This is a genomic window from Bacillus sp. SN32, assembly GCF_002837495.1.
GTDB classification, from domain to species: domain Bacteria; phylum Bacillota; class Bacilli; order Bacillales; family Bacillaceae; genus Bacillus; species Bacillus subtilis.
Genome location: NZ_PJCT01000002.1, coordinates 115,344 through 173,014 on the forward strand (window position 1 = coordinate 115,344; position 57,671 = coordinate 173,014).

Annotated in this window: 60 protein-coding genes (2 of these 60 cut by a window edge); 19 read left to right on the forward strand and 41 right to left on the reverse strand. The window is 44.8% G+C overall.

All coding sequences use genetic code 11. The annotated features are described in order from the left end of the window. A protein-coding gene (locus CW370_RS08970) for a sulfite oxidase-like oxidoreductase (RefSeq protein WP_003228739.1) crosses the window boundary here: on the reverse strand, window positions 1-372 show its 5' portion. It extends 225 nt beyond the left edge of the window; 372 of the gene's 597 nt are visible here — the first part of the coding sequence; the start codon lies at window positions 370-372; the stop codon falls past the left edge of the window. A gap of 100 nt (window positions 373-472) precedes the next feature. On the opposite strand from CW370_RS08970, the gene CW370_RS08975 reads away from it, so the two are divergent. Further along, window positions 473-1,075 (forward strand): biotin transporter BioY, encoded by a 603-nt coding sequence (locus tag CW370_RS08975; RefSeq protein ID WP_029318475.1) that lies wholly within the window; start codon window positions 473-475, stop codon window positions 1,073-1,075. Between the two features lie 68 nt (window positions 1,076-1,143). Here CW370_RS08975 and CW370_RS08980 read toward each other — a convergent pair whose 3' ends face one another. Both CW370_RS08980 and CW370_RS08985 read right to left on the reverse strand, forming a co-directional pair. Then, window positions 1,144-2,472 (reverse strand): Na+/H+ antiporter family protein, encoded by a 1,329-nt coding sequence (locus CW370_RS08980; protein ID WP_003228736.1) that lies wholly within the window; start codon window positions 2,470-2,472, stop codon window positions 1,144-1,146. Window positions 2,473-2,620: 148 nt separating this feature from the next. Next, complete coding sequence (locus CW370_RS08985; protein ID WP_015251314.1) at window positions 2,621-4,123, reverse strand: leucyl aminopeptidase; 1,503 nt, start codon at window positions 4,121-4,123, stop codon at window positions 2,621-2,623. Window positions 4,124-4,280: 157 nt separating this feature from the next. On the opposite strand from CW370_RS08985, the gene CW370_RS08990 reads away from it, so the two are divergent. Next, window positions 4,281-4,757 carry a divergent PAP2 family protein gene (locus CW370_RS08990; RefSeq protein WP_003228732.1) on the forward strand — a complete coding sequence of 159 codons (477 nt, stop codon included), beginning with the start codon at window positions 4,281-4,283 and terminating at the stop codon, window positions 4,755-4,757. A 29-nt stretch (window positions 4,758-4,786) separates the two neighbouring features. On the opposite strand, the gene spsC is transcribed toward CW370_RS08990, so the two are convergent. From spsC to CW370_RS09010, 4 genes are all read right to left on the reverse strand, one after another. Then, complete coding sequence (gene spsC / locus CW370_RS08995) at window positions 4,787-5,443, reverse strand: stationary phase survival protein SpsC (protein ID WP_080262567.1); 657 nt, start codon at window positions 5,441-5,443, stop codon at window positions 4,787-4,789. A 103-nt stretch (window positions 5,444-5,546) separates the two neighbouring features. Next, a complete protein-coding gene (locus CW370_RS09000; RefSeq protein WP_003243877.1) occupies window positions 5,547-5,867 on the reverse strand; it encodes a YuiB family protein in 321 nt (106 codons plus the stop codon). A gap of 53 nt (window positions 5,868-5,920) precedes the next feature. After that, window positions 5,921-6,064: a YuiA family protein gene (locus CW370_RS09005; RefSeq protein WP_003243733.1), complete on the reverse strand. Its 144-nt coding sequence runs from the start codon at window positions 6,062-6,064 to the stop codon at window positions 5,921-5,923. 172 nt (window positions 6,065-6,236) lie between these two features. Beyond that, entirely contained in the window at window positions 6,237-7,457 is a 1,221-nt protein-coding gene (locus CW370_RS09010) for an NAD(P)/FAD-dependent oxidoreductase (RefSeq protein WP_010886605.1), read from the reverse strand. Between the two features lie 331 nt (window positions 7,458-7,788). Between CW370_RS09010 and yumC the strand changes: the two genes are divergently transcribed. Next, window positions 7,789-8,787, forward strand: a complete 999-nt coding sequence (yumC, locus tag CW370_RS09015) for a ferredoxin--NADP reductase 2 (protein WP_003220618.1) — start codon at window positions 7,789-7,791, stop codon at window positions 8,785-8,787. 61 nt (window positions 8,788-8,848) lie between these two features. On the opposite strand, the gene CW370_RS09020 is transcribed toward yumC, so the two are convergent. Continuing rightward, entirely contained in the window at window positions 8,849-9,271 is a 423-nt protein-coding gene (locus tag CW370_RS09020; RefSeq protein WP_024572076.1) for a very short patch repair endonuclease, read from the reverse strand. 155 nt (window positions 9,272-9,426) lie between these two features. On the opposite strand from CW370_RS09020, the gene CW370_RS09025 reads away from it, so the two are divergent. Next, window positions 9,427-12,486: a sensor histidine kinase gene (locus tag CW370_RS09025; protein ID WP_024572075.1), complete on the forward strand. Its 3,060-nt coding sequence runs from the start codon at window positions 9,427-9,429 to the stop codon at window positions 12,484-12,486. Beyond that, window positions 12,483-14,174, forward strand: a complete 1,692-nt coding sequence (locus CW370_RS09030; protein WP_101169588.1) for a response regulator receiver domain — start codon at window positions 12,483-12,485, stop codon at window positions 14,172-14,174. The genes CW370_RS09025 and CW370_RS09030 overlap by 4 nt, the downstream gene beginning before the upstream one ends. Here the strand turns inward: CW370_RS09030 and CW370_RS09035 are convergent. Both CW370_RS09035 and CW370_RS09040 read right to left on the reverse strand, forming a co-directional pair. Beyond that, window positions 14,171-15,292, reverse strand: a complete 1,122-nt coding sequence (locus tag CW370_RS09035) for a DNA cytosine methyltransferase (protein WP_024572073.1) — start codon at window positions 15,290-15,292, stop codon at window positions 14,171-14,173. The genes CW370_RS09030 and CW370_RS09035 overlap by 4 nt on opposite strands. A gap of 185 nt (window positions 15,293-15,477) precedes the next feature. Further along, window positions 15,478-15,618, reverse strand: coding sequence for a hypothetical protein (locus CW370_RS09040; protein WP_032680920.1), 141 nt, complete (start codon window positions 15,616-15,618; stop codon window positions 15,478-15,480). Window positions 15,619-15,896: 278 nt separating this feature from the next. Here CW370_RS09040 and guaC point away from each other — a divergent pair, with 278 nt between their 5' ends. Continuing rightward, window positions 15,897-16,877: a GMP reductase gene (gene guaC / locus CW370_RS09045; RefSeq protein ID WP_029946547.1), complete on the forward strand. Its 981-nt coding sequence runs from the start codon at window positions 15,897-15,899 to the stop codon at window positions 16,875-16,877. A gap of 73 nt (window positions 16,878-16,950) precedes the next feature. On the opposite strand, the gene paiB is transcribed toward guaC, so the two are convergent. From paiB to CW370_RS09075, 6 genes are all read right to left on the reverse strand, one after another. Continuing rightward, the gene (paiB, locus tag CW370_RS09050; protein WP_024571862.1) at window positions 16,951-17,574 is read right to left on the reverse strand and encodes a protease synthase/sporulation negative transcriptional regulator PaiB; all 624 of its coding nucleotides are present in this window, start codon (window positions 17,572-17,574) and stop codon (window positions 16,951-16,953) included. Window positions 17,575-17,597: 23 nt separating this feature from the next. Beyond that, window positions 17,598-18,116 carry a spermidine/spermine N(1)-acetyltransferase gene (gene paiA, locus CW370_RS09055; RefSeq protein WP_014477872.1) on the reverse strand — a complete coding sequence of 173 codons (519 nt, stop codon included), beginning with the start codon at window positions 18,114-18,116 and terminating at the stop codon, window positions 17,598-17,600. 338 nt (window positions 18,117-18,454) lie between these two features. Further along, entirely contained in the window at window positions 18,455-18,817 is a 363-nt protein-coding gene (locus tag CW370_RS09060; protein ID WP_003244166.1) for a HesB/IscA family protein, read from the reverse strand. Between the two features lie 78 nt (window positions 18,818-18,895). After that, window positions 18,896-19,750, reverse strand: a complete 855-nt coding sequence (gene dapF, locus CW370_RS09065; RefSeq protein ID WP_003243745.1) for a diaminopimelate epimerase — start codon at window positions 19,748-19,750, stop codon at window positions 18,896-18,898. Window positions 19,751-19,872: 122 nt separating this feature from the next. Next, window positions 19,873-21,087 carry a NupC/NupG family nucleoside CNT transporter gene (locus tag CW370_RS09070; protein WP_003228710.1) on the reverse strand — a complete coding sequence of 405 codons (1,215 nt, stop codon included), beginning with the start codon at window positions 21,085-21,087 and terminating at the stop codon, window positions 19,873-19,875. 135 nt (window positions 21,088-21,222) lie between these two features. Further along, on the reverse strand, window positions 21,223-21,459 hold the full coding sequence (locus CW370_RS09075; protein ID WP_003222913.1) for a YuzB family protein: 237 nt from the start codon (window positions 21,457-21,459) through the stop codon (window positions 21,223-21,225). Between the two features lie 262 nt (window positions 21,460-21,721). Between CW370_RS09075 and CW370_RS09080 the strand changes: the two genes are divergently transcribed. Next, window positions 21,722-22,789: an NAD(P)/FAD-dependent oxidoreductase gene (locus tag CW370_RS09080; protein WP_024571863.1), complete on the forward strand. Its 1,068-nt coding sequence runs from the start codon at window positions 21,722-21,724 to the stop codon at window positions 22,787-22,789. A 25-nt stretch (window positions 22,790-22,814) separates the two neighbouring features. Here the strand turns inward: CW370_RS09080 and CW370_RS09085 are convergent, their stop codons facing one another. Further along, the gene (locus CW370_RS09085; RefSeq protein ID WP_024571864.1) at window positions 22,815-23,141 is read right to left on the reverse strand and encodes a YuzD family protein; all 327 of its coding nucleotides are present in this window, start codon (window positions 23,139-23,141) and stop codon (window positions 22,815-22,817) included. 99 nt (window positions 23,142-23,240) lie between these two features. On the opposite strand from CW370_RS09085, the gene CW370_RS09090 reads away from it, so the two are divergent. Continuing rightward, entirely contained in the window at window positions 23,241-23,576 is a 336-nt protein-coding gene (locus CW370_RS09090; RefSeq protein ID WP_010886606.1) for a NifU family protein, read from the forward strand. A gap of 42 nt (window positions 23,577-23,618) precedes the next feature. On the opposite strand, the gene CW370_RS09095 is transcribed toward CW370_RS09090, so the two are convergent. The 5 genes from CW370_RS09095 to cotNH all read right to left on the reverse strand — a co-directional run bounded on the left by CW370_RS09095 (window position 23,619) and on the right by cotNH (window position 30,204). Continuing rightward, complete coding sequence (locus CW370_RS09095) at window positions 23,619-25,592, reverse strand: S9 family peptidase (RefSeq protein ID WP_029946155.1); 1,974 nt, start codon at window positions 25,590-25,592, stop codon at window positions 23,619-23,621. 106 nt (window positions 25,593-25,698) lie between these two features. Beyond that, window positions 25,699-26,628 (reverse strand): homoserine kinase, encoded by a 930-nt coding sequence (thrB, locus tag CW370_RS09100; RefSeq protein ID WP_024573352.1) that lies wholly within the window; start codon window positions 26,626-26,628, stop codon window positions 25,699-25,701. Then, the gene (gene thrC, locus CW370_RS09105; RefSeq protein WP_024573353.1) at window positions 26,625-27,683 is read right to left on the reverse strand and encodes a threonine synthase; all 1,059 of its coding nucleotides are present in this window, start codon (window positions 27,681-27,683) and stop codon (window positions 26,625-26,627) included. The genes thrB and thrC overlap by 4 nt, the downstream gene beginning before the upstream one ends. Next, complete coding sequence (locus tag CW370_RS09110; RefSeq protein WP_003228694.1) at window positions 27,683-28,984, reverse strand: homoserine dehydrogenase; 1,302 nt, start codon at window positions 28,982-28,984, stop codon at window positions 27,683-27,685. Before CW370_RS09110 ends, thrC begins: the two co-directional genes overlap by 1 nt. A 200-nt stretch (window positions 28,985-29,184) precedes the next feature. After that, window positions 29,185-30,204: a spore coat-associated protein CotNH gene (gene cotNH / locus CW370_RS09115; RefSeq protein WP_024573450.1), complete on the reverse strand. Its 1,020-nt coding sequence runs from the start codon at window positions 30,202-30,204 to the stop codon at window positions 29,185-29,187. Window positions 30,205-30,356: 152 nt separating this feature from the next. On the opposite strand from cotNH, the gene CW370_RS09120 reads away from it, so the two are divergent. After that, window positions 30,357-30,857: a phosphatidylglycerophosphatase A family protein gene (locus CW370_RS09120; RefSeq protein ID WP_003243814.1), complete on the forward strand. Its 501-nt coding sequence runs from the start codon at window positions 30,357-30,359 to the stop codon at window positions 30,855-30,857. A 26-nt stretch (window positions 30,858-30,883) separates the two neighbouring features. Here the strand turns inward: CW370_RS09120 and nucF are convergent, their stop codons facing one another. From nucF to CW370_RS09135, 3 genes are read right to left on the reverse strand one after another with little or no spacing between them, the layout of a single operon-like run. Continuing rightward, window positions 30,884-31,654 carry a 5' nucleotidase NucF gene (gene nucF / locus CW370_RS09125; protein ID WP_024573449.1) on the reverse strand — a complete coding sequence of 257 codons (771 nt, stop codon included), beginning with the start codon at window positions 31,652-31,654 and terminating at the stop codon, window positions 30,884-30,886. 28 nt (window positions 31,655-31,682) lie between these two features. Further along, window positions 31,683-32,117, reverse strand: coding sequence for a DUF86 domain-containing protein (locus tag CW370_RS09130; RefSeq protein ID WP_021480536.1), 435 nt, complete (start codon window positions 32,115-32,117; stop codon window positions 31,683-31,685). A gap of 23 nt (window positions 32,118-32,140) precedes the next feature. Then, on the reverse strand, window positions 32,141-32,416 hold the full coding sequence (locus CW370_RS09135; protein ID WP_003228682.1) for a YutD family protein: 276 nt from the start codon (window positions 32,414-32,416) through the stop codon (window positions 32,141-32,143). 113 nt (window positions 32,417-32,529) lie between these two features. On the opposite strand from CW370_RS09135, the gene CW370_RS09140 reads away from it, so the two are divergent. Next, window positions 32,530-33,162, forward strand: a complete 633-nt coding sequence (locus tag CW370_RS09140; protein ID WP_021480537.1) for a YhcN/YlaJ family sporulation lipoprotein — start codon at window positions 32,530-32,532, stop codon at window positions 33,160-33,162. 15 nt (window positions 33,163-33,177) lie between these two features. On the opposite strand, the gene lipA is transcribed toward CW370_RS09140, so the two are convergent. Then, a complete protein-coding gene (gene lipA / locus CW370_RS09145) occupies window positions 33,178-34,074 on the reverse strand; it encodes a lipoyl synthase (protein WP_003222888.1) in 897 nt (298 codons plus the stop codon). Between the two features lie 234 nt (window positions 34,075-34,308). Here lipA and lytH point away from each other — a divergent pair, with 234 nt between their 5' ends. Continuing rightward, the gene (lytH, locus tag CW370_RS09150; protein ID WP_015714649.1) at window positions 34,309-35,289 is read left to right on the forward strand and encodes an L-Ala--D-Glu endopeptidase; all 981 of its coding nucleotides are present in this window, start codon (window positions 34,309-34,311) and stop codon (window positions 35,287-35,289) included. A 27-nt stretch (window positions 35,290-35,316) separates the two neighbouring features. On the opposite strand, the gene yunB is transcribed toward lytH, so the two are convergent. The 7 genes from yunB to CW370_RS09185 all read right to left on the reverse strand — a co-directional run bounded on the left by yunB (window position 35,317) and on the right by CW370_RS09185 (window position 41,441). Beyond that, entirely contained in the window at window positions 35,317-36,081 is a 765-nt protein-coding gene (yunB, locus tag CW370_RS09155; RefSeq protein WP_024573524.1) for a sporulation protein YunB, read from the reverse strand. Window positions 36,082-36,153: 72 nt separating this feature from the next. Next, entirely contained in the window at window positions 36,154-36,459 is a 306-nt protein-coding gene (locus tag CW370_RS09160; protein ID WP_014665249.1) for a YunC family protein, read from the reverse strand. A 64-nt stretch (window positions 36,460-36,523) separates the two neighbouring features. Beyond that, entirely contained in the window at window positions 36,524-37,912 is a 1,389-nt protein-coding gene (locus CW370_RS09165; RefSeq protein WP_024572474.1) for a bifunctional metallophosphatase/5'-nucleotidase, read from the reverse strand. A gap of 19 nt (window positions 37,913-37,931) precedes the next feature. Continuing rightward, window positions 37,932-38,753: a sulfite exporter TauE/SafE family protein gene (locus tag CW370_RS09170; RefSeq protein WP_024572475.1), complete on the reverse strand. Its 822-nt coding sequence runs from the start codon at window positions 38,751-38,753 to the stop codon at window positions 37,932-37,934. Window positions 38,754-38,770: 17 nt separating this feature from the next. Next, window positions 38,771-39,619, reverse strand: a complete 849-nt coding sequence (locus CW370_RS09175) for a DUF72 domain-containing protein (protein WP_003243895.1) — start codon at window positions 39,617-39,619, stop codon at window positions 38,771-38,773. A 37-nt stretch (window positions 39,620-39,656) separates the two neighbouring features. Next, a complete protein-coding gene (locus tag CW370_RS09180) occupies window positions 39,657-40,004 on the reverse strand; it encodes a YunG family protein (protein ID WP_024572477.1) in 348 nt (115 codons plus the stop codon). A gap of 96 nt (window positions 40,005-40,100) precedes the next feature. Next, window positions 40,101-41,441: an allantoinase gene (locus CW370_RS09185; RefSeq protein WP_029946154.1), complete on the reverse strand. Its 1,341-nt coding sequence runs from the start codon at window positions 41,439-41,441 to the stop codon at window positions 40,101-40,103. Between the two features lie 174 nt (window positions 41,442-41,615). Between CW370_RS09185 and pucR the strand changes: the two genes are divergently transcribed. The 5 genes from pucR to uraH all read left to right on the forward strand — a co-directional run bounded on the left by pucR (window position 41,616) and on the right by uraH (window position 47,844). Next, window positions 41,616-43,211: a purine catabolism transcriptional regulator PucR gene (gene pucR, locus CW370_RS09190; RefSeq protein ID WP_014477890.1), complete on the forward strand. Its 1,596-nt coding sequence runs from the start codon at window positions 41,616-41,618 to the stop codon at window positions 43,209-43,211. A 144-nt stretch (window positions 43,212-43,355) separates the two neighbouring features. Then, window positions 43,356-44,705: a uric acid permease PucJ gene (gene pucJ / locus CW370_RS09195; RefSeq protein WP_024571967.1), complete on the forward strand. Its 1,350-nt coding sequence runs from the start codon at window positions 43,356-43,358 to the stop codon at window positions 44,703-44,705. Window positions 44,706-44,710: 5 nt separating this feature from the next. Next, window positions 44,711-46,003: a uric acid permease PucK gene (pucK, locus tag CW370_RS09200; RefSeq protein WP_029946153.1), complete on the forward strand. Its 1,293-nt coding sequence runs from the start codon at window positions 44,711-44,713 to the stop codon at window positions 46,001-46,003. A gap of 12 nt (window positions 46,004-46,015) precedes the next feature. Further along, complete coding sequence (gene pucL / locus CW370_RS09205) at window positions 46,016-47,500, forward strand: factor-independent urate hydroxylase (protein ID WP_101169589.1); 1,485 nt, start codon at window positions 46,016-46,018, stop codon at window positions 47,498-47,500. Beyond that, window positions 47,500-47,844: a hydroxyisourate hydrolase gene (gene uraH / locus CW370_RS09210; protein ID WP_015384566.1), complete on the forward strand. Its 345-nt coding sequence runs from the start codon at window positions 47,500-47,502 to the stop codon at window positions 47,842-47,844. The genes pucL and uraH overlap by 1 nt, the downstream gene beginning before the upstream one ends. 184 nt (window positions 47,845-48,028) lie before the next feature. Here uraH and CW370_RS09215 read toward each other — a convergent pair whose 3' ends face one another. After that, complete coding sequence (locus CW370_RS09215; protein WP_024573587.1) at window positions 48,029-48,232, reverse strand: hypothetical protein; 204 nt, start codon at window positions 48,230-48,232, stop codon at window positions 48,029-48,031. Window positions 48,233-48,266: 34 nt separating this feature from the next. Between CW370_RS09215 and yuzJ the strand changes: the two genes are divergently transcribed. Beyond that, the gene (yuzJ, locus tag CW370_RS09220) at window positions 48,267-48,398 is read left to right on the forward strand and encodes a YhzE/YjcZ family sporulation protein YuzJ (protein WP_009968115.1); all 132 of its coding nucleotides are present in this window, start codon (window positions 48,267-48,269) and stop codon (window positions 48,396-48,398) included. 205 nt (window positions 48,399-48,603) lie between these two features. Here yuzJ and pucE read toward each other — a convergent pair whose 3' ends face one another. The 7 genes from pucE to allC all read right to left on the reverse strand — a co-directional run bounded on the left by pucE (window position 48,604) and on the right by allC (window position 56,522). Continuing rightward, the gene (pucE, locus tag CW370_RS09225) at window positions 48,604-49,125 is read right to left on the reverse strand and encodes a xanthine dehydrogenase subunit E (protein ID WP_101169590.1); all 522 of its coding nucleotides are present in this window, start codon (window positions 49,123-49,125) and stop codon (window positions 48,604-48,606) included. Continuing rightward, the gene (pucD, locus tag CW370_RS09230) at window positions 49,116-51,353 is read right to left on the reverse strand and encodes a xanthine dehydrogenase subunit D (protein ID WP_101169591.1); all 2,238 of its coding nucleotides are present in this window, start codon (window positions 51,351-51,353) and stop codon (window positions 49,116-49,118) included. The genes pucE and pucD overlap by 10 nt, the downstream gene beginning before the upstream one ends. Then, a complete protein-coding gene (gene pucC, locus CW370_RS09235; RefSeq protein WP_101169592.1) occupies window positions 51,354-52,187 on the reverse strand; it encodes a xanthine dehydrogenase subunit C in 834 nt (277 codons plus the stop codon). Continuing rightward, complete coding sequence (pucB, locus tag CW370_RS09240; protein WP_101169593.1) at window positions 52,184-52,801, reverse strand: xanthine dehydrogenase accessory protein PucB; 618 nt, start codon at window positions 52,799-52,801, stop codon at window positions 52,184-52,186. Before pucB ends, pucC begins: the two co-directional genes overlap by 4 nt. Continuing rightward, complete coding sequence (locus tag CW370_RS09245; RefSeq protein WP_101169594.1) at window positions 52,798-53,790, reverse strand: XdhC family protein; 993 nt, start codon at window positions 53,788-53,790, stop codon at window positions 52,798-52,800. The genes pucB and CW370_RS09245 overlap by 4 nt, the downstream gene beginning before the upstream one ends. Before the next feature lie 226 nt (window positions 53,791-54,016). Then, the gene (gene pucG / locus CW370_RS09250) at window positions 54,017-55,267 is read right to left on the reverse strand and encodes a (S)-ureidoglycine--glyoxylate transaminase (RefSeq protein ID WP_101169595.1); all 1,251 of its coding nucleotides are present in this window, start codon (window positions 55,265-55,267) and stop codon (window positions 54,017-54,019) included. Window positions 55,268-55,283: 16 nt separating this feature from the next. After that, complete coding sequence (gene allC / locus CW370_RS09255; protein ID WP_101169596.1) at window positions 55,284-56,522, reverse strand: allantoate deiminase; 1,239 nt, start codon at window positions 56,520-56,522, stop codon at window positions 55,284-55,286. A gap of 222 nt (window positions 56,523-56,744) precedes the next feature. Here allC and CW370_RS21245 point away from each other — a divergent pair, with 222 nt between their 5' ends. Both CW370_RS21245 and CW370_RS09260 read left to right on the forward strand, forming a co-directional pair. After that, window positions 56,745-56,882 carry a hypothetical protein gene (locus CW370_RS21245; protein WP_153256467.1) on the forward strand — a complete coding sequence of 46 codons (138 nt, stop codon included), beginning with the start codon at window positions 56,745-56,747 and terminating at the stop codon, window positions 56,880-56,882. Window positions 56,883-56,963: 81 nt separating this feature from the next. Further along, window positions 56,964-57,671, forward strand: the 5' portion of a protein-coding gene (locus tag CW370_RS09260) for an endonuclease I family protein (RefSeq protein ID WP_014480775.1). 159 nt of this gene lie beyond the right edge of the window; the window shows 708 of its 867 coding nt (coding positions 1-708); the start codon lies at window positions 56,964-56,966; the stop codon falls past the right edge of the window.

Consider the following 57,671-nt stretch of genomic DNA (forward strand, 5'->3'; position numbering starts at 1 on the left):
GAAATCATCAAGCGGCAGATTGGTCGTCCAGCCCTCTTCAGCATGTAAAATGACGTAGCCCGCTTCTTCTTTTACACCCGCTTTTTCCGCTATATCACAAGCCCGCACGCCTTGCCACACATTATCAAGCCTTGACCATCCCGTGACGCAATGAATGTCATTTTTCGATTCATACCGTGGAAAGGCTTTGACATCTTCAAAGCTTAGCAGCATCGGATGGTCAACCAAACCGTATACTTGAAGATTCCATTTCGTCATATCTTCGTAATATGGGACATCTCCGGTATGAAGCACAGGAAATGAAGTGGTGACGTTTTGATTTGGCGGCACTCTTCCAGATTGATCGGATTGTCTTGTTTTTCCGAAATACATATGGGCCTCCTTTTTGTTAACCTAATTTAAAATCATGTTGACAATCTTTTTGTTCTTTATTACTCTATGATTGTGTATGTCAACCTAAGGGGGAACAACGATGAAACAACGTAAACTTCGTGCGGGAGATATGGCGCTGATTGGCATGTTCGCCGCACTTATGGCTGTCGGGGCCAACATTACATCAGTAGCACCCTTTTTACAAGTAGCCGGCATTCCGCTTTCGATGCAGCCGTTTTTCTGTCTCTTGGCTGCTTTGCTTCTTGGCAGCAAACGAGCAGCGATTGCCATGATTGTATATGCACTTGTCGGATTGGCCGGAGCGCCTGTGTTTGCTCAATTTTCAGCAGGCTTCGCACCGTTTGCAGGGAAAAGCGGCGGGTTTATTATCTCATACATCCCGGCAGCATTTGCAGCGGGATGGTTTTTAGAACGAAACATTCAGCCAAGTAAAATTCGATTTCTCATTGCTTCACTTATCGGAACGGCGATCATGTATCTCATCGGCACTACCTATATGTATCTTGCACTGAAGCTGTGGATTCATACGCCAGTGAGCTACGGCACGGCTTGGGGCTTTATGATTTGGTTTATGGTAAAAGATACAGCGCTGGCTGTGATACTGTCGTTTATCGCACCAGCAATCTACCGCTCTATTCATAAAGCAACCGGCTTTAACAGAAATCACATATCGTCCATGTAAAACCGTTCTATTGGACGGTTTTTTTATCATAACGAGAAAAGGCTCCCCAGTAAAGGGGAGCCTTTTTCCTATAAAACAAGCGCTGCAATCCAGCCAAAGATGACAAGCGGAATATTATAAAATATAAATGTCGGCACACAAGTATCCCAAATGTGGTGATGCTGGCCGTCCGCACTCAAACCTGAAGTCGGCCCAAGCGTACTGTCACTGGCAGGTGAACCGGCATCGCCGAGGGCAGCAGCAGCTCCGATAATCGCAATCGTTGCCATCGGGCTGAATCCAAGCTGCATGCATAGAGGCACGAAAATGGTTGTGATAACAGGAATCGTCGCAAAAGAAGATCCGATCCCCATTGTAATTAATAAGCCGACAATGAGCATCAGCAATGCGCCCAAGGACTGACTGTGTCCGATAAAACCAGCTGACGTTTTGACCAGTGACTCGACATCTCCGGTTTTCGTCAATACGTTTGAAAACCCGGCTGCAACAAGCATGACAAAGCCGATAAAGGCCATTAAAACCATTCCATCAGTAATCAGTGAGTCCGCTTCATCACGCTTCATCACACCGCTGACAAACAGAACAATCAGACCAGCGAGCGCCCCCATAATCATTCCTTCTACTCCCAAAGTCTGAGATAAGTAAAGCTGGACGCCGAGTGACACAACAATGGCTAGAACCGCGATACCAATGCTTTTTCTCGTATATGGCGATGCTTCTGCACCTGAAATGTCTTTTGTTTCATATTGTTTCGGTTTACGGTATACGATCACTGATAAAATAAGGCCGACAACCATACCTGCAACTGGAATAATCAGTGCGTACGGAATATCAGCAAGCGGAACGTTTAACCCGGCATCCGCCATATTGTCCTTCAGCATTCCCTGGAAGATTTGACCGAAACCGACCGGAAGCAAAATATAAGGAGCCGTTAAGCCAAAAGTAATTACACACGCGATCAGACGGCGGTCCATTTCAAGTTCATTAAAGATTTTCAAAAGCGGCGGAATCAGCACCGGAATAAACGCGATGTGAACCGGAACGACGTTTTGCGAAAAACAAGATACAATTAAAATAATCAGCACAATCAGCACCTTAGACAGTGCTTTTTTTCGAGAATCTTCTTTATTTCCGATTAATTTAACGGAGGCTTCCACCATTGCGTCCGGAAGACCCGTTTTCGTCAAAGCGGCGGCAAACGCGCCAAGCATGGCATAGCTGACTGCAACGGTGGCATTTCCGCCGAGACCGTCTGTGAAAGCTTTAACCGTTTCGCCAAGGCCGAGCCCGCCTGTTAACCCGCCGGCCAAGGCGCCTATAATTAATGCGATAACAATATTGACACGCAGCAGGCTTAATACAAGCATAAGCAGGACTGCGATGACGACTGCATTCATGATGATACCCCTCCAAAAATCCTTTAGTTTGCTAATGTAGTAGATAAATAAAGTACGAACGTATCGTATCATAACCGATCCACTTTAGTCAACTAAAGATTCCGGAAGAAAAAAATCCCTGCCGCATCATAACAGCAGGGATTTTTCATTACTCGTTTTTATCTTCTTCCAATGTAAATCGCTCCGCAAGTGTAGCCAGTGTTCTTGCCATAACGCCGGTAGCCCCGGCCGGCCCGAAGCAGGTTGCTTTATTGGCAGTCGCTGTGCCTGCAATATCAAGGTGAACCCAAGGTGTGGACTCAGCGAATTCACCAAGAAACGTTCCAGCCATAATCGCATGTCCCTCGCGTCCCGGTGAATTGTTGAGATCTGCCATTTGGCTGCTTTTCACGCGTTTTTTATCCTTCTCTGTTATCGGCAGCTGCCAGATTGCCTCGCCGCACTCTTGTGCAGCATCAGCTACCTGCTGGTAAAAGCTTTGATCATTTGTCATTGCACCGGTTGTTTCTGTTCCTAATGCCACAACGACGCCGCCGGTAAGCGTAGCTACATCGACAAGAACTGACGCGCCATGCTGTTTCGCGTATGTAATGCCATCTGCAAGCACTAGCCTTCCTTCAGCATCCGTATTAAGGATTTCTATTGTTTTTCCGCTTAAAGATACGATCACGTCATCCGGCTTCATGGCCCCGCCGGAGATCATATTATCGGTTGATGGAATAACGCACAGCACGTTTTGCTCAGGACGAAGCTCTCCGATCGTTTCCATAGCACCGAGAACCGCAGCTGCTCCTCCCATATCTGATTTCATGCCGACAATTCCAGATTTCGTTTTAATGGAGTAGCCGCCTGTGTCAAAGGTAATTCCTTTCCCGACTAGTCCGACGACGTCCTCCCATTCCTTTTTGCCCTGATATTTCAACACAATCATTTTCGGCGGTTCGGTGGAGCCTTGGTTTACCGCAAGTATTCCGCCCATACCGAGCTCTTCCATCTCTGATTTCTCCAATATCTCACACTCAAAATCATATTTCGCCGCAAGCTCTTCAGCATACGAAGCGAGGTCAGTCGCTGTCAGCATGTTTCCCGGCATATTCACAAGCGTTCTAGCCGAATTTGTCCCTTGTCCGTATGCCTGGCCGACGCGAAGCCCCGCCTGCACTTCCTGTGTATCTTCATCTGTTACAACATACACGGCTTCAATTTGTTTGTCAGGCTCATTTGATTTGTGCTTATAATCCTGCACCTCATAGGAAGCAAGCAGGCAGCTCTCAGCTAAAGCATGAGCGGCATCGGCTGGAGGCACGTCTTCCGAAATAAACGTATCAAGCAGGACAGCAGTTTCTTGTTTTCGATCTTTATGAATGGCTTGAAAAACATGAGCAAAACGTTCCTTCGCCTGTTCAAACGAATAATTTGCTTCTCTCCCCAGACCAACGAAATAAATCCGTTTCATACCCGCAGAAGATGGAGGGAATACTTTTGATACTTGATTCGGTTTCGCAGAGACATCACCCTCTTTTAAAAGCTGTGTCAGATGGCCTTCGAGCATTTCATCAATTTCCAACGCTTTTCCTGTCAGCTGGCTTTTTTGAAAAAGCCCGACCACAAGGGTTTCTGTATGCTCTGATTGTTGAACAGCATAAAACATGAGGCTTACACTCCTAACGTAATGGGTATTTGTAATGAACAATGGTATAATAGGAAAAACATTCTTTCCACTATACTTATTTTAACAAACAACAGTCTAAGACTTGCTTTTTTCTTTTGAAACACGAAGGATTTTTCAAATAGAAAGGATGTCGCCGATGGAACTTTTAACGAATTTTCCTTTATTATCAAGCCTGGCCGCAATTATTTTTGCTCAGGTCATCAAAGTGCCCATACAGTTTATCGTGTCCAGAAAACTGGACTGGTCGCTGGTCACAAGCACAGGCGGCATGCCCAGCTCTCACTCCGCAGCGGTCACTGCACTTTCAACAGGCGTAGCCTTGGAGCATGGATTAGACTCCTCACTCTTTGCGGTTTCCGCCATTTTCGCCGTCATAACCATGTTTGACGCAACTGGCGTCAGACGTCATGCCGGTGAGCAGGCAACAGTCATTAATAAGCTTGTCATTGATTTTAACCGTTTCGTAAATGAAGCGAAGGACTTCCCTAAGGCTGCAGAGAAAGAAAAGCAAAAAAAGCTGAAAGAACTTCTCGGACATCAGCCGATCGAAGTCTTTTTCGGAGGCCTAACAGGTATTTTACTGACATTGGCACTCGCTTACTTTTTCATGTAAAAAAACGCTCCTGCTTTCGCTGGAGCGTTTTATTCTTTCACAGTTTTATATTGATTTCTGAACACTTGCAAGGATTTTGTTTCATTGAGCTCCTCAAGCTCATCCTCGGTAATCTTTCCCGTTCCCTTTTTAATCACATATACATCAAGGGTTTTTTTGCCCCATTCATTGTATACATCTTTGACTGTCTCAAAGTACAGATCAAGGCGGTTTCCCTTAATAGCTGATCCTGTGTCGGCCACAACTCCGAGACCGTAGTTCGGAATGAATAAAATTGTTCCGATCGGGAAAACGGACGGGTCAGCAGCAACCGTGGAATATAAATCCCGTTTCACTTTCACACCTGAATATGTAAGCCCGTATAATGGATCACCGGGATTTTTGCCCGTCGACTCAGCTCCTGCTGTGTAGCCTGTTGCTGTTACTCTTTGGACTGGATATTCATCCCAATCAAATGCCTCTTCTAACGGTTTTGTTTTATCCTCAGCCGCGGACGTGGTTTGTGTTTGTTTCTGCTGCAATGCTTTTAATGTCAGTCCTGCATGCTTCAAGTGCTTTTCCTGATGTTCCTGCACCCATTTTGACAAGTCCTTCGCTTCAATTCCTGACACTGATAAAAATGTCGTGCCAAATGCAAGCAGAAATAAACAGGTCATCAGCAAACGTCTGATCATATTCAACATCATTCACCTCTCCTCCGAATCATTGTTCCCAAGTGGAGAGAGCATTATTCAAAATGATGAATGAGCTGAACGCATAAAAAAAGCTTTCTTTAGAAGAAAGCGGCATTTAAAACATTTGATACCCTCTTTTTCTGAGCATGTTGATCGCTATACCGGACACGATGGCGCCGGCCAAACCGCTGACTAAAATCAGCACATCGGCAGCCGCTAATGATAAGACACGATGAAACAGGCTGGCAAAGGATTCTCCCGGCGACTGGACATAGCTGATCAGCTTTTCTTTGCTGATAATGAAAAGGCATACAATCGGATAAATCACAGCCATAATCCAAGACATTCTCAGCAGCATGTTTAATAAGAAACCGATTCCAAAAAACAAGACAAAAAACAAAACAATTGAGATGATTACGACTGGCAGACTAATCAACCTATTCCACCCCCCTGCGTTGTTTTTAGTGTAACGCGGGGGCTGAAATAAAGTCAACGGCTGGAAAAAGAATGACTGTCTTTTCCTGTCCCCTGGCAAGACGGACAAGTCTCTGAACCGCCGAGAATCAATTGAAAATATCCTTTCCCTGAACAAAATGGGCATGCATGTGAAGCGGTTGTCGTTGCAGTTTTCATCTAATCATCACCCTTTTTCTTAATTTTCTGATAATATACCATATCAAGCTGTCAACAATAAAGTCAGATCATGTGACAAATCTTTTGATGTAAGCGGAAACATACTTGTTTTCCTCTCATTCTCTTTTTATTTTGGCGTTTTTTAATAAAGAAAACCCGCTTCCGCGGGTTTTTAGAAAAACTTGAACTTGCCTTTTTTCAGTGTCAGTCCGAGTCCGCCAATCATAAACAGCGAGCGGTTATCAATGACTTTTTTCATAAACGAAGCGGGCGTGCCTTTCAGCTTTCTGCCATAAACAACCCCAACCGCGTTATGCTCGCCAAGAGAAGCCACTGTTCCCTTAATGTCCGGCTTGAATTCCTCAAGCTCTCCGCCTTTAATAAGCCTGCCAAGGTTTTTAGCGACCGTTATGCCCTGCTGCATTGCAATTTGCGCAGTCGGCGGATACGGGCGCTCTGTATCTTCATTCATAAACAGCGAGCTGTCGCCGAGAATAAAGACATTGTCATGTCCCGGGGCGCGAAGATCAGGGTTGACTTTGACTCGGCCGCGCATATTTTCAAAACCGGCTTCCTCCACAATCGGATGGCCGCGGACACCTGCTGCCCATACAACGGTTTGCGATTTGATCTGCTCTGGTTCCTCATCTTTTTTGCCGACTCTGACTCCTTCCGGTGTACATTCTTGTACAGCCGTGCCGATCTTGAACTCAACTCCGTTTTCCTCAAGATAATGTACGGCGTAATCAACAAGTTCCGGATCAAAGCCCGGCAAAACGGTCGGCGCTGCTTCCACACAAATGATGCGGACAAGGCTTCTGTCAACGTCATATTCCTTACAGAGCTCCGGCACGCGAGCAGCCAGCTCGCCAAGAAATTCAATTCCCGTAAATCCGGCACCGCCAACAACGATCGTTAACCTGTCCGGCCGTTTTTCCGCTTCCGTATTGTAAGTCGCAAACTGCAGCTCAATATGTTCCCGCAGCAGGCGCGACGTGTTGATGTTGGCAATCGGAAACGCATATTCTTTTAAGCCTTTAATGCCGAACGTTTCAGGCACGGCGCCGAGCCCGATGACTAAATAATCGTACTGCAATTCTCCATTCGCAAGCACAACTTTTTTCTCATCAATTTTGATTGCCTTTACGGTATCCTGTACAAAATTAACCCGTGACTGGTTGATTACATCTTTTATCTGATAACGGCAGCGGTCATGATGGAGCGTACCCGCGCTCGCTTCATGCATCCATGTCGTTTCATAATGATAATTGTGTTTATTTACAAGCGTAATGTCAGCATCATTCGGCCCGACATACTTCGTCAGCCTTGTCACCGTCATCAATCCGCCATATCCTGCACCTAAAATCACGATTTTGGGCTTATTCAATGCCATCACATCCACCTTCTCTTTTTTTGCTTTTGTTAGACCCATAATAAAATCATCATTTGTGTTAGCTTCAGCTTATTGGCGGGATTTTATGAAATATATTGAAAAGTTTTTTGTGAAGTCCTTACCCGTAGCACTATTATCATGTTTATCCGGCTGGCCCAAGAAACATTCAGAAAAAGATCATTTCATTTGGTTATTATCGTAGCGGCCTGCGGAAATATTTTCAAGAACGGATGGGCACGTTAGATCCTTACGATTTTTTCTGCTGACTCGTCAATTTGAACGGCAATATGGTATAATTAATAACAATTTTCATTTAGGAGGCAATTTTCGTATGCGAGAGGATACAAAGGTTTATGATATTACAATTATAGGCGGGGGACCGGTCGGCTTATTCACCGCTTTTTACGGCGGGATGAGACAGGCAAGCGTCAAAATTATCGAAAGCCTGCCTCAGCTCGGCGGACAGCTTAGCGCCCTATACCCTGAGAAGTATATATATGATGTAGCGGGATTCCCGAAAATCCGCGCGCAAGAGCTTATCAATAACCTAAAAGAGCAAATGGCGAAATTCGACCAAACCATTTGTCTGGAGCAAGCGGTTGAATCTGTTGAGAAACAAGCGGACGGCGTGTTTAAGCTTGTAACAAATGAAGAAACCCACTACTCTAAAACAGTCATCATCACTGCAGGAAACGGCGCATTCAAACCGAGAAAGCTGGAACTTGAAAATGCCGAGCAGTATGAAGGCAAAAACCTCCATTACTTCGTTGATGATCTGCAAAAATTTGCCGGCAGACGCGTTGCGATCCTTGGCGGTGGAGATTCCGCGGTTGACTGGGCGCTTATGCTTGAGCCGATCGCAAAAGAAGTATCGATCATTCACCGCCGTGACAAGTTCCGTGCGCACGAGCACAGTGTGGAAAACCTTCATGCGTCGAAGGTTAATGTCCTGACACCATTCGTCCCTGCGGAGCTGATCGGCGAAGACAAAATCGAACAGCTAGTGCTTGAAGAAGTGAAAGGCGACCGCAAAGAGATTTTAGAAATTGATGACTTAATCGTCAACTACGGTTTCGTTTCATCTCTTGGACCGATCAAAAACTGGGGTCTGGACATCGAGAAAAATTCCATTGTCGTGAAATCAACAATGGAAACAAATATCGAAGGCTTCTTTGCAGCAGGTGACATTTGTACATACGAAGGAAAAGTCAACCTGATTGCCAGCGGCTTCGGTGAGGCACCGACAGCAGTGAACAACGCCAAGGCTTACATGGACCCAAAAGCCCGCGTACAGCCTCTTCATTCAACAAGTCTTTTTGAAAATAAATAAGAAATTCACATTAAAATATCGGGTATTTAAATACCCGATATTTTTATTGTTGTAAGAGAATTTATTTTCCACCCTTAGAAACAGTTTGAATAAATTGTTCAATTTTATCTACAGCTGCAGTAAAGTCTCTTTTAAATTCATGTTCCCAAATTCTTAAGATACTCCACTTATTTCTCAAGTAATATGATGTCACTTCTTTATCTCGAGACTTGTTTTTCTTAAACTTATCTTCCCAGAAACTTCGATTTGTTTTTGGCATTTGCCCGTGTAACTCACAAGCATGCCAAAAGCAGGAATCAATAAATATGACGATTTTATATTTTTTAATTGCTATGTCTGGTTTGCCATACAGAGTTTTGACATTTCTTCGAAATCTCAGTCCTCTCTTCCAAAGTTCTGATGCCACCTTATTTTCTAACTTAGAAACGGATTTAACTGCTTGCATATTTCGTTTTCTTTGTAAGTCAGTGTGGTTATCACTCATTGTTTATCCCCTTTAATTCAAGAGTAAAATTTATTATTTTTTAACTCTTATTGTTAAACAGCCATTTTTTTGCTATAAATTGTTATACACAATTAAATTTTTCCTATTTTAACCGAAATAAAACTCAAGTCTGATTTTATAAAATGGAGGTAAACATGGCCAATTTCAGAACAAGAGCCCGAGCCGTAGATCTTCTTGGAAAACAGCAAATTAGAGATGAAGTAACATCAATTTCTGAGTTGCTGAGAAACTCATATGACGCAGATGCTGAATATGGAAATATAATTATTAACAGTAAAAAAGATTATATCATTGTTTGTGATGATGGTGACGGTATGTCGAAAGAAGACATAGAACAAAAATGGCTAACCATAGGGACTCACTCTAAAACCAATAAAACAACTGTCATCACAAAAAAAGGAAGAGTGAAGATTGGAGAAAAAGGAATAGGAAGACTTGCTATTTCTTTATTGGGGGATCAGTTAATCTTGATCTCAAAAAAGGATCAAAAATGGACTGTCCTTTATCTACATTGGGAACTGTTTCGAAATGAATCGATTTTTTTAGAAGATGTATCAATACCCATTCAATCGTTTGAAAACTTTAAGGCATTATATAATTTCTTAAGAAACGATATTTCTACTATTAAAAAACAACTTGCTGATAATTTGAGCAACATTGAAAATTGGGTTGGGCAAAAAAGAGATAATATCTTAAAGGAAATAGATAAATTTATAATTGACAGTGAAACATTCCAAGAACTATTCAAGATAGAGCAAAAAGGAACAGGAACACTCTTTTATGTCAAAAATTTAGAAAAAGGGTGGGATTGGGAAGCTTATAATCAAAAAACAAAAGGTCATGCAATGAACAGAAAATCAAGAAGGCTAAAAGACTCTTTATATGCATTTTATAATATCTTTAAAAAGTATGAAAATGAAATTAATAAAAATAATATCTTTACCCCCTCAATTAAGATTAATGACAGAGACTTAACGGATGAGGACTATTTTAACGAAGAGGATCTGAGAGCTTATGATTACTCAATTGAGGGTGTCATATGTAATGGTAAATTTAGTGGTGTCTTAAAAATTAATCAAGGTGAGGATGAGCCTCTTCAAATTTTCGAAGAAAATAATGTGAATATTACTGAAGGACTTGACCCTAATCTATTCAAAGATTGTGGCCCTATTGAAATTAAATGGTTTTTTGTAGAAGGTAATTTAAGGAATAGTAGCTTAAAAAACGAAGAACATACAAACATAACAAATAAATTGAAACAAATTGGTGGTATTTATGTATTCAGAGATGGTTTGAGAATTTTACCATATGGAGAACCTGGCAATGATTTTCTAGAATTAGAAGAACGAAGAACAAACAATGCAGGAAAATATTTATTTAGTCATAGAAGAATTTTTGGTTATATTGAAATTAGTAAATTAAAAAATTCTAAATTAACCGATAAGTCTAGTCGAGAGGGATTCGTAGAAAACACATATTATCATTATTTCCGAGAAGTGAATATGAATTTGCTAATATGGTGGGCCACTTCTTTTCTTGGGACAAAAGAAAAAAATGACGGTAGACGAAAAATAAGACTTAAAAAATTGGAGGAAGAAGAGAATAAAAGAAAAATAAGAGAGACTGAACTTCAAAAACAAAATGAATATATAAAAAATATCTTATTAAAATTAAATGATAAAGAAATAAATCGTGAAATTGAATATAGTAATGCGAAAAAATCCCTAGAAAATTTACTAGCACAATTAAAAATAGATTCATTAGATATTTCGTTAATTCCTTATGAAGCACTAAATAACCTAATTCACACAAAAAAAAATGAAGCTCAGTATATAATAGATGAGTTCGAAAGAAATATGGCTATTGATTTTAAAGAACGTTATGACTTAGACTATTCACTTCTAGAAAAAATTGAAGTTCATAGGCATGAGGTAAATAAAGATATCGATCAACTCAATAGTTTTTTTCAAAAAAACTTAGATAAGCAAATAAGGACATTAAAACAATACATAGATGAACAACTTAACAAAACCGGAAAAAAAGTAGAAGTACAAAAAATGTTAACGAATTTAAGAATTAAATTAACCGATATTCCACGATGGATGGAAGAAGAAAAGATGGAAGTATCCAACACACTCATTAAAAAGTTAAATGATAAAACAAATGTATTAGTTAAAGAGACATATCGTTTTGTTGATGACTTTTTCGAAGAGATCAATTACTTAAATAATTTAATAAAAGAAAAGGAAAAGACCCTTTCTCAACTTTCATCTCAGTTAGACGATGCACATGAAAAAACATATGTGAAAATCGCAAAAAAACTTTATTTATTAGACGAAGAACTAAACAAAATAAAAGAGTCTTATTCAAACAAGAAACTAAGATTATATAAAGAACCAGCTTTTACAGAAATAGAGCAAAAAATAGATCAACTAAATAAGTACATTTTTCATAACAATAAAGATGATAAACTAATAGGTCTTTTAAAAAGAGAAGTAGAGATTTACCGAGATATTTCTGCTGTTGGGCTTGCAGCAGAATTGACTAGCCACGAATTTAATGCTTTATACCATAAAATTAAAAAAGATCTAAGAATCTTAAATACAAAACTTAAAAATACAGCTTTAAACCCTATAGTTTTAAAAATATTTAATGCATTTGATTCATTAGAAAAGCTTCATCAACGTATGAGTCCACTTTACAGAAAATCTAGAGCACGAAGAAGTGATATATACTTATATGAATTTATTGAAAGAGTTGCAGAATATTTCAAAAACGACCTAAATAGATATAATATCAATATAATAAATGACGTTCCCAAGGACTTGAAAATAAAAGAAGCTGAAACTATTTTATTTACTCCATTGATAAATTTATTCTCAAATTCGATCTATTGGTTAATCGATAAAGAACTTCGCACAATACATTTTTATACTGATGAAAATTCCTACAATCTCTACATTCATGATAGTGGTCCAGGGATTTCCGAACATGAAAGTGCTTATTTATTCGAGCCTTTTTATTCCAAAAGATACAATGGACGTGGATTAGGACTTTATCTATCTCAAGATATTTTAAAAACAAAAGGACATAAATTGTATTTTATTCCTCCTGAAAATACATTAGTATCTTTGCCAGGTGCTTGTTTTTGTATAAAGTTCAACAAAAAAAGTCTAGAAGGTGAGTTAAGTTGAGTAGTGAATTATTAACAGAAGTAAAGCGGATAGTCCGAGGATATTTTAACAGCGCAGTAGTGGTAGATGATGAATTGTTTAATGAACAAACAGATGACTATAAAGAATTATTTAATGAAGACTTGGAGATTGAAAATACTGAGCTCGGATTAGGAGAATTAGCAATACAAGTAGCTGACCAAGAAAAGACAATTGTCGAAGAAATGTATAATGCAGATGCAGTTTATAACGATTTATTGAGTGATGGTGTCATTACCGTTCCCTGGAGATACAAACACAATGAAGATATAAGGGATCTAAATTCAGTATTATTCAATTCTAAGATGTTAATTGTTGATTGGATGTTAGTACCTTCTATAGATTCTTACAAAATGGGGGATGAGACTCTTGAATTAATTAATAAATTCAATTCCCAAAAAAAAGGACTTAAATGCGCAGTGATTTATACGCAAGAAGACCTATCAGACGTAAAAGAAAAAGTAGAATATAATTACGCTGTTAAGGACATATGCAACATTATTCATTCCAAACCAAATGAATGTTTTTTCTTCGAAGAAAAAAACGAAAACAATTCACTATTCGGTTTTATTATCAATAAGTATACAAAAGCAACAAAGATTATAGATTATATCTCACAAGTACTATTAAAAGATAAAAGTATTGCTCTTCATTTAATGGATAGTTCAATACATTTAAATGATAATATTAATAAAGCTATAAGTATTTTCAACACGCCTTATGAAGAGGTGTTATTTTCCCAAATTTTAACATCTGATTTACCTCTAAAGAAAATTGCTAATATAATTAACGATACTTTCTTAACGAGTATTATGCAAATGGAACAGCAAAACGATCAACTTGACGATAAGAAGGACTTTTTATACGAAACAAAAAAAAGAGAGATTCTGACACAATTAGAAACTTTAAAATCTACATCGCTAGACACAATATGCAATTTATTAAACATAAAAAGTAAAAGTGCAGTAGAAGATATTTTAATTAAACAACAAGAATATAAACACAAAATTATTGAAGGTGTGAAATCTTCATTCTCTGTCCAATCTCTTAAAATGAAGATTAATGAGATAGTTAATGATATACCTAATCCACCAAAAAAACTAAAGTTAGAACTTCCTTTAGTTATACTTTATTTAAATAATGCTGAAAGACTGGCAAAGGGGAATGCAGAAGGATTTAAAAAAATGTTCCTTCAGCAGGTTTATAATTTTACTAAAGTAATGAAGTATGTAGAGCCAGATAATCATATAACAAATGGCAGCATACTTAAAGATCCAAATACGGAAAATAATTTCTTATTATGTATTACACCTTTATGCGATACAGTTCGTCCTGAAAAAGTTGAATATTATTATAAATTTTTAGTTGGCGAAAAATTAAATGATTACAAACCTGAAAACCTTAAAAATGATAAACCAAACCATTATTATTTAGCTGTTCCAATTGATGGTGAACTATCGATTATAAAGTGGAACTTCTATCAAGTGAAAACCGCTAAATTACAAGATGAGATGTTAAATTTTAAGCCAATTATAAACTTAAAAAAGGAATACATTCAAAAAATTGCAAACCTCTATACGTCCTACCAATCAAGAGCTGGTGTAGATGAACTATTTTATAAAGAAAGTAATTATATTAATAATTTTTTAGAAATATTAAGGAAGAGCTAACTAAGCTCTTCCTTTAATTTTTCTGCTATTTTTTTTATAAATACAGCGGCTAATTTAACAGGCACAGCATTTCCGATCTGAGTTGCTATTTTCTCTTTTGATCCTTTAAACGGTTCATCAGACAGTTGACCAGTAAATTTATAATTAACAGGAAATGTTTGTATTAATGCCGCTTCTCTAAGACTGATTGCACGATTTTCAGTCGGATGCCCAAATCGGCCCTTACTGTAACTGGTACAACCGGTCGTTATCGTAGGAGCAACCGAACTTCTGTCCATCCTGCCGTATACGTCGCCAAATCCCACGTTTCCTCTTTTATGACACTCTAGTAAAAGTTCTGAAGGCCAATCTCTCCTACTTCCTCCATCATGAGGTGTATTTGCAATCCGTTTTAAATTGATTTCAGATAACTTCCTGACTGTATGAAGGGGATCATCGGGGTCTGTCTCACCGGCTTTTAACTTTTTTAACGGGTACTTATTTAACAACTGTCCTAAAGTCATTTGCTCTGTGGTGTCCGGCCAAACCGATATATCACAATGTTTCACAGGAAATATATCAACCCTTTGTGCAAGTAAGATTAACCTCTTCCTTCTTTGGGGGACACCAAAATCTGCTGCGTTTATTACCTTATAATCGACAATATATGAAGGATATTCTTTATTTATTTGGTAACCATGTTCATCCAAGTTTTTTAGTTGACTAATAAAACAATTAAACACCTCAAAGTTCGTGATATTATCTACATTTTCAAAGAAAATAAACTTCGGATGATAAAGGCGAACAACCTTTAAAACTTCAAGAATTAAAAGGTTTCGTTCATCTTTGTTATCCTTTGCTTTTATTCTAGAATGTCTAGAAAATCCTTGGCATGGTGGTGTCGCAACTAAAAGATCTAGCTCCCTTGGTTTAAGAGAGGCCTTTTTCAACCATTCTTCTTCGGATATATTTCTTATATCATCTACAATGAGATGATCTTTCCCATGATTCATTTCATAAGTTTTAGCAATGATGGGGTCAAACTCAACTGCAGCTAAAATATTGAAATGTGATTTTAAAGCTTCAGAAACGCCCCCCGCCCCACAAAATAAATCAACAGCATTAAACTGTTTATTCAACTGTCTCACCTACTCAAAATCCACTATTTTTTAGGTTTAATAAATATATTTTTAATTTAGGTTGTAAATTTTAGACTCTATTTAAATAACTCTAAAAGATTATTATACTCTATTCAGTTTTGAATGAAATATCTAACTCAAAAAAAGCCAAATAAAAAACTCCCAGTTCCCTGGGATTTTTTAACTTATTTAAAAACGGAAATATAATTCAATGCAGTTCCTACAACCAGCGCAATCACAAGGGCTGCGACTACCCAGATCATTGCCATAATAATGCGGTCCTGAATCTTTTGGGACTTCGGTGTTTTTTCTTCGTTTTGGGCCATCTTATTCGCTCCTTTCCCATGTCCATGCCATAAAGAAAGCTTGGTGCTGAACGACCAAGCTTTGCTGAACGTATATCATTCGCGTTTTGATCCGCTCTCTAAGACCATTCGTTAAAACTATGATACCTAAACTCACCCTGCATGACAAGCTTCGGCACTTGCACCACACCTGCCAGCAAATCATAATGTTTGACATCCTAAATAAAACAGAGTACATTATAGAAGGCGAACATTTCATATATTATACTTTTAAATATTCGTTTTTAGGAGTGAAAACCATGGAAAACGTATTTGATTACGAAGATATTCAGCTAATTCCTGCAAAATGCATTGTAAATAGCCGTTCAGAATGTGATACATCCGTACGTTTAGGCGGACGTACATTTAAATTACCCGTCGTTCCTGCCAATATGCAGACGATTATAGATGAAAAACTAGCGATTCAATTAGCCGAAAATGGCTACTTTTATGTCATGCACCGATTTGAGCCTGAGACACGAATTGATTTTATTAAAGATATGAACGCACGCGGCTTATTCTCTTCTATCAGTGTGGGCGTCAAAGCGGAGGAGTATGAATTTGTCCGCCAGCTGGCAAAAGAAAATTTGACTCCTGAATACGTGACAATTGACATTGCTCACGGGCACTCAAATGCTGTCATTGAAATGATTCAGCACCTTAAAAAACATTTGCCGGACAGCTTTGTTATTGCTGGCAACGTCGGAACGCCAGAAGCAGTCAGAGAGCTTGAAAATGCGGGAGCGGATGCCACTAAAGTCGGCATCGGACCGGGAAAAGTATGTATTACGAAAATCAAAACCGGCTTTGGTACAGGCGGCTGGCAATTAGCGGCGCTGCGCTGGTGTGCCAAGGCAGCCAGCAAACCGATTATCGCGGATGGCGGCATCCGCACCCATGGCGACATCGCAAAATCAATCCGATTCGGCGCAACGATGGTCATGATCGGTTCACTATTTGCCGGACACGAAGAATCGCCAGGCCAAACGATCGAAAAAGACGGAAAGCTTTACAAGGAGTACTTCGGCTCAGCCTCTGAATTCCAAAAAGGCGAAAAGAAAAATGTCGAAGGCAAAAAAATGCACGTGGCGCATAAAGGCTCAATCAAGGATACACTGATTGAAATGGAGCAGGATCTTCAATCTTCTATTTCTTATGCAGGCGGAACAAAGCTTGATGCCATCCGCAATGTGGATTATGTGATTGTGAAGAATTCCATTTTTAATGGGGATAAATATTAATCATAAAAAAACGCCAAGTCAGTGGTTCTCCGCTTGAGTTGGCGTTTTCTGCTACTGCTTCAGCAAAATAAGCTTATATTTGCTTTTTGAATTTATTTTCCATCAGTTCTGCCATTTGTTTTGCATTTGGATTTTCTTCATTTTGCAACTGTTCAATGACGTTCATATAATCCGTTTCATTTCGGTTCTGGCTTAATTTATATGCCGCTTGAATGTCTTCCACCTTAATCTTAAATCCAACAATACCTTTCAATTCACTTTCTAAGAGTTTTGGAGAAAGCTTATCCCATAAAACAGGATTGTCACGATGTTTTTCGTATTTCTCCAGCATGATTGTTAATTCTTCTGCTAATTCATCTTTCTCTAACATACTTGCTTTTCCATACATGTGGACAGCCTGATAATTCCACGTCGGAACATTTTCACGCGAATACCAGGAAGAAGAAATATAAGCGTGCGGTCCCTGAAACATCACAAGCACATCTTCACAGGCTTCAAACGTTCTCCACTGAGGATTTCCATAAGCGAAATGCCCCGTAATATAGTAATGATCATCTTTTTTATTGAATCCTAACGGCAAATGTGTGGCAATTGGTTTTCCTTGTTCTGTTGTGACAATCGTACCAAAGGAGTTTTCTTGTACAAAATTCCAAATTTCTTCAGCATTTGTGACTTTAAAATATTTTGGAATATACATCATCATCCACCCTTCGAAAAATATTATATGAGTGTTTTAGCCATGATTAAATCCGTTTGTTCTTCATCACCCATATAAAAAGAGTGGGCACCGGTCTGCACAAACCCCATTTTCTTATAAAAGGCAATGGCATTTTCATTTTTTTCCCACACACCTAGCCAAATGTTCTTTTTATTGCGTTCCAGCGCAATTTCTATAGCTTTATTCAACAGATGTTTGCCAAGCCCATGTTTTTGAAAGCTGTTCTTTATATAAATTCTCTCGATTTCAAGTGATTCAGCACCCATTTCTTCAGACTGAGCATCATCGATATTGACCTTTACATATCCAGCGATTTCATGATCAAAGTAAACAAAAAAGAATTGCGAAGACATATTGGATAACTCTTTTTCCAGCTGCTCAGTGTTAAATGCGCTTTCTAAATAGGCTTTCATATTTTCAGGTGAGTTCTGTTCTTTAAAAGTGTCATTGAATGTTTCAATACTCAATTGTTGAAGTGTTTGTAAATCTTCCCGGCTGCATTTTTTCATTTTTACACTCATTGTTCGGATTCAGCCCCTCTATTTAAAATTCAATTGTCTTGTGTCCCTTTTTAATATATTTAAACACGGAACAGATACTGACCTTGTTACCATTCCAAAAATCTTCTTCATCATCAACTCCCTATCGTGATTTTGTTGTAAATGCAATAAAATATATTCTACATTAAATATAGCGTAACTTTGCTGTATTTACAACAAAAATCAAACAACAAAGCAGGTTTCTCTTGCCGAAGTCCCCGGTACTCTCTGCATCATTTACCCATAATAAAAACGCCTCCCTTAACGATGATTTATCGCTAAGAAAAGCGTCAGTAATAGTTGCTATCCGTTTTTAGTGCTTAGCACTCTTCAGGCTTTCCTGCATTCGTTGCTGTTCTGAACGAAGAACCGCAGCCGCATGAAGCGATGGCGTTTGGATTGTCGATGGTGAAGCCGCCGCCGAGCATGGATTGTTTATAATCAATCACGGTGCCGTTCATGATGTCAAGGCTTTCTTTGTCAACTAGAACAGTGATGCCGTGCTGATCAAACACACTGTCTGATTCACTCTTTTCATGCTCAAAGCCCATGCCGTAAGAAAGTCCGCTGCAGCCGCCGCCTTTGACGCCTACACGCAGAAACGCGTTTTCTTCTTCATGCTCTTTCATCATATCTTTTATATGCAAAGCTGCTGCTTCTGTAATTGTTACCGGGTTGCTCATCATTGTGAACCTCCTTTTAAAAACCGGTTGCTGTCTTTTATTATAAACATGATCGTCCCAATTCTCAAACAAGGTGTTTTACAAGAAATAGACACCCTCACAAACGGTTTCAGCCGGCCCTGTCATCATTACATGGCCATTATCTTTCCAGTTTATCACCAAATCCCCGCCTGCTAAATGCACCGTGATGTCTTGATTTCGCTTTGATACGCCGTTTAATACAGATGCGACTGCCGCTGCACATGCTCCTGTCCCGCATGCCTGAGTAATCCCTGATCCCCGTTCCCAGACGCGGAAATGCAATTCTTGTTCATTCACGGTTTCAACGAATTCCACATTGATGCCTTCCGGAAATCTCGGATCTTTCTCAATCACCGGTCCCAGTGTCGTTAAGGGTGCCTGTTCAATGTCTGCGATCGGAAAAACGATATGCGGATTTCCCATTGAAACGGCAGTGCCTGTTAGTTCTACTTCACCAAATGCCATCGTTTCATTGATTGTGTGCTCTTCCCCGCCGTCAAGCATCGGAAGCTCGGATTTTGTCAAGCGCGGTTCGCCCATATCGACAGTGACCACATTCACTTTTCCGTTTTCGACTTGAACCTCCGCTTTCACAAGCCCGGAGAGAGTTTCAATCAGAAAAGATGTTTCCTCAACCAGCTTATGCTCATATGCGTATTTTGCGACGCAGCGCAGGCCGTTGCCGCAGTTTTTCCCTTCAGACCCGTCATTATTAAAAATCCGCATTTTAACAGGCGCTTGGTCTGATGGGCATATCAGGATCATTCCGTCGGATCCGATCCCTGTATAAACAGAAGAAACCTGAATTGCAATCTCTGACAGTTTTTCTTCTGGAAGCTGTTCTTCAAATTGATTCACATAAATATAACTGTTTCCCAGGCCGTGCATTTTGGTAAATCGAAATGAGTTCATAGGTGCCTCCAACTTTTTTTCTTTTTCTTAGTATAAAAGCTATTATAAGCGGACACAATACAATTATCCCCCGTTTTTCATACATAAAAGCTCCTTGCACTGACGCAAGGAGCTTTTATCGTTTATATAAACATGCCGGCAATGGCTGCGCTGAGCAGATTGGCTAATGTTCCTGCAAGAACAGCCTTCAGGCCGAGACGCGCGATATCTGAACGGCGGCTGGGTGCTAATCCGCCCAGCGTACCAAGCATAATCGCAATTGATGAAAAATTGGCGAATCCGCATAATGCGAAACTGATAATGGTAGCAGTTTTCTTAGAAAACTCGCCGATGTGCGGACCGAAGTTAGAATAAGCGACAAACTCATTCAGCACCAACTTCTGGCCGATATAGCTTCCCGCCTGCAATGCTTCATGCCAAGGCACGCCAATCAAAAAGGCGATAGGAGAAAACACATAGCCGAGAATGGATTCTAATGTTACGCCTTTTAAACCGAACAAGCCGAAAGCCCCGCCGAGAATACCGTTTACTACAGCGATTAAGGCAACGAACGCAAGCAGCATCGCCCCAACGTTTAACGCAATTTGCAGTCCTGTTGACGCTCCCTTTGCCGCTGCGTCAATGACATTGGCTGCGCCTTCGCCTTCATCCATTTTGAAATCGCTTTTTACGGTTTGCGTTTTTTCCGTTTCGGGTATAATCAATTTACCAAAGACTAGTCCAGCTGGAGCAGCCATAAAGCTGGCCGCCAGCAAGTACTCAATCGGAATACCGAGAAGCGCGTACCCAAACAAGGTAGATCCCGCAACTGCCGATAGACCGCTCGTCATAATCGTAAACAACTCAGAGCGCGTCAGCCCGGCAATCAGGGGTTTGATCACTAACGGAGATTCTGATTGTCCTACAAAAATATTGGCAGCAGCCGCCAGAGATTCCGTTTTGCTTGTTCCAAGGAGCTTCGACAATCCGCCGCCAATGACACGGAAAACGAGCTGCATGATTTTCAAATGATATAAAACTGCAATCAGTGCTGAGAAGAAAATGATAACGGGCAGTACACTTAATGCAAATGCCGGACTGTCTCCGACCTTTAGAAGCGGTCCAAAAATAAAACTGATGCCTTCATTCGCATAGTCAATCAGAAGCTGTACACGGCTTGAAAACCATAAAAAAACAGCGCGTCCCGCTTCCCATTTCAACACGATGTATCCAAACGCCACCTGTGTGCATAAACCAACGATGACGGTTCTTATCTTAATATTGCTTTTCTTTTCTGAAAATAAAAACGCGATAGCAATGATCGCAACTGCGCCCAGCAGCCCCCACAGAACATTCATGAATACTCGTACACCTCTTAAATTTTATTTAAAAAAATATCTTTTATACGATAACAATAATATTTTTTGATGTCTACACATTTTTTAGTTCTTTTGTACGGCAAAATAAAAAAGGGCCTGTCCAGGCCCTTTTCTTTAAAACATTGGATTTTCTTCAATAAAGGTATATATATTCTCAACAAGCTCAGCAGGCGTTTCACCCATGACGACTTCTCCGTTTACCAGAGCGAAAAGCGATTCCATGCATGTCCCGCAGTAGCTTAAGCAGCCATATTCAAGGACATCAAGGTTGGGATCCTTCTCCAAAATCGCCCGGGCTTCCTGAGAGCCGTGAGCCAGATTGCTGACACAAAATTCAATCATTGGATTCATGCGGTTTCACCTCACATATGTCCATTATCGCGAATTTTTCACTATTCGTCAAAGACAACGGATGATTCAAAATTTATTATCGTAACATATTATTTCTCAAATAACGTTTTACTAATTTGTGTTTTCAGGCTAAATTGTAGGTTATTTTGAAACTATTATTGTGATTTTAGATCAAATTCGATATAATTCTAGATGTTATTTTACATAGTTCGTATTTTCTTCAATGTGTCTATCATACTCTTCGGATTAAAGGGGAATTCAAATGAAAAAATTGGTCTTGATCGGCGGAGGTTACGGGAACATGCGTGTTCTTCATCGCTTATTGCCAAACCAGCTGCCTGATGATGTTTCAATCACGTTAATTGACAGAAATCCTTATCACTGCTTGAAAACAGAATATTATGCCCTTGCCGCAGGCACAATTTCTGACCATCATATCAGAGTGTCATTCCCAGAGCACCCTCGCCTGGATGTCCAATACGGTGATATCACATCAATTGATATTGTACAAAAACAAGTGCTGTTCCAAGATCGTGAACCGATTTCTTACGATGACGCCGTAATCGGGCTCGGCTGTGAGGATAAATATCACAACGTGCCGGGAGCGCCTGAATTCACCTACAGTATTCAAACCATCGATCAGTCCCGCGAAACCTACCAAAAGCTGAATAATCTGAGCGCTAATGCCACCGTTGCCATTGTCGGAGCGGGCTTAAGCGGCGTTGAGCTTGCAAGTGAATTGAGAGAAAGCCGTGATGACCTGAACATTATTTTGTTCGACCGCGGTAATCTCATTTTATCAAGCTTTCCCGAGCGTTTAAGCAAATATGTGCAAAATTGGTTCGAAGAGCACGGTGTCCGCATTATAAACAGGGCAAATATCACAAAAGTAGAAGAAGGCGTTGTGTATAACCACGATGATCCGATTTCTGCAGACGCCATCGTGTGGACAGCCGGCATCCAGCCAAACAAAGTCGTCAGAGACTTAGATGTGGAGAAGGACGCACAAGGGCGTATTGTATTAACGCCTCATCACAATCTTCCAGGTGATGAACATCTGTACGTTGTCGGCGATTGCGCCAGCCTTCCTCATGCACCGAGCGCCCAGCTGGCAGAGGCTCAAGCAGAGCAGATTGTCCAAATCTTGCAAAAACGCTGGAATGGAGAAGCCCTGCCTGAATCAATGCCGCAGTTTAAGCTGAAAGGCGTTCTCGGTTCACTCGGAAAAAAAGCCGGCTTCGGGCTTGTTGCTGACCGTCCGCTGATCGGCCGTGTTCCGCGTATGCTGAAATCCGGCTTGCTGTGGATGTATAAACACCATAACGGTTAATGATTGAGAAGAACCGCTGATCAAGTCAGCGGTTTTCTGTATACCCATGCTTCTCCATTTCCTCATAAACGTCTTTTAATTTTGGATTGCCTTCACCGACAATTTTGTCTTCTACGAGCACAAGCGGATAAAAATACTCGTGATTTCTGATTTTTTCCGCAAGCTCTTTCGCATGTTCATTGTCAGGCGGCTCATAAATATCGATGTACTGCATCTCAAAAGGCTGATTTGGATATTTTCTTTTCAGCGCAGCCTCAAGCCACTCGTATGTATCCTTGGCTGTCGGCATATTGACACAGCTCGCACACACGGTTTCTGCCCCATATACGCTTAGCATGACTGGTTTCATCACTTGTGAACGCCCCCTTCTCCTATGCAAGTCCTTTCTTTTAAGTATACAGAGCCAAAGGACATTTTTATAGAAAAAAACCGTTTTTGTGTTGAAGTCTGAATGTGCTATAATAGGGAGAGCAACTTTGCAAACCAAACAATAGATTTTTATTGTTACACTGAATATAATGGTTTTATGACGACGAAAGGAGCGAATGTCATGACTGAAGTTGAAATGAAAGAACAGGTGCAGGAAGTACTGGACAAACTTCGTCCGTTTTTACTTCGTGACGGCGGTGACTGTGAGCTTGTAGACGTAGATGAAGGTATCGTTAAGCTTCGTCTTCTAGGCGCATGCGGCAGCTGCCCAAGTTCAACAATTACGCTGAAAGCCGGAATTGAGCGCGCTCTTCTAGAAGAAGTGCCGGGTGTCGTTGAAGTAGAACAAGTCTTTTAATAAAGCAGCCAGGCTGATATTTGATCAGCCTGGCTTTTTTTATTAGAGATATTGGTCAAACCATGAGCTGATATAATTCAGGCGCTTGATCCGCTGTCTTGGGTGTCCGGTGCGTGACAAATTGTGCGATGCATTCGGAAAACGGACAAGCTTGGTTTCCTTGCCCATTTTTTTCAGAGCGATAAACAGCTGCTCCGCCTGCTCGATCGGGCATCGGTCATCCCGCTCGCCATGCAGTATCAAAAGCGGTGTCTCCACGTTTGCTGCGTATTTTAAAGGAGACCGGTCCCAGAGCTTTTCTGTGTCCTCAAACATGTCATGCTCAAGCTGCCAGTCTGTAAAGAAATAGCCGATATCACTGACGCCGTGAAAGCTGATCCAATTTGATATCGAGCGCTGGGTAACGGCAGCTTTAAAGCGGTTCGTCTGCCCGACGATCCAGTTGGTCATAAAACCTCCGTAGCTTCCGCCCGTGACACCGAGCCGCTTAGGATCAATATGCGGATCTCGTTTGATAGCCTCATCCACAGCTTGCATCACATCGTCATAATCCTTTCCCCCATAATCTCCTCTGACCGCATTCACAAATTCCTGCCCGTAGCCGTGGCTTCCTCTCGGATTGATATAAACGACCGCGTATCCTTTCGCCGCCAGCACCTGAAACTCATGAAAATATGTATGTCCGTACATCATATGCGGACCGCCGTGTATGTTGAGAATAAGTGGATACGTTGTCTCACCTTCCATTTGTGCAGGCTTCATCAGCCAGCCGTTCACCATCACGCCGTCTTCTGTAGTATATTGAATCTCTTCAGGTATTGATATCGTATGCTCCCTGACAAACTTGTCATTCGCGCCAGTCAGCTGTTTCTCTTCCTGTCCAAGCGGGATACTGTAAAGCTCACTCGGTCTGTCCGGCTTTGTCACACTGGCAATAAAGTGCTGTTCATCAGGTGAAAGAGAAAAGCTATTGATGTACTCTTTTTCCAGACGAACCGGATACACAAGGCCTTCAATCGAAATATAATAGATGCCCGTGCTGCCTTGATCTGTGCCGATGACATAAAACCCTTGGCTGTCCTTTGTCCAAATCGGGCGCTGTTCAGCACCACCGATCAATGAATCTCCAATCAGCGCATCCGCTAAATGAACGTCCAGCATCTCAGTCAGACATGTGAGGCGGCCTTGTTCGATATCATAGAGCCACGCCTTTGAGAGCGTTGCATTCTTATATTCCTTTTCATTTCCAAGCAAAGCAAGATACCTTCCGTCTGGTGAAAATGAGCTTGATCCGAATGAGCCGCGATGAGGTGTAACCTGCTTAAGATCTCCAGACTCCAATGACATTATGTAAACATCATGCGGCTTGCTGGCATCATCTGTTTCAGTTAAATTAGCTGAGAAAACAAGCCATTTGCCGTCAGGAGAAAAAGCAGGATCACCATGATCAGCTTTGTGACTTGTCAGCTCCTTCATCTCACCCGACTTTACGCTGACAAGCACAAGCTGGGCATACGCACCTCTCGTCAGCCCTTTGCCGTCCCGTTTGTAGGAGAGGCCTTGCACTTCAACAGGTTCATAGCTGTCCTGCTCTGTTTTTTCTCGGTCATCAATGCTTTCTCCCTCTCCCAAACTGACAGTGACCAGAATCGATTCGCCATCCGGGGACCATATTGGCTTTGACACGCCATACGGGATATCAGTCAGTTTTCTCGCTTCTCCGCCTTCAGCGCTCATCATATACAGCTGTGCCGCATCGCCTTCTCGATCAGAAATAAAGGCAAGCGTGCTCCCGTCCGGAGACCATCTAGGGTCGGTGCTTCGCTTTTCTCCATGTGTCCAAGGAACAGACCCGCCCGTTTTCGTTTCATAGATCCATATATTTGATGTATACGAATCTTTCTCTTGATTCACTTGTGATTTTACATATGCGGCACGGGTGCCGTCTGGGGCGTATTGAGGATCGGTCACAGAGACAATCGCTGTGATGTCGTCTGCGGTTATCAGCTTTTTCATATTCATCTCCTCCTTTTTACATGTATTTCGTTTTTCTAAATAAAAACTCCTTTATCTCCAGCAAAAAAAGCGCCCTCTGCTGACGCTGAGGAACGCTTGGCATGATCTATATACTTTTTACTTGATATAAAGGATTTCGCTCTATTATACTTCCCTCTTTCGGGACGGTCAAAGCGTCTACTTCACAATGAGGGAAATGAAGCGCGAGCTGTTCTTTTAGCTCTTCTCCCTTTCCTTTTTCGGTCATGACAAGAATCGTCGGGCCTGCTCCGCTGAGAGCCGTTCCATATGCGCCCTTCATCTCGGCGACGTGCTCTACTTTTGACAGCTCAGGCACAAGCATCGCCCGGTACGGCTGATGGAACATATCCTTCTTCATGATTTTCCCGACAAGCGGCCAATCCTTGGACATGATCGCAGCAATGAGAATATTGCTGACAGCACTTGCTTTTACGGCGTCGGCATATGGAAACTCCTTCGGAAGCACGTCTCTCGCGTCTCTTGTCAGCACTTCGTAAAAAGGAATGACAACGACTACGTCAATGTCAGCATTCGGGACGCGGATCATTTGGGTCTCGTCATCCTCATGCAGGCCGATCACAAGTCCGCCGACGAGAGAAGCGCCAGCATTGTCCGGGTGTCCTTCTTCTAGACTGGCTAAATGCAGCTTGTCCGCTTCAGACAGCTTTAAGCCGCATAATTCATCAGCCAGTTCAATGGCCGCTACAATCGCCGCGGCGCTGCTGCCAAGGCCGCGTGCAAGCGGGATGTCGCTCCACACCTTCACATGGACAGGAGGCATTTCTTTTCCGTACAAATCTGCGGTCCGTTTAGCCACTTGATAGATCAGGTTATCTGTACCCGCCGGAATTCCGGCGACTGTTTCTGTTTCAGCCTCAAAAGACCATTTGTCGCTTTCAAAGACGGTCAGCTTCAAATATCTGCTGAGCGCCATTCCGACTGAATCAAAGCCGGGGCCTAGGTTAGCTGTGCTTCCGGGAACAGTGACAGAGAACAGCATGTCGGCTTCGTTCATACACGGGCCGCTCCTTTTACATATTCAAGGATGCTGTCTTCATCAGTCGGCAATGTGACAGGCTTGATTTCTGAAATGTCGATCGCTGTGTTCGGATCTTTCAGTCCGTTTCCTGTTAACACAGCTACGACCTTGCTGCCTTTCGGAATTTCTCCGGATTTCACCTGTTTCAGCACTCCTGCGATAGACGCGCAAGAACCTGGTTCTGCAAACACGCCTTCTACACGGGCGATCAGCTGATATGCGTGAAGGATTTCACCATCAGTGACTTCGTCAATTTTCCCATTGGATTCCTCGGCTGCCTTTACAGCTTTGTCCCAGCTTGCCGGGTTTCCGATACGAATGGCTGTCGCTATTGTTTCAGGATTTTTAATCACTTCATTGCGCACGATTGCCGCCGCACCCTCAGCTTCAAAGCCGCGCATTTTCGGAAGGCCTGTGCCGTTTTTCTCATGATATTCCTTGAAGCCCTTCCAGTACGCAGTGATGTTTCCCGCGTTTCCGACCGGGATCGCTAAAACATCAGGCGCTTCCCCCAGCTGTTCGCACACTTCGAAGGCAGCAGTTTTTTGACCTTCAATGCGGTAAGGGTTGACTGAGTTGACAAGGGCAATCGGTGATTTCTCACAGATGGAACGGACAATTTTAAGCGCATCGTCAAAGTTTCCGTCAATTGCGATAATCTCGGCTCCGTACATGACAGCTTGAGCGAGTTTTCCAAATGCAATTTTTCCGTTCGGGATGATGACAATGCATTTCATGTTAGCACGAGCTGCATATGCTGCCGCAGCAGCGGAAGTGTTACCTGTTGACGCGCACATAATCGTGTAATTGCCTTCTTCTTTTGCCTTTGCCACAGCCATAACCATTCCGCGATCTTTAAATGATCCCGTAGGATTGACGCCTTCCGTTTTGACATGAAGCTCAATTCCGAGCTGCTCAGACAGCTTCGGCAGGTGAATAAGAGGTGTGTTTCCTTCATGTAAAGTTAGCGCCGGTGTTTGATCTGTTACAGGTAAAAATTCTTTATATTGATGGATAAGTCCTTTCCACATTAGCTCCAACCGTTCCCTTCTACACGATATGTGCTTTTGACTTCTTGAACGACTTCCAAATCATTTAGGTTTTGCAGAATATCACTGAAATCAGCTTCTGATGTATGGTGTGTGACAATTACGATTTCAGCTAACTCATCATGGCCTTTAATTGGCAGCTGAAGGATTTTTTCAAAGCTCACGCCCCGCTCTGAGAACACAGATGTAATTTTCGAGAATGAACCAACCTCATCTTTTACATGAATTCTTAAAAACTGCTGTGCATAAATGTCAGACGGCGATTTCATGTTTTTCTCATATTGCGGCCCGACAAAGCTGTTGCCGGTTACACCGAGGCGCATATTTTTCATGACAGCGACGAGGTCAGAAACAACGGATGTCGCTGTCGGCATGCTTCCGGCTCCCGGCCCGTAGAACATCGTCTCACCGACAGCCTCGCCGTATACATAAACAGCGTTAAACTCATTATGAACAGCAGAAAGCGGATGATGGTCAGGAAGCAGTGTCGGCTGTACGCTGACCTCGATTTTGCTGCCGTCACGCTGAGCAATCCCGATCAGCTTCATTGTATAGCCGAGGCGTTTGCTGAAGCTGATGTCCTCGTCTGTAATTTGGGAGATCCCCTTTACTTTGACGTCTTCCAGATCCACATTCATCGAGAAGCCGAGGCGCGCCAATATCGCCATTTTCCGTGCGGCGTCAAGCCCTTCCACGTCAGAAGTCGGATCAGCTTCCGCAAAACCGAGATCCTGCGCTTCCTTGAGCACTTCCTCGTATGGGCTTTTCTCTTTGATCATTTTTGTTAAGATAAAGTTTGTTGTGCCGTTCACAATTCCCATCATTTTTGTAATTCGATCTGATGAGAGGCCTTCCTCTAACGTGCGCAGAATCGGAATCCCGCCGGCAACACTGGCTTCAAAGTAGATATCGCATCCATTTTCCTTCGCTTCGGCAAGCAACTCGGAGCCGTACACAGCCATTAAGTCCTTGTTTGCTGTGACAACATGCTTTTTCGATCTCAGCGCGTCGACCAAATATTGTTTTGTCTGCTCAACTCCGCCGATCACCTCGATGACGACATCAACATCTGGATCATCAATGACATCATACACTTCTGTCGTAAGCACTTCCTTCGGCAAATCTACTTCTCTCTTTTTCTCTAAATCTTTTACAAGCACTTTTTTTATCGTAACCGGACAGCCGACCTGATGCATAAGCTTATCCTGATGGTCTTGAATAATTTTAACGACACCGCTTCCGACGGTACCTAAACCTAAAAGCCCTACACGAATCGCTTTCAAAAAAACTCCACCTTTCTTTTGATTGTCCTCTTGAAAAAGACAATTGTTAACTCAACACAGACATATAAGTTACAAACATTATATAAGCCCGCTCCTGTTTTGACAAGACAGCATTAGGCTGAATTTTGCGAATGTAAACGCTTAACGCATTGATATGACAAGATTCTTTATTTTCTAATTATTTTTGTCAGATTTTCTCCTCACCCTGAGCTGCCTTTGCCGAGCCAGCTGACGCGTGGAACAAACAGCTTCTGCGTCCGCATATTCATGAATTCCTGCGCTGTATTGAGAAATTGTTCGTAACGCCCACAGTCATTAAGAATGAAGTCAAGTTGTTCTTCAAAATAATGCTTTTCTGATTCTGATGACATGTAATAGCTTTCCACGATTTCAAAATAATGAAGCGGGAAAAGCAGACGGCTGTATAAAAGGCGTTTCGAAAATGAAGACAGCGGTGTGACTTGCTCGTATTCCTGTAAAAAGAGAAAGCCCTGCTGATTAAAATCTTGTCTGTGATGCAAAAACGTATGCCTCATATATTCAGCCAAATCACGGGAAGCGTGGTCAAACACCCAATCCGCCGGAATCCTGATCAATGATTCCGGTGACCATGTATGCCTTTCCATCCGCTGATGGCATATCGTTCCTGAATCAGCGGCTTGGGGCTTGTCATCCAGCTCAGTGTCCACTAAATATTGTATCGCGTTTTCTGACAGTCCTAAATAATATGGAAATGATTCGATCATTTTTTTATCGAATGGCTCATGCGGAGGGGTCTGAACCTTTCTCTGCCAAAATGCTTCCAGCTGATCAATTCGTTTTCCCCACAGATCCTTCCACTGGCCGATTCTTCCGGCTGCCTTCACCTCATATGGATATCCTCGGCCTTTTCGGTGAAATTCCGCAAGCTCCGCTCCAATGGAGAACGCCCTGTTTGAATAAGGGGGGGCCGCCTTCAGCAGAGCGTACGTTTTTCCCTCATGTTCAAATGTCAGCTCACCTTCTTTTGTAAAGATAAAAACCGAAACGTATGGGTCACTTTGTTCTTGTAAATACTGACTCATGTAATAAAGCTCCGCCAGCTCTGTATCTGAGAATTGGGAAACGGGGACAATCAGAAAGTATGAATTAGGCGTCTGAAAGCATTGATATGTGTGCTGGTACATGGAAAGCTGCCTGATGTGAATGCCGTATTTTTCTTTTATTGTACCTTTCACCATGATCACCTGCCTGTTGAATTAGGGCTCATCACATCGTAGTCATACACAGCCGGAATTATGAATACATATTTTAATCCGAAGAAGGCGCAAGAAAAAGTCGTAAACTTCTCAAGCATTTTGTATAAACTAGTAAAAAAGATTGGGTGAAGCTGATGTCAGAAAACGAACAATTCAGTCAGATGGAAGCTAAAGCAAGAGCACGGATGAAGGAGCGCGGCGTTGAGGTATCAGACATTGCCGAGCTTGTCTTTTTTCTGCAAAAAAAATATCATCCGGATTTAACCATTGATGAATGCACGCTGAACGTCAATCGTGTTCTCGCAAAACGCGAGGTGCAAAACGCGATTTTAACGGGCATTGAATTGGATGTTCTTGCTGAGCAGAAAAAACTGTCTGAACCGCTGCAAACGATGCTGGAAATAGATGAAAGCCTATATGGAGTAGATGAAGTTCTGGCATTTTCCATTGTGAACATTTACGGATCGATCGGGTTTACGAACTACGGTTACATCGACAAAGAAAAACCCGGAATCCTTAAACGATTGAATGATAAATCAACCGGTGAATGCCATACCTTTTTAGATGACATCGTCGGAGCGATTTCCGCCGCGGCTTCAAGCAGACTTGCACACCGCGCGCGGCATACAGAATAAGGGCACCCTTTTAGGGCGCCCTTTTTTCAAATGTATGGAATCCATTCAGTCAGAGAGTCAATGGCGTGAGTCGGTTTTTCCATATCGTCTGTCATATGTTCTCTTTTCGTTACGCCGGTGTGAACGAGCAGCGTATCCATACCCGCGTTAATGCCGGCCATAATATCAGTGGCGTAGTTGTCGCCGACCATGAGTGTTTCAGACACATCTGTGCCGAGAACGCGCATCGCCTGCTCCATAATAATTGATTCCGGCTTGCCGATAAATACAGGCTGTACACCTGTAGATACGGTTAACACCGATGTCAGTGAGCCGTTTCCCGGCAGAAGCCCTCTTTCAGTCGGAATCGCAATATCTCCGTTAGTGGAAATAAAGCGGGCGCCATTTCTGATTGCCAGGCAGCCGACAGCAAATTTTTCGTATGTAATGGAACGGTCGATGCCAACAACGACAAAGTCCGCGTTTTCTCCGCCAAATGTCAGGCCGTTTTCTTCAATCGCCTGGCGGATTCCTTCCTCCCCAATCACATACACAGACGCGTTTTTTTTCTGCTGGGCAATGTGCTGGGCAGTTGCCATGCTGGTCGTGAAGACCTGCTCTTCTGTTGCCGGAATATCAAAAGACACGAGCTTGTCCGCTACCTGCTTCGGTGTACGCGAAGAGTTGTTTGTCACGAAAAGATAAGGAACGCCGCGATCTTTCAGCGTTCTGACAAATTCACACGCTTCCTCGATTTTTTCCGTGCCATTGTACATCGTTCCGTCTAAATCAATTAAATACCCTTTATATGTTTTCATATCCAACACTCCTGTGGCTTTCCAGTTGTTATTTAAACGCGGAAACAGGCCCTAGCTCTGTTTCCAAATAGCTTCTGATCCGTTTCGGGAAGTCCTGAAGAGCTGTTTGATGCGCCTTGATCAGCCTGTAAAGCTCGCCGCTGTCAGCGAGCAGATAGTGTTGAACCAACGTTTTGCGGTAGGCGATCAATTTTTTGAGCTCAGCACCCTCTTTTTCCGTGACAACTTTCTCATCAACAAGTATATCCATAATGTCGTCATAACTGCCCGGGTCCCGCATAATAAAGCCGTCAATCATGTCATTGCCTGTATCCAAAATGCATTCGATTAACAGATGGCCTATACGCTGAAGTGCCAATTCCCCGATTTCAGACTGCCAGTCTGTTTGTGAGTCAAATAGCGCCAGCTGGTGCTCGAAGAACCCTAGTGTTTTCTCGATTTTGCTTCTGTCAACAAAATACATGACAGCATCCCCTTTGTGTATATTTATTTTCTGATCCGTTTCAAGACAAAATACGCACAGCCGAAATTGCAGTATTCGTAAATATATTCATCTAATGTGCTGATTTTCGTTTCGAAGGTTGCCTTTTGATTCTGGTCGTCAAAGAAGCCCTTGAGCCTTAACTGACCGTATCCCCAGTCTCCCACAATATAATCGTATTTATTTAATATATCGGAGTAGCGGGCTTTAAAAGCCTCTTCGTTGAAGCCGTCTTTGAAATTGTGCACCAATTCAAATTCGGCATTTTGAATAAGAATCATGATCTCACCTCTTTTTCACTCATTCCTATCATAATTCATTGCCCCGTCCCCATCAATTGCTAAAGAATAAATCATGCGATTTGGCTACCCTACACATGAGGAGGGATTGATAAATGAAACGAACCGCTGTCAGCCTCTGCCTGCTGACCGGACTATTATCCGGGTGCGGAGGCGCAGGATTGGATAATGCACAAAATGTCCGGAATCAGACGCAGAATCAAACCAAACCCATTCATGTGTCGGACCGCAACGAGGCTTTTAACAGGCATAATGAGAACGAACAATTTGGCTATGTCCGCTATCAAAAAGAACAATTTGACGGAGACCAGCAGAAAACGCCGGTGATGAACCGGGAAGAAACCGCTCACATGATATCAAGTTTAACGGTTCAGCTCCCTCATATTCAAGATGCTGCGACATTGGTGACTGACCGAGAAGCGCTTGTCGTATACAAAACCGATTCTAAAAACCGGGAGCTGACCGCCGATCAGGTGAAAAAAACAGCGGCTTCCGTGATACCGCGATACTATCACGTGTATATTTCCGATAATCCAAACCATATGCAGTCCGTCGAAAATTACAGCAATCTCGGCTCTGGTTCAAGGGATATCAGAGAGATCATGTCGGGGACGATTCAAGAAATGAAAACCTCCCCGCAAGGAAGCCCTGTCTCAGAGAATGAAAATGCCAATGGAGAAACGCGTCAGGACATGAAAATCGATAGGAATGACAAAAACGCCAGATGATCTGGCGTTTTGGCATTATGCTTGTGCTTGACGCTTTTTAGATGCTTCGTTTACTTGTTCATCCGCATGGTAAGAGGAACGGACAAGCGGACCGGCTTCACAATGGCTGAAGCCTTTTTGCATCGCGATTTCTTTTAATTCTGCAAATTCATCAGGATGGTAGTATTTTTGGACTTTCAAGTGTTTCTTCGTCGGCTGCAGATATTGGCCGATTGCCATAATATCCACGTTGTTCGCCAAGAGGTCGTCCATTACTTCAATAATCTCTTCTTTTGTTTCGCCGAGTCCGATCATGATACTTGATTTTGTCGGAATGTCAGGCTGCATTTCCTTCGCACGGCGCAAAAATTCCAATGAACGGTCGTACGTCGCACGCGCGCGGACTCTCGGCGTCAGGCGGCGAACCGTTTCGATATTGTGATTCAGGATGTCTGGGCGTGTATCCATCAAGGTTTTTAGGTTATCGTAGTTTCCGCCCATATCAGACGGCAGCACCTCAATTGTTGTGAACGGGCTTTTTCTGCGGATCGCACGGACAGTTTCCGCGAAAATGCCTGCCCCGCCATCTTTCTGATCGTCACGCGCAACAGCCGTAATGACCGCGTGTTTCAAATTCATAAGCGCGACTGAATCCGCTACGCGTTCCGGCTCTTGCAGATCAAGCTCAGTTGGAAGGCCTGTTTTGACAGCACAGAAACGGCATGCTCTTGTACAAACAGAACCTAAAATCATAAATGTCGCTGTACGTCTGACCGCCCAGCATTCATGAATATTCGGACACTTTGCTTCTTCGCATACGGTATGCAGGTTGTTTTCCCGCATGAGTTTTTTGAGCCCTGTATAGTTTTCATTTGTATTTAATTTAATTTTAAGCCATTCGGGCTTTCTGAGGTGTTCGTCTTTCTTTGCCAATTCCCATCATCTCCAATATCCAATATACTCAATTTCTGACACGAAACATTCTGAAAACGAGAAAGGTGCAGGTTTTAGTTCTGCAACAAAAATAATGTTTTTCTAACTAAAGAAAGTCTTTTCTTTAGACACTTTAACATAGGAAAAATTTCTCGACAAGGGAAGATGATTACTGACATTTTTAAGCCGGGTTGCCGCAAACTATGTGTATTCAATATGAAAGGAGATTATTTTGTGAAAGTTTTGTTATCCGCTCTTCTTCTCCTTTTGTTTGCATTTGAGCCTTCTGCGTCTGGAAAAAAACTTTCAGATCCAGTGCTGTCGAAACGGATGGAATTATATCATAAAATCGAAGCTGTGACGCAGATCCCTTGGTATGCGCTCGCCGCTGTTGATCAATACGAGGAAAACGTGCGGAGCAACCGGAAAGATCTGCCTGACAAGGCGGGAATCATCAGCATCTATATACCCGATGACATCTGGAGCGGGCCTGAAAACCCGAATCCGAAAGACGATGCGCCGTTAAGCATTAAAGTGTTTGACGGAATCGGAATGGATGGCGATGGAGACGGGAAAGCCGAGGTCAGCAACGATGAAGATATTTTGTATACGTTCAGCCAATACTTACTGTCGTATGGCACAGATGAAGACAACATCCGGATCGGGCTTTGGAATTATTACCGGCGTGATCAGACAGTGGGGATCATATCTGAATTCATGAAGCTGTTTAAAGCCTACGGCCATATTGATCTGGGCGAGCATGCATTCCCGCTTCCGATCAGAACCGATTACAGCTATCGAAGCACGTGGGGAGATGCCCGCGGCTTCGGAGGAAGGCGGATTCATGAAGGTACGGATATCTTTGCCCATTACGGCCTTCCTGTCAAATCCACATGTTACGGCGTAGTTGAAATGAAGGGCTGGAACCGCTTCGGAGGATGGAGAATCGGCATCAGAGACATTAACAATACGTATCATTATTTTGCCCATCTCAATGGGTTTGCCAAAGGGATTAAAACAGGACAAATCGTTGAGCCTGGCCAAGTGATCGGATCAGTCGGCAGCTCCGGATACGGCCCGCCGGGAACCGCCGGGAAGTTCCCGCCGCATCTGCACTATGGCATGTACAAAGATAACGGAAGAACCGAATGGTCATTTGATCCATACCCGCATTTGAGGGCGTGGGAGCGATATGAATACCAAAAAAAGAAGTAACAAAAAGCCGCCTCTTCGACAGGCGGCTTATTTGCTGCTTTTTTCTTTTTTTGAATCGGCACCGTCTTCTTTGCTGCTCGGAAGCTGGACAGAAGGCGTGACACCCGAGCCGCCGCTTCCATTATAAAACTGCGGCACTTCGCCCTGCACTGCTTTAATCGATACAGGAACATTATTTGTGACGACAGCGGTTTTGCTGGCAAATGGAATGATGACCTTCACTTTAATTTCGACAAAGATGCTGATATCAATAAGTGCGTTATTTATGCCATACGGCTTGATTTTGGTTTTGACATCTGTAAAAGCGTCACCGATTAAATTGAACCGGACCGGGATTTTCGGCCCGAGGTTTCCAAGAAGGCTGTTGCCGGTTACCTGTCCCAGCGGAATGTTGATCATAATGTTTTCACTGGCGCCGCTGTGTCCGGTATGGGTTTCCATCTCTTTCAAATGAGCCTGAAGCTGCTTTGTCACTTTTGTTTTCACACTGTTTACAACCTGTGTATTAAAATCGATTGTCGTTAAGTTTCCGTTTTCATCAGAATTCATTTGAAACATATCTTTCATATTTTCACTGTCAGACATATAGTCCTCAATCGAATCCTGGATCACCTCTGTCGCTATACGCTTCGTTTCCATCTCGCCGATGTCCATTAAAACAGGTTTAATCGAGCCATTGATCATCCAAAGGCTGACCGTTGTTGACAGGATAAAAAAGACAACGGACAGGAGCATCACGTAACGGAAAGGCAAAGGTCCTCTCTTGCGAAAAGGGCCGCGATATCTTGGCAAGAAAATCCCCCCTTACATATCACAATGTATGCTTGTAAGAGGGGACATAGTAATAGCCGGAGCCAATTTATTTTATTTCACCATTTTTAAAAGCGCTTCTCTGCCGCTCATGCCGACTTGAATGCCAAGATCTTCCGCGGCGTACGTGACGGATTCTAAAGGTGCGTCTAACAGCTGGTCAATGGTGCGGACACCAACTGCCCGCCCCGCCACGATGCCGCGCTCCTTTAATTTTTCATTCAGCAGCGCCACATCAAGTGCGCCGCACATAATGTATCCGTGATCATTGGTGACGGCCATAAAATTCGTTTTGGGAAGCTTTACTGTCACAGCTGTAAAAGGCTGTCCTTCTATCATGATCGGTGTCAGGTTTACCACGTCAACCACTCCCTTCATTCATCACTTTATGATGAAGGGCACAGCTTGTTGTGGGCTGACTGCCTTATTGCGCAAGCTTCCAAGCAAGCAGATCCCGCAAAAATTCCGGCATAAAATATTCTTTTTCTGCAGCGTCGCGAATCAGCGGAAACAGTTTGCCGAGCGTAAACATATCAAGCACCGCAACGGAGTATTGTTTATGTTTTTCAATATCTTTCCCGTTCAGTGTGATCCGGGTGACGTGGGTGATCCCGTCATCGAGCCGTTTCGTTTCTACCTCAACGCCGGCATACACCATTTTCCCCATCACTTCTCCGCGGAAGCCGAGTCCTTTGATCCGGAGCTGCTCCATTTGTTCGGAAGCGGCATGGACAATGGTTTCCTTCAGTTCTTCTCCCGTCAGGCGGACAGCCACCGGGTTGATCGGATGCGGACAGATTCGGTGCAGATCCAGCTTTGTCACAGGACCTGCTTTAAGCGGACCGAGAATGACACCTGAATTGACCATACTGATGTCCGTCTCGCACCATTCCTTTAAGGCGTATGCCAAAAGCAAAGGCAGCTCTGATTCTTCAAACCACTTCACCTCAGCATCTTGTGCAAGCTCTGCAACGGCATCGGACAACTTCTCCTCGGCTTCACGTTCTTTTTCATTGAGAAACGCTTTTGTTTCTGCGGATTCTCCTGTCCATTCCGCCATGTTCTGCACAGAAGCCGTTTTGCTGATGATGCTTCGCTGTACGCTGTCCACCGTGATTTCTACACAGCCGACATAATGCCCGTATTTCTCGGCGCTGGCCAGCAGTACCCCATTAACCACTTGTCCATCTTCAAGCAAATGATGGGTATGTGATTCGAGGATTACATCAATCTCAGGCACCGCTTCAGCCACTGCCTGATCATCAAGAATGCCTAAATGTGACAGCAGAACGATAATATCAGCCTGCCCTTTCACTTCCAGAATGGTTTCCTTTATACTTTCAAGGGCATCCGTTACTGTCCACCCCAGCTTGTCATAAACAGGATAATACGGCACAGTTACACCTAAGAAAGCAATGGACATACCGTTTTTCAATGATTTGATATGGTAAGGCACCGCCCAGGACGGACGGTTTCCATTTTTATCAAACAGGTTAGAGACGATGACAGGAAATTCAGCATGATCATATAAGGCAGCAAGCTCTTCATGCGGAAGCGTAATCCCTTCGTTATTGCCGATCGCCGCTCCATCAATGTGAAGGCGGTTTAAGAGATCGACATTCGCTTTTCCGAATGTCGCCTCTGTCACGAATTGAAAACGATCTAGATGATCGCCAATATCAAAAACGAGCGTCTCTTCGCCGTCTGACTGATGCTCTTTTCTTTTCTGCTCGATATAATCTACAATTTTCGGCCAGTTTTCAAAATGGCTGTGCAAATCATTTGTATGATATAAGCGGAGCTTCTCCTTCATAATATCTCTCCCTAATCGTTCAGCTGAAAATGCCTTCATAAATGAGCTGGCAGCCGATCAAAATCAATACGATCCGCATGATCATAACGATCGTTTTCGTCTGCATTTTTCTGTTGATGGCGGCGCCAAGCTTTCCGCCGAACCAAGCGCCGGGCACAAGCGCGAGGGCGTACAGCCAATTGACGTGCCCGGAAATCATATGTGAAACAGACCCTGTCATAGAAGACAGGAAAATAATAAACATGGACGTTGCCACCGCAACCTTCGGCGGAAACAGAAATAACAGCATCATCGCCGGAACCATCAGTGATCCGCCGCCTATACCGAAAAGTCCGCCTAAAAAACCGACAACAAAGGCAATGGCAATACCGACAGGGGCCTGATATGAGTACGTATAAGGCTCACCGGCATCATCCTGAAATGTCCGAATAATGCCTTTGTGCGCTTTGTTGATTGGCCGGGCTTTCGCTTTCAGCATTAAGGATAATGAAATCAGAATCATAAAAATGCCAAACCAAACGGAAAACGAGTTTGAATTGAACAGCTTTGACACGTAAGCCCCGATCATGCTGCCGGGACCTGAACCGATAAAGAAAATGAGCCCGCTCTTATAATCAACGGTTTTATATTTAATATAAGCCAAAGTTGAAGAAAGACCCGTAAAAATAATGACCAAAAGCGAAGTTCCAATCGCAACCTGCGGCGTCACATCCTGAAACAGCTCCGTCACTGTGCTTAAAAACATCAGAGACGGCACAATGACAATTCCGCCGCCAAGCCCGATCAGACTTCCTACCGTACCTGCGATTAATCCCAGGACGACCAAAATCACAAACGACATCAGTAAAAACCTCTTTTCTAAAATAAATCGAGCTGTCTCGGAGCAAGTCCGCTGTACTCGATATCAAGCAGTTCAAGCATCTGCTTGCCGTTATCCGCGGCGTCACCGCCGGAATTGTTGTTGAACAGAACAAAAACATCCTTACATTGCTGCTGCAATTCATTCAGGTGCTTTTTCCAATCCTCCAGCTCCTGTTGGTTGTAGCGGTATAAGTACCTGACCTCCCGCCAGTTTTTCCCGCCATCAGGCTTCATCCAGCCCTGCTTGTTGCGTCCGTGAAATCTGACGAGCGTTTTGTTTTCATCGGTCGCGCGCAACACAGTCGGAACGCTACCTTCTCCGATTTGTGGTTCATCACAGACACTGTGAATCCAGCCTTCCGCTTTCATAAATGAAAGCGTCTGCTCATAAAATGGCGGCGAGAACCAGGAACGGTTTCTGAATTCAAGCGCACAAGGGATATCTCCCATTTGGTGCTTGCACCATCTCAAATAGGCGACATTCTCCTTCTTGCAGTCAAACCACGGCGGAAATTGAAACAGCACCATGGCGAGCTTATTGCTATGTAAATATGGCGTTAAAGACACCTTAAACGCATCAAACATCTCCTCTTTTGAGTCAAAGGGAATTTCGCCGCGCTGATGCCCTGTCATGCCCTGATATGCTTTCACGATAAATTGGAAGGTTTCGGGCGTTTCCTTCACCCACTTTTCATTATTGCGCGCCGGCTGAATCGCGTAAAAACTCGCGTCTAATTCCACGATCGGAAAATGGGAGGAATAGGCCTGCAATTTTTTCTGGCTGGCCGTTTTCGGCGGATAGATGCTGTCATGATCCCCCCACCCCGTCAGTCCGATATAAATCACACTCATTCACCTCTCTTCCAGTTTATCACACGTGTTTTCAGGTTTCCTCGGAAATGCTGTTCATATGGCGGGAAAATGCAGAGCGAAGATGCTGATATTGTTCCTCATTCGTATCTAAAAACGCCTCTTCTCTTGAGGAAGGAATATGCTGATAATCAATAGGCGCCTGAAACTGCTCACTCGTAAAATCGAACATCACACCATTGATGCTGTTGTAAAAATGCCAGCTCTCACCGACTTTTGTTTTGAAAATCGTGCCGCCGAAATGGTCTTGAATCACCAATGCCGTCACGCCGCATTGGCCGCATGACGGGCATTCTTCCGTCCATTTAGAGCTCGTATGGCGCGACCAGGATTGCTTAAGTATGTATTTGACATGTTCCATTGCCTCCGCCTCCTTTAAAAAAAGATACCACGTTGATGAGATTTTAAAAACTAGAACGGAGGAAATCAAAAAACCCGGCGGTAAAATCCGCCGGGCTTACGAAGGAACGACCAGAGCTCCGTCAATTTCAGTGACTTTTTCCCCATCATTGTACACGCACCGGCCTTTGCTGTAAGTGGCCGAAATGCTGCAGGGAAATGTATGTCCTTCGTAAATGCTTTTTTTATGCTTTGCAAACATCGATTCTCTTGTAACAGTGTACGGCTCCATGCTGACGAGCACGAAATCTGCATCACACCCCGCCTCAAGCCGCCCTTTTTTCTGAAGGCCGAATCGTTTTGCAGGGGCCGCCGCTGTCCATTCTGCGATGGTTTCAAACGGAATCTGATGCTCAAGCGCCAGTTCCAGCATTCCTAATAAAGTGAACTGCCCGCCGCTGATTCCGCCCCATGATAAAAACATGTTATCCTCCCGTTTCAAGGATGGACGGCAGGGGGAATGGTCTGAGGAAACCATGTCAATATCCCCGGCAATGAGCGTCTCGATCAGCGTCTCTTTTGATTGCCGTGACCGGAGCGGAGGCGCGCATTTTGCGACAGAGCCCCTTTGCCGTAAATCGTCATGGCTGAACAAGACATAATGCGGGCATGTTTCAACCGAAACATCAAGACCTTCCTGTTTCGCCTCTCTGATCAGCCGGACCGCTTTCGCCGTGCTGATATGGACAAAATGAACCGGACAGCCTGTCACCTTCGCATACTGAATCGTGCGATACACCGCTTCAACTTCTGCTTCCTCCGGGCGGGAGGCGGCGTACGCATCCGCGTCCACCTTTCCTTTATTGGCCAAAACCATCTGCAAGTAGCTTGTGATCGCGTCACTTTCCGCGTGGAGAGCGAGGATTTTTCCTGCAGCCGCGATTTCTGCCATGCCTTTGAGCAACGTCCGTTCATCAACAGAGCGGAACTCATCAGTGCCTGACTTTGATAAAAACGCTTTAAACCCGATCGCTCCCGCTTCAGCCATTGGACGGATGTCCTCGATATGGCCTGGCACAAGGCCGCCCCATAGCGCAAAATCCACGGCAGATTTTTGCCTGCCTAGCTCAGCTTTTGCGAGAAGATGCTCTGCCGTCACGGTTGATGGAATACAGTTGAGCGGCATATCAAAATAGGTGGTGCAGCCGCCTGCGGCCATCATTTGAGAACCTGTTTCAAACCCCTCCCAATCCTCCCTGCCCGGTTCATTAAAATGAACATGGCAGTCTATCACACCAGGAAACACGTATTTCCCGTCTGCCTGGATGATTTCCGTCCCGCTTGCTTCAATGTCAGAACCTATCTCGGCAATGACACCGTTTTGAACTGCAATATCAGCTTCTATAACGCCATTTGGCGTAACTGCCTTCGCACCTTTTATCACCATATCGTAAGCCATATTGATCCCCCCATATAAGGATAATGATTTTTCATGTCAGTTTATGTCACACAATCAGTTCTATTTTCCACAGTTTACTGCTACTATGATCGTATTACATCAGCAAAACCGCTAGAATTCCTATTGAAAATTATTCACCTTAACCAATGTTTTTATAGAAAAGGAGAATGCGCTATGAATATTTTTGATGTGATGAAAATACCGGCTTTTGAAAACGCCAATTTAATCGCTGGAAAAGCAGGAGGGGAAAGAGAGGTTCAGCATGTCAATATGATGGACGCTCCGGATATCGCAGACTTTTTGCATAAGAATGAATTGCTCGTCACCACCGCCTATCACCTGAAGGATCACCCGCATCAATTATCTGAACTGATTCGGCAAATGGCAAAACGTGGCTGCGCGGGCCTCGGCATTAAAACAAAGCGCTATCTGGAAGATATCCCGAAGGAAATCATCGAACTGGCCGATTCATATGCGTTTCCAATCATTGAGCTTCCGGAACATATCCGACTCGGCGATATTGTGAATGCCACACTCAGCCATATTCTCGATATGCGTTCTAACGAGCTGCAGCAAGCCATTTACGCGCATAAAAAATTCACAAACCACATTATGAGCGGCAAGGGGCTGCAATCCCTCCTCAAAAAGGTGTCAGACCTCCTTCAGCTTCCCGTGCTGCTGCTTGACCAGCATGCCAAAATGCTGTCTGCTTCTCATCAGATTTCAGTTGAGACCGAAAAGCTGAAAGGCACCCTGAATACCGTATCCGGGCCGTTTTTTACTTGTTTCTCTACAATCTCAGATCAGAAAACATATTCTGTCCTGCCTATTTATAATCACGAAAAAAACTGCGGCTACCTGCTGATACCGGACATGGTGCAGGCCGGCGATAAAGGATTGATCCTCACTATTGAACAAGCGGCCAACGTCATTTCCTTTGAACTGCTGAAGGAAAATGCGCTGAAACAGTTCAGCCGGCGGGCCCGCAATGAGTTTTTCAACAATTTTATTGAGCGGTCCTTTTCTTCAGATGACGAAATCAAAAACCGGGCGAAAGAATTCAAGCTGCGCTGGGATCAAAAATACATGTGCATTGCCGGCAAACTCGATCGCAATGACGAATCAATCAGCTTTACAGAAAATCAGCTCGCTTCCGACAGCGTATTCGAATTTCTTGAAGGTGAATTATCAGCCTTCCCGTTTCCGCCTCACTTCTTTATGAAAGGAAACGTCGGCATTATTCTAATCGAAGCGACAGACAGCTGGAGTGAAATGCACGCCTCGGTGATCAGCTTTTTAGAACAGTTCCAAACACAGGTCAGCGCTCAATTTAAACGAACCGTGTCCTTTGGCATCAGCAATATCTGCCAAAAGCTCATTGATGTTCCCGACGCTTTCACAGAAGCTTCTGATGCTCTGCAATCGGGGCATTTGTCAAGAAGCACCGCATTTATCCAGGTGTATCACGCCAAAGATGTGCCTGAGCTTCTGCGCTTGCTCCCGGTTGAGGATTTGAAGAAATTTTACAACTCCACGCTTCAGAGCCTCGCTGAAAAACAGCAGGAGGATCAAAGCCTGCTTCATACGCTTTCCGTCTATTTAGAGACACACTGCCAAATTTCAGAGACGGCAAAGCGTCTGTACGTTCATCGCAATACGGTCATATACCGCCTTGAAAAATGCGAAGAGCTGCTGGGGAAAAGCTTAAAAGATCCTGAAACAACGATGCGTTTGCGGCTTGCCTTACGTATGCAGCGGCTGATCAGCTAACGTTTGTCACATTCTCTTACAAAATGAATCATTTTTCGTCACTTTCAGCAATCACACCTGTCTTTTTCAGCTACTGTATCCAATGACACCCCTTGATCGGCACGATATCATGTTACTAAAGTTCACATACAAGGAGGGACTATAGTGAAAAAAAGATCGTTTAAGGTGTTTACGCTTAGCCTGCAGCATGTGCTCGCCATGTATGCAGGTGCGATTTTGGTGCCCCTGCTTGTCGGCAGGGCGCTGAATGTAACAACTGAACAGCTGTCCTACCTATTGGCGATTGACCTGTTAACGTGCGGCATCGCGACGCTTTTGCAAACCTTGCGCGGAGCATACATCGGCATCGGGCTTCCCGTCATGCTTGGCAGTTCATTTGTGGCCGTCACCCCGATGATTGCAATCGGCAGCAATTACGGCATTCACGCGATTTACGGTTCCATCATCGCGGCCGGTGTGTTCATCTTTTTGTTTGCGCGTTTTTTCGGCAAGCTGACTGTGTTATTTCCTCCTGTCGTAACAGGTACCGTTGTGACCTTGATCGGCCTTTCACTTGTTCCGGCAGGTGTGAAAAATATGGCTGGCGGCGAAAAAATAAACGGCAGTGCCAACCCCGAATACGGTTCGCTCGAAAACCTTCTTCTCTCTGTCGGTGTCCTTGTTCTGATCTTAGTCCTCAACCGCTTTCTCAAAGGATTTGCCCGAACACTGTCCGTTCTTATCGGAATAGCCGCCGGAACAGCGGCAGCAGCGATCATGGGCAAAGTCAGCTTTTCTTCTGTTACAGAAGCACCGTTCTTCCAAATCCCGAAGCCTTTTTACTTCGGAGCCCCAACGTTTGAAATCGGTCCGATCTTAACGATGCTGATCGTCGGAATCGTCATTATTGTGGAATCAACCGGCGTTTTCTATGCAATCGGAAAGATATGCGGCAGACCTTTAACTGAAAAAGACCTCGTCAAAGGCTATCGAGCGGAAGGAATCGCCATTCTCATCGGCGGGCTGTTCAATGCCTTTCCTTATAATACCTTTGCTCAAAACGCCGGCTTATTGCAGCTGACCAAAGTGAAAGCAAGAAACATCGTCGTTACCGCAGGCTGTATCCTTGTCTGTCTCGGACTGATTCCGAAGATTGCCGCCCTTGCATCTGCCGTTCCTGCTGCTGTACTTGGCGGCGCGACCGTCGTCATGTTCGGCATGGTGATTGCCTCCGGCGTCAAAATGCTCAGCATAGCGGATCTCACAAATCAATACCACCTCCTGACCATCGCATGCTCAATCGCACTCGGCATCGGCGCCAGCACGGTCCCCGGGATTTTTGCTGAATTCCCCGCTCCGATCCGGATTCTGGTCAGTGACGGCACCATCACTGGCAGCCTGACCGCTATCTTTTTGAATCTATTTTTCAGCTTGCGCGGCAAAAAAGACAAAACAGCTCAGAAAACTGAACTTCTGGTATTAGAACATACACTTGCATTAGAAAAAGAGGTGTAAAAAAGATGAAGGAACAGCACAATGCCTTTCAGCTGATGATGCTGGGGCTTCAGCACATGCTTGCCATGTATGCGGGAGCCATTCTCGTTCCGCTGATCGTCGGAGCGGCGATCGGGCTGAATGCGGGGCAGCTGACGTATTTAATCGCGATTGATTTGTTTATGTGCGGGGCGGCAACTCTTTTGCAGCTCTGGAGAAACCGATATTTCGGCATCGGCCTTCCCGTTGTGCTCGGATGCACGTTTACCGCAGTCGGCCCGATGATTTCCATCGGCAGCACTTACGGTGTCCCAGCGATATATGGTGCCATTATCGCCGCAGGACTGATTGTCGTCTTAGCCGCGGGCTTCTTCGGGAAGCTTGTCCGTTTTTTTCCGCCTGTCGTAACCGGATCAGTCGTCATGATCATCGGCATCAGCCTGATTCCAACGGCAATGAATAACCTGGCCGGAGGTGAAGGAAGCAAAGAATTCGGCTCACTCGACAACGTGCTACTCGGGTTTGGCGTCACAGCTTTTATCTTATTGCTGTTTTATTTCTTTAAAGGTTTTATCCGCTCCATAGTGATTTTACTCGGTCTTATCGCAGGAACAGCCGCTGCATATATCATGGGAAAGGTCGATTTCTCTGAGGTTTTGGAGGCGTCTTGGCTTCATGTTCCGTCTCCGTTTTATTTCGGACCGCCAACCTTTGAGCTGCCGGCTGTTGTCACGATGCTTCTCGTTGCGATTGTCAGCCTCGTTGAATCGACAGGTGTTTACTTTGCGCTTGCGGATATCACAAACCGCAGACTGTCGGAGAAGGATCTGGAAAAGGGCTACCGGGCAGAAGGCCTTGCGATTTTGCTGGGCGGCTTATTTAACGCGTTTCCTTATACAGCTTTCTCACAGAATGTCGGCATCGTTCAGCTTTCAAAGATGAAAAGTGTCAACGTCATCGCCATCACAGGAATCATACTGGTCGCGATCGGCCTGGTTCCAAAAGCAGCGGCCCTGACAACAGTGATCCCCACCCCAGTTCTCGGCGGCGCAATGATCGTCATGTTCGGTATGGTCATTTCTTACGGGATCAAAATGCTATCCAGCGTTGACCTTGATTCGCAAGGCAACCTGCTGATTATCGCCTCTTCCGTCAGCTTAGGGCTTGGCGCTACAACAATTCCCGCGTTGTTTTCATCTCTTCCGGGCGCGGCCTCTGTCTTGGCAGGAAGCGGAATTGTGATCGGCAGTTTGACGGCCATTGCACTGCACGCTTTTTTTCAAACCAAACAGTCGAATGGCGCAGACATAAAAACGTAAAGGAAGATGCCAATGTTCACAATGGATGACCTGAACCAAATGGACACACAAACACTGACAGACACACTTGGCTCTATTTTTGAACACTCTTCATGGATTGCGGAGAGATCCGCAGCACTACGGCCGTTTTCGTCGCTTTCTGATCTTCACCGCAAAATGACTGGCATTGTAAAAGCCGCGGATCGCGAGACACAGCTTGATTTAATCAAAAAGCATCCCCGGCTCGGAACAAAGAAAACAATGAGCAATGACTCGGTACGAGAGCAGCAGAACGCGGGGCTCAGCAAATTAGAACAGCAGGAATACGAGGAGTTTCTCAAGCTGAATGAACACTATTATGATCGCTTCGGCTTTCCTTTTATTTTAGCGGTGAAGGGAAAGACGAAACAGGACATTCACCAAGCCCTTCTGGCAAGGCTTGAGAGCGAACGAGAAACGGAGTTCCAGCAGGCCCTTATAGAAATTTACCGAATCGCCCGCTTTCGTCTGGCTGACATCATCACTGAAAAAGGAGAGACGCAAATGAAAAGAACCATGTCTTATGGCAAAGGAAATGTATTTGCATACCGAACGTTTTTAAAACCGCTCACTGGAGTGAAGCAAATCCCAGAATCATCTTTTGCCGGGAGAAGCAATACCGTTGTCGGCGTTGATGTGACATGCGAAATTGGCGGAGAAGCCTTCCTGCCATCATTTACAGACGGAGACAATACTCTCGTCGTGGCAACGGATTCAATGAAAAACTTTATCCAGCGCCATCTCGCATCCTATGAAGGAACGACAACCGAGGGGTTCCTACACTATGTAGCTCACCGATTTTTAGATACCTATTCTCATATGGACAAGATCACTCTGACTGGCGAAGACATTCCGTTTGAAGCAATGCCTGCATACGAGGAGAAAGAGCTCAGCACAAGCCGCCTCGTCTTCAGAAGATCGCGTAATGAACGAAGCCGCTCTGTGCTGAAAGCAGAACGAAGCGGGAATACCATAACGATTACAGAGCAATACAGCGAAATCATGGATCTTCAGCTCGTCAAGGTGAGCGGCAACTCCTTCGTCGGCTTCATCCGGGACGAATATACGACTCTTCCCGAAGACGGCAACCGCCCGCTGTTTGTCTATTTAAACATCAGCTGGCAATATGAAAATACAAATGACGCATACGCTTCTGATCCAGCCCGCTACGTCGCAGCTGAACAAGTCCGCGACTTGGCAAGCACCGTTTTTCACGAGCTCGAAACCCCTTCAATCCAAAACTTAATCTATCATATCGGCTGCAGAATATTAGCAAGGTTCCCGCAGCTCACTGATGTCAGCTTCCAATCTCAAAATCACACGTGGGATGCGGTTGTCGAAGAAATCCCGGGCTCACAAGGAAAAGTCTACACCGAACCGCGCCCGCCATACGGTTTCCAACATTTTACCGTGACAAGAGAAGACGCCGAGAAAGAAAAACAGAAAACCGCTGAAAAATGTCGGAGCCTGAAAGCCTGATGGGAAAACTGACAACCCATATTTTAGATTTAACCTGCGGCAAACCAGCGGCGAACGTAAAAATTGAATTGAAGCGGCTGGGCGAAAGTATTATGAAAGAGGTTTACACTAACAATGACGGCAGAGCCAATGTCCCTCTGCTGGCTGGTGAAGAGCTGGTTTCCGGAGAGTATGTGATGGAATTTCATGCAGGAGACTATTTTGCGAATAAAAACGTGAATACGGTCGACCAGCCATTTTTAACCATAGTCACCGTCCGTTTTCAGCTTTCAGATCCAGATGCACATTATCATATCCCGCTCTTGCTGTCGCCGTTTGGTTATCAGGTGTATAGGGGGAGTTAAGAAGGAAGCCCGCCGGTGAGGCGGGCTTCTATTTGCACTTCAATAAACTTTTGATCCTAGGACAGTATTTGCAGTAATCCCACGCTTAGTGAAACAACAGCTTGAATAAACATTCACCAATATTTTTCAGGATAATTGCCTACGAGAAAAACATCCTGTAGTCCTTTCATTTATAAATCGGGTTTCAAACTAATAAGTCAGCTCTTAACAGCCGAGTTCCCTTTTCCAATCCTATAAACAGACCGCGTTTTTTCTCAAAAAAATACTTTGAAGACAATTGCTGCGGTTTTAATAGTTTAGATAATGCGTTCTCTCTTACACCTTTAGACAAAATATTCATTTTTTCTTTTTTAGACTTAAATCTATGTCGAAAATGATCGTTTGGCATATCTTATACTATCTCCACTAAAGGAGGTGACATTATGGGATTCTACAATTCTGGTGGATATAGTGGAAACTCTGGTTACTCAAACGGTTTCGGGAGCTCCTTCGCTTTGATCGTGGTGCTATTCATTTTGTTGATCATTGTTGGAGCAGCTATCTTTAATTATTAAGTTTAACTTTCCTTGCCTCCGCCGTATCCAACACCTCCCTGTCCGACAGACGCCATAAGAAGTTTTTATGGCGTCTTTGCTATGGATTCACTAATCATTTTCTAATCCAGAAGCTATCAAGTTCTACGAGATTTATCGTGGTGTTTCCCACAGCGCTTCTGCGTCTTGACCGCGCTGTCTGACTGAGGCTAAAAAAGTCCGGCTTTTAAAAGCCGGACTCCCGTCTACCCCCGTTCAACTCTCTTCTAATCCTGCAAACTGACCGCATAATCCCGCCATACCCGGTACACCGGCACAAATTCCCCGCCAGCCCTTCTTCTATATCTTCGTCAGAAGGTTGAGGGGTTTCCCGAAACAGTGCTTTAAGCGCAATTATCATTCCTGGGGTACAGTAGCCGCATTGGAAGCCTCCTTCTTCCAGAAAAGCGGTTTGGCAGATATCCAGTTCCTCTTTTTGTACGCCCTCGATTGTTGTAATGGAATGGCCGTCCACTTGGTAAGCCATGGTCATACACGCATTGGCCAGTTTTCCGTCGATTAAAATAGAGCAGGCTCCGCAGCGGCCGATTCCGCAGGACACCTTTGTCCCGGTCAGCTGAAATTCCTTTCTAAGCAGGTCACTCAGATGTGTCGTAGGAACGGCAGCAACCTCCCACTCCTGCCCATTCACGGTCATCCGGAACTGTTCCTTTTTTACAGGAAATGGCCCGGCCTCTTTTACGTCCATTGCTTCAGCCCCTTTCTGTCTATCGCTTCAAGCAGCTCTTCTCTTGAAATTGGCAGCTTGTTTATCCAGCATCCGACCGCATCATGTACTGCCTTTACAATCGCCGGAGTGATGGCGATCGTTCCAATTTCGCCAACACCGCGCGGTCCATATGCATCACCCTTCATTAGTTCTTCTATTGCGATCACCTTCATGTTAGGAACGTCTTTGACTCCGGGGATCAAATAGTGATCTAGATTTTCCGCGGCATAACGGCCGTCCGTCATTTTCGCTTCCTCCATCAGCGTATAGCCGAGTGCCATGACAGCGCCGCCTTCAATTTGACCTCGATAACCCTGGGGACTGACAACCGGACCTGCCGCAATAGCGTGCTCACAATCTATCAATTTGACATCGCCTGTTAACAGATCTACCTCCACCTCAACGGCAGCCGCTCCAAATGAGTAGAGGAAATGGCCGCCCACCACAGGATCAGGCGTTGTTGGAAAGTCAAATGCCGTTTCCTCTGCCAAAGGGCCTTTTTCAGCCAGCTCCTTATACGTCACCACGAGCGCCTTTGTGTTTTTGTCACGCAAGCCTGCAGCCCCGGGAATAAGGTTTTCCGCTGAACAGCCGTTCCATTCTTCCGCCCGTTTTTTCAACTGAGCTAGAAACGGCTTCTTCAAACGCTGGATCGCGTGCCACACCATGCTTGTGCCGCGGGATGCTGTGGAGGAGCCTGACTTCGGCACTTTTGCGGTATCCCCAATAACAATGGAAATATCTTCTGCGGCACAACCCAGCTCCTCCATGACAATATGTTCAATCGCTGCTAGAATCCCCTGTCCGCATTCTTCAAATCCGAACGATGCTGTGATTTTGCCTTCACTCGAAAGGGACAAACGGCCTCCTGCCGCATCCATTCGGCCATAGCCCAGCCCGCCGCCGTGCATTGTAATTGCCGCTCCCGTGCCTCTTTGCAGATACCCGCAGTTCCGGCTGGTTCTTGTAAGAATGGGAGATTTAGATATGGCATTCAACACCTGCGCCGCTCCGTCAGTTGGTGCAATTCGATGCTCAAGCGGCCCCAAGTCATGCGGTTTTCTGATATTTGTTCTTCTCAGCTCGAGCGGGTCGATGCCGAGCATGCCGCTGAGACGATCGAGATGGGTTTCGAGTGCAAATGTGATTTGGTTGCCGCCAAAGCCCCGAAATTCCCCCGCCACCCCGTTGTTCGTAAATACTGATATTCCTTCAGTCCGGATATTCGGAATACGGTACGGCCCCGCGGCATGCTCGACAGAAAAATCAAGAACAGCCGGTCCGAGCGTAGCATATGCGCCTGTGTCCGCCACAATTTTCACGTCATGCGCCAATAGATTTCCCGAATGATCCGCACCCGTTTTTATCGTAATCTTCATCGGATGGCGCTTAATGCCAGAACGTACAGATTCCTTTCGTGTCTGATGGATTTTGACAGGACGTCCGCTTTTCAGTGACAAAAGCGCGGCATACGGCTGAATATTCAGCTCATCCTTCCCTCCGAACGAGCCGCCCATCGGACTTGACACAATCCTGATCTTCTCTTCAGGAATGTCAAAAATACGGGCAAGCTGGAAACGGTCTTTATAGCCGTGCTGGGTTCCTGCATACATCGTAAAACCCCCGTCGTCTTCCGGAACGGCTACGCCGCCCTCCGTTTCCATATACGTATGCATCTGCCGCGGCAGCTCATAGGTTTCTTCAAGGACTGTGTCAGATGCTTGAAACCCTTCTTCCACATCGCCGTTTGAAAAAAATGCGCGGTGCAGGATATTCCCGTCCTCATGCAGTCTTTGCGCATTCGGCCGAAGCGCTTTTTCTGGTGAATCCATGACTTCCAGCTCTTTATACTCAACTTGAATCAGCTCCAGCGCCGCTTCCGCGATTTCTTCCGTTTCCGCAGCAACTGCGGCGATCGCATCCCCGACATACCGCACCCTGTCCTCACATAAAACCGGCTGATCAGGGATGATAATGCCAAATCGGTTTAAGCCGGGAACGTCTTTATGTGTGACGACGGCTTGCACGCCTTCCATTTTCTCAGCTTTTATGGTGCAAATCGACATAATCTCTGCATGAGGATAAGCACTTCTCAGCACCTTGCCATACAGCATTCCTGGAAAGCTGAGATCGGTCATATATTTCAATTCCCCTGTAACCTTTCCCCTTCCATCCGGCCTGACTCTTGACGGTTTGTTGATGATCATTTATTCCCCTCCCTCAGCCATCAGCTCTGCCATGATGATGTTGGCAGCGGCTTTTTTTCTGTATGCCGCTGACATAAAAGCATCTGAGGAAAACGGCAGCTCATGGATAAGTGTTTTGTACAGATCATGCGAGTCCCACCCTGGTGCCATCCATTTCGCTTCGCTGTCCAATAATCTCCTAGGAGTGATATCGGCATGGCCAGCGGCGAGGCGAATGCCGCCGTCTTTCAAAAAACGTCCAGCTGCAACAGCAACCGCTCCTGTAAAAGCCTGGCGCCTTCCAAGCTTGTGATAAAATACACGCTCTCCCTCCGCCCGCGGGATGATGACACGCGTGACGATAGCCGTTCTAAAGTCTTCCTCACTGAGCCAAGCGCCAAGCGGCAGCCTGATTAGCTCCTTTTGATATACGATAAGCTCAGCATCAAGCACAAGCAGAAGCGGAATAAAATCACCGATTTTACTGGCTATGTTGCCGCCAATCGTGGCACGGCTGCGGATTCCCGGTGCGGCGACAGCGGAAGCAGCGTCACTGAAACAGCCAAGCGCGCTCTTGATCAAAGGGTTCTTTCTGCATTCGTTCAGTGATGTGAGCGCCCCGATCGACACGTGGGTGTCACTGGCGCTGATCCCTCGCATCTCGTCAATCCCTTCAAGGCTGACAAGGCGCTGTTTCGGTAGAGTTCCTTTGTCCCACTGAAGCTGAAGCAGCGTGCTTCCCGATGCGGCACTCACATCCGGAGCAAGCTTCTCTAAAAGCGAATAGGCCTCATCAAGCGCTGCCGGCCTCCATAATTGAATATTCATCCTTGCTTTTGTCACTTGGCCGTTCAAGCCATCGCCCTCCTTACCATGTCATATTCCTCGGGTGTATCAATATCGTCCAACTCGCCGCTATCCTTTGCCTCCAAAACCGCTCCTGCTCCAAGCTGTCCGCTTTTCAGGAGCCTGCGAGCCCCTTCATCTCCCGTTAACCCCTTTACATAAGGAAAACAAGCCGACGAGAAGTAGATTGGCGGGGTGAACGCCCCTAAAAACGATGACACGGCAAATGACTCAGGAGCCAGTGCCATAAGGGCATTGAGATGATCGACGGAAATCTGAGGCTGGTCGGCTAACAAAATGACAACGCCGTCCGCCCCCATGCTTTCTGCTTTTCTCACCCCGCTGCTGACTGAATGCCCCTGACCCTTTTCTGCGTCTTGGCAAACGTGCAGGCTCCAGCGTTTTTGAAAAGGCGGAGCGTGATACGGCGCCCCTATCCACTCAAGGGAAGCATGTTCTGTCCGCTCGACGACCAGCACGTGATCAAGGCGGGACGACAGAGCAGTTTTCAAAGAAAGGGAGCCTATGTTTTCTCCTTTTAGCGGCAAAGCCAGCTTGTTTTGACCCATTCTTCTGCTTTTGCCAGCAGCGAGAAACACGCCGATCAGATAGGGGTTTCTCATACAACCGCCAGCCGTTTTCTTGTTTGAATAATTTCTGCAACTACACTTACCGCAATTTCCTCGGGACCTTCCGCACCGATTTTCAGCCCGACCGGACTGTAAAAGTGAGACGGAGGATGTTTTCCGTTCAGCAGCCGTTTCGTGCGGTTTGCCGAACCCAACAGTCCAATATAATGGAGGTTTTGAGAAAATAAGAAGTTGATGATCGTTTGATCGTGCTGATAATGATGCGTTGCCACAACAGCTGCATCATGCGAAAAAAATTGAAATTCGCTAAGCATTTGTTCCGGAAAAGCGGCGATCAACTGATCCGCTTTTGGAAAAAGAGAGGATGTACAATAAGCGGGCCGCCAATCCGTCACGATAACAGAAAACCCTGTGTCAGCCGCCAAATTGGCCAGCGGTACAGTATCCGGTCCCGCCCCAAACAGAATGAGACGCGGCTTCGGTTCAATTCGCTGAATAAACATGTGAGTGGTTTGATCGAAATGCGGTAAATGAAGCGTTGAAACAGTACGTTGAATATCTTGCAGAGGCGCGTCCGGCCAGTTCCCAAAATGCCCGTTCTCCGTCAGAAATAAATAATGGGAGGATCCAATCTTTATAACGGAAGTGACAGCTTTACCTGAATGAAGGCAGTCCCTCACTTTCTCATAGTGCCGCCTTTTTTCCTGAGTGATTCGCTCCGCATGAACATGAATAATGCCATTGCACCCGGCTCCCATGCCCCAAGAAAGATCGTCCTCCGACCTCATGTCGTAGGGAATCAGCGTTGATGTGAGCTGATCGCCCAGCGCACTGATTCTTTGGAATACATCTTCTTCCACACACCCGCCGCTCAGCAAGCCAATCCGTCTGCCTTTTTTCTTAAAGAGCATAGAGGCGCCTGCTTTTCGATACGCGGAGCCTTCAACTTGAACAATTGTCGCCAGTACAGCCTCCTCCTGGTCTTCCAGGAGCGCATCTAACATCGTGTGAAAATTCCCCAATGCCGCATCCTCCTCTCGAAAATTGCCGTGAGAAACAACTAGTTCAGCGTGATTTTATAGGTAACTTGTATAAAGAATAGACGATGGAAGAAAAAATGACTCATGATTTGTCAGAAAATAAAACACATAGAAAGAGGATTTGTAAAAAGAGTCAAACGAAGAAAATCAGATTGGAGAAAACACGAAATTACATCTAAAAAGCTTGCGGAGGTCCGCAAGCTTTTCTTTACACCGCTGCCTGGCGGTCAGCGTTTTCATACACATCCAGCGCTGCTTGGAGCGCTTTTCCTGCTTCGATTCCTGCGTTATGTCTGAGAAGCACAGCCTCTAACCCGGCAAGCACGAATAGCACGTTTTCTTTTCTGCAGCTGTACCCCATCGTGCCGATTCTCCAGATCTTCCCTGCAAGCGGGCCGAATGAGCTGGCGATTTCAATGCCGAATTGTGCCAACAGCATGTCACGGACAGACTCGCCGTCAATGCCGCCGGGAATTTCGACACAGGTAACAACAGGCATTTTGCAGCTGTCATCTCCAAACAATCTTAGCCCCATCGCCTTTATCCCTGCTGCTAATGCGGCTTCATGGTGCCGATGCCGCTCGAAACGCGTCTCAAGACCTTCTTCAAGCACCAGTCTGACTCCCTCACGTAAGGCGTACAGCATCGTCGTCGCTTCTGTATGATGATTGAGCCGTCTTTCGCTCCAATAATCCTCAAGCTGGCTCAAATCAAAGTAGTTGCTTGTGATTGGCCGATTTCCCAAAAGCGCTTCCCTGTCAGCTTGTGTCGCAATCCCCCGCTCCACCTTTTTGCGAGCTGCAATCACGTCCGCCACCCGCTCATTATATGTAATCGGCGCCATTCCTGAAGGCACAGACAAACATTTTTGCGTTCCGCCGATGGCAGCGTCAATCTTCCATTCATCGACTTTAACCTCGCAGCCCCCAATCGTTGCGACTGCATCGACGATAAACAATGCATCCTCGGTGCGGCAGGCTTCGCCGATGGCTTTCAGCGGGTGAATCCGTCCTGTCGATGTTTCTCCATGCACCATGGCCACAATTTTCGGCTTCACTTTTTTTATCTCCCGTATGATGTCCTCCGGGTCAAAAACTGTTCCCCATTCGCACTCAAGCATATGAACATTTGCCCCATATCGCTCGGCAATTTCAGTCAGCAAATAACCGAAACGGCCGTAAATGGGAATGAGCACATCATCTTCCGGCTCTATCACACTAGCCAACACTGCTTCAATTCCCGCCCGTGAAGTGCCGTCAATCGGGTATGCCCAGCGGTTTTTTGTTTGGAACAGCTCCCGAAGCATCTCCATCGTTTCATTCATAATACCTGTAAACGCCGGATCAAATTGGCCGACAACCGGGGTGCTCATTACTCTTAATACACGCGGATCAACCTCAACAGGCCCCGGCGTCATAATCGTTCTTAATGGGGTGCATAATTCTCTTCTGCCTGACACAGCCATTCCTCCTTTATCAGTAAGCCAGTTTATATAATAAATCAGTCAGTGCGCGGACGCCGATCTCAAGCTGTCTGGCTGACGTATATTCCTTCGGTGAGTGGCTGATGCCGCCTCGGCTTGGCACAAACAGCATACAAGCAGGATAGCGCCTTCCGATCATTTGCGCGTCATGCCCTGCTCCGCTCACCATTTCCTCACAGCTGAAGCCGTTTTCTAATGCTGTTTCAAAAGCCGCAGCCTTCAGCCTTTCGTCCATCGGCACAGGCTCTATCCGCATATATTCATCAATCACGGCGCGAATTCCTTTTTGATGGCAAATACCGTTGATCAAAGCAACCATGTCTTGATGAAACTGTTCCAGCACATGCTGATGCTGATGGCGAATATCGATTGAAAACTGGACGCGGCCCGGTATGACATTGGCTACATTGGGCTCTGCCGTTATTTTTCCGCATGTCAGACGGAGCTCCTCCGGCAACTCCTCCGACCGCAGCAGCAGCTCATGAATGATACGGCTGCTGGCTGCGAGCGGGTCCTTGCGCCATTTCATGGAGGTAGTTCCTGCATGATTGCATTCCCCCTCCAGCGTGACGAGATATCGCCTCTGCCCCGCAATGCTTGTCACAATCCCGAGATCCCGTCCTGACATTTCCAATGTCTGTCCCTGTTCAATATGGAGCTCAACAAAAGCGCTGATATCTGTCCGATATGCTGCCTGAAACACACCTTTGCCAAAACCGTTCTCATGCATCGCATGTTGCAGCGAGACTCCTGATTCGTCTCTTGGCTCTGCTCCATCCTGTAATGAAAAAACACCCGTCATATTCCCTGATCCCCAATAGGTCATTGGAAAACGACTGCCCTCCTCCTCACATAAGGATACCGCTTCGAGTGTTTTTTTCGGCGCTCCATATGTCTCTTTGAGCCGCTTTATCGCAAGCATTGCCGCCAGAACACCATAGGCGCCGTCGTATTTTCCCCCATTGATGACAGTATCGATATGTGAACCGGTTACAATGACTTCATCCGGAGACTGGGTGCCCGAAAGCCTTCCAAACACATTGCCGACATCGTCGAATCTTGTTTCAAGCCCGAAAGAAGACATTTCCGTTTTCACAGCAAGCTGTGCGTCCATCCACTCTTTTGTGTATAAAAGCCTCGTTACGCCGCCATCCGCAGACGCACCGTATTGGGCGAGCCATTCAATATAATCTGTGATGCTGTTTTTTACTGAAAGCTTCTGCTTTTCCATGTACTCCCCCCTCTGGCCGCTATGGTGACTTCATTATAGAAGGAGCAACATGATAGTTCATTGACAGATTAACCAAAAAAACGTTTATTTTTTAGTCACAGTATCCATCCAGCAACCAGATTCACCCTACATGTCACAACTATTTTGATGTAAAGGTCAAAAGAAAACACGGTAAGGAAGAGAGCCAGCAAGAGCGAAAGAGAGGGTCAAAATGCCTTTCATATGAACAAGCTAAGCTGGAGAGGCGATGTTCGCGGAACGGATGAAAACAGAAATGCCGGCAGCCCGCAAAAACAGGACCTAAAGGTATGGGAACAGGAGATTTTCGTCTCCTCTAAAGGAACTAATTTACAATTTTAATGAAAAATATACAAAATGACACTTCTATCCTTTATTTCAATTTTAGATAATAGACATGATCTGATAAAAGGAGGGCAAGTGATGACAAAAAAAGCATGGTTTCTGCCGCTCGTCTGTGTATTACTGATTTCCGGATGGCTTGCGCCGGCAGCTTCAGCAAGCGCGCAAACCGCATTAAGCCTTAATGACCGATTGGCGTCTTCCCCTTCAGGAACGGGAAGCCTTCTCTCATTAGCCGCCCCAGCTGCACCCTATGCTGACACAGATACCTATTATGAAGGGGCTGAAGGTAAAACAGGAGACTCGCTAAAAAGCACCCTGCACCGTATTATCAGCGGACACACGATGCTGTCCTACAGCGAAGTGTGGAACGCGCTGAAAGAAACGGATGAAGATCCGAGAAATCCGAATAACGTCATCCTGCTCTATACGAATGAATCGCGGTCCAAAAACCTGAACGGCGGCAATGTCGGCGATTGGAACCGCGAGCATGTCTGGGCGAAATCCCATGGCGATTTTGGTACGAGCAAGGGACCTGGTACTGATATTCATCATTTGCGCCCGGCTGATGTTCAAGTTAACAGCGCCAGAGGAAATATGGATTTTGACAATGGTGGCACTGAATATGCGAAGGCACCCGGAAATTATTATGACGGCGATTCATGGGAGCCCCGCGATGATGTGAAAGGCGATGTTGCCCGCATGCTGTTTTACATGGCTGTCCGTTACGAGGGTGATGACGGCTATCCTGATCTTGAGCTTAATGATAAGACAGGCAACGGCTCAGCT

Excerpts from the sequence above, each read along its gene's own strand:
- CW370_RS08975 (WP_029318475.1), top strand. The coding sequence starts at position 473 with ATGAAACAACGTAAACTTCGTGCGGGAGATATGGCGCTGATTGGCATG.
- CW370_RS08980 (WP_003228736.1), bottom strand. The coding sequence starts at position 2,472 with ATGAATGCAGTCGTCATCGCAGTCCTGCTTATGCTTGTATTAAGCCTG.
- CW370_RS08985 (WP_015251314.1), bottom strand. The coding sequence starts at position 4,123 with ATGTTTTATGCTGTTCAACAATCAGAGCATACAGAAACCCTTGTGGTC.
- CW370_RS08990 (WP_003228732.1), top strand. The coding sequence starts at position 4,281 with ATGGAACTTTTAACGAATTTTCCTTTATTATCAAGCCTGGCCGCAATT.
- spsC (WP_080262567.1), bottom strand. The coding sequence starts at position 5,443 with ATGATGTTGAATATGATCAGACGTTTGCTGATGACCTGTTTATTTCTG.
- CW370_RS09005 (WP_003243733.1), bottom strand. The coding sequence starts at position 6,064 with ATGAAAACTGCAACGACAACCGCTTCACATGCATGCCCATTTTGTTCA.
- CW370_RS09010 (WP_010886605.1), bottom strand. The coding sequence starts at position 7,457 with ATGGCATTGAATAAGCCCAAAATCGTGATTTTAGGTGCAGGATATGGC.
- yumC (WP_003220618.1), top strand. The coding sequence starts at position 7,789 with ATGCGAGAGGATACAAAGGTTTATGATATTACAATTATAGGCGGGGGA.
- CW370_RS09020 (WP_024572076.1), bottom strand. The coding sequence starts at position 9,271 with ATGAGTGATAACCACACTGACTTACAAAGAAAACGAAATATGCAAGCA.
- CW370_RS09025 (WP_024572075.1), top strand. The coding sequence starts at position 9,427 with ATGGCCAATTTCAGAACAAGAGCCCGAGCCGTAGATCTTCTTGGAAAA.
- CW370_RS09040 (WP_032680920.1), bottom strand. The coding sequence starts at position 15,618 with ATGGCCCAAAACGAAGAAAAAACACCGAAGTCCCAAAAGATTCAGGAC.
- guaC (WP_029946547.1), top strand. The coding sequence starts at position 15,897 with ATGGAAAACGTATTTGATTACGAAGATATTCAGCTAATTCCTGCAAAA.
- paiB (WP_024571862.1), bottom strand. The coding sequence starts at position 17,574 with ATGTATATTCCAAAATATTTTAAAGTCACAAATGCTGAAGAAATTTGG.
- paiA (WP_014477872.1), bottom strand. The coding sequence starts at position 18,116 with ATGAGTGTAAAAATGAAAAAATGCAGCCGGGAAGATTTACAAACACTT.
- CW370_RS09060 (WP_003244166.1), bottom strand. The coding sequence starts at position 18,817 with ATGAGCAACCCGGTAACAATTACAGAAGCAGCAGCTTTGCATATAAAA.
- dapF (WP_003243745.1), bottom strand. The coding sequence starts at position 19,750 with ATGAACTCATTTCGATTTACCAAAATGCACGGCCTGGGAAACAGTTAT.
- CW370_RS09070 (WP_003228710.1), bottom strand. The coding sequence starts at position 21,087 with ATGAATGTTCTGTGGGGGCTGCTGGGCGCAGTTGCGATCATTGCTATC.
- CW370_RS09075 (WP_003222913.1), bottom strand. The coding sequence starts at position 21,459 with ATGAATCCAATGATTGAATTTTGTGTCAGCAATCTGGCTCACGGCTCT.
- CW370_RS09080 (WP_024571863.1), top strand. The coding sequence starts at position 21,722 with ATGAAAAAATTGGTCTTGATCGGCGGAGGTTACGGGAACATGCGTGTT.
- CW370_RS09090 (WP_010886606.1), top strand. The coding sequence starts at position 23,241 with ATGTGCTATAATAGGGAGAGCAACTTTGCAAACCAAACAATAGATTTT.
- CW370_RS09095 (WP_029946155.1), bottom strand. The coding sequence starts at position 25,592 with ATGAAAAAGCTGATAACCGCAGACGACATCACAGCGATTGTCTCTGTG.
- thrB (WP_024573352.1), bottom strand. The coding sequence starts at position 26,628 with ATGAACGAAGCCGACATGCTGTTCTCTGTCACTGTTCCCGGAAGCACA.
- thrC (WP_024573353.1), bottom strand. The coding sequence starts at position 27,683 with ATGTGGAAAGGACTTATCCATCAATATAAAGAATTTTTACCTGTAACA.
- cotNH (WP_024573450.1), bottom strand. The coding sequence starts at position 30,204 with ATGGTGAAAGGTACAATAAAAGAAAAATACGGCATTCACATCAGGCAG.
- CW370_RS09120 (WP_003243814.1), top strand. The coding sequence starts at position 30,357 with ATGTCAGAAAACGAACAATTCAGTCAGATGGAAGCTAAAGCAAGAGCA.
- nucF (WP_024573449.1), bottom strand. The coding sequence starts at position 31,654 with ATGAAAACATATAAAGGGTATTTAATTGATTTAGACGGAACGATGTAC.
- CW370_RS09130 (WP_021480536.1), bottom strand. The coding sequence starts at position 32,117 with ATGTATTTTGTTGACAGAAGCAAAATCGAGAAAACACTAGGGTTCTTC.
- CW370_RS09135 (WP_003228682.1), bottom strand. The coding sequence starts at position 32,416 with ATGATTCTTATTCAAAATGCCGAATTTGAATTGGTGCACAATTTCAAA.
- CW370_RS09140 (WP_021480537.1), top strand. The coding sequence starts at position 32,530 with ATGAAACGAACCGCTGTCAGCCTCTGCCTGCTGACCGGACTATTATCC.
- CW370_RS09165 (WP_024572474.1), bottom strand. The coding sequence starts at position 37,912 with ATGAAGGAGAAGCTCCGCTTATATCATACAAATGATTTGCACAGCCAT.
- CW370_RS09170 (WP_024572475.1), bottom strand. The coding sequence starts at position 38,753 with ATGTCGTTTGTGATTTTGGTCGTCCTGGGATTAATCGCAGGTACGGTA.
- CW370_RS09180 (WP_024572477.1), bottom strand. The coding sequence starts at position 40,004 with ATGGAACATGTCAAATACATACTTAAGCAATCCTGGTCGCGCCATACG.
- CW370_RS09185 (WP_029946154.1), bottom strand. The coding sequence starts at position 41,441 with ATGGCTTACGATATGGTGATAAAAGGTGCGAAGGCAGTTACGCCAAAT.
- pucR (WP_014477890.1), top strand. The coding sequence starts at position 41,616 with ATGAATATTTTTGATGTGATGAAAATACCGGCTTTTGAAAACGCCAAT.
- pucK (WP_029946153.1), top strand. The coding sequence starts at position 44,711 with ATGAAGGAACAGCACAATGCCTTTCAGCTGATGATGCTGGGGCTTCAG.
- pucL (WP_101169589.1), top strand. The coding sequence starts at position 46,016 with ATGTTCACAATGGATGACCTGAACCAAATGGACACACAAACACTGACA.
- uraH (WP_015384566.1), top strand. The coding sequence starts at position 47,500 with ATGGGAAAACTGACAACCCATATTTTAGATTTAACCTGCGGCAAACCA.
- CW370_RS09215 (WP_024573587.1), bottom strand. The coding sequence starts at position 48,232 with ATGCCAAACGATCATTTTCGACATAGATTTAAGTCTAAAAAAGAAAAA.
- yuzJ (WP_009968115.1), top strand. The coding sequence starts at position 48,267 with ATGGGATTCTACAATTCTGGTGGATATAGTGGAAACTCTGGTTACTCA.
- pucE (WP_101169590.1), bottom strand. The coding sequence starts at position 49,125 with ATGGACGTAAAAGAGGCCGGGCCATTTCCTGTAAAAAAGGAACAGTTC.
- pucD (WP_101169591.1), bottom strand. The coding sequence starts at position 51,353 with ATGATCATCAACAAACCGTCAAGAGTCAGGCCGGATGGAAGGGGAAAG.
- pucB (WP_101169593.1), bottom strand. The coding sequence starts at position 52,801 with ATGAGAAACCCCTATCTGATCGGCGTGTTTCTCGCTGCTGGCAAAAGC.
- allC (WP_101169596.1), bottom strand. The coding sequence starts at position 56,522 with ATGGAAAAGCAGAAGCTTTCAGTAAAAAACAGCATCACAGATTATATT.
- CW370_RS21245 (WP_153256467.1), top strand. The coding sequence starts at position 56,745 with ATGAACAAGCTAAGCTGGAGAGGCGATGTTCGCGGAACGGATGAAAAC.